Here is a 57,023-nt window from a genome sequence, read left to right as displayed (position 1 = left end):
CTGGAAAAGGCCCCCATCGGCTTCGGCGTGGCCATTTTGGAGAACGCCTATGACCAGACCTTCGGCGTAGAGGCCATTCCCGCGGATTGTCTGATCTCCCGGGAAAAGGAGCTGGTCCAGATCGCCAAGGGCAACATGCCCTACATTATGCTCCCCGAGGCCGACGTTATCGTCTGCAAGGAGATCGGCAAGGACATCTCCGGCGCCGGCTTTGACCCCAACATTCTGGGGCGCAGCTCCGTGCTGAAGACCTTCGTCCTGCCCATCCCCAAGTACCAGCGCCTGATCCTGCTGGACGTCACCAAGGCCAGCCACGGCAACGGTATCGGCGTGGGACTGTTCGACGTGATCACCAAGCAGGTGGCTGAGCAGCTGGACCTGGAGTCCATGTACGCCAACGCCATCGCCGGCAATTTCCTGTGCGACGTGGTCATCCCCTGCACCGTGGAGGATGAGGCCACCGCCATCCGGGTGGCGCTGAAGTGCTGCCGGGGCATTGACCGGGACAATCCCAAGATCATCCGCATTCAGAACACCCTGCATCTGGAGTATATCGAGGTCTCCGAAGCGCTCCTGGCTGACGTGGAGGCCAACCCCAGGCTGAGCCTGGTGGACTGAGGGGAACGAGCCTCCGTACGCGCTGCAGCAGCCCAGACACAGAGCCGGCGCCTCCTGGCGCGGCGCCGGCTCGTCAGGTCCCGATGGATGGAGAGTCCCCGTCTGTCGGGGAATTTCCCTCAAAATGCTTTAGTGCGCTAGTTTGAAGGAGAATAGTGAAAGAACGCCTTTGGCGCGGCTCCCGGGACGGAGCGTTTTTCTGAGCGGAGCCTGTATACAGCTTGTATTCCGCAGTCCCGCTCATAGGAATTGGGTTTCCGTACCATATCAAATATTGTGACCGATTTTAAAAAGGAGGAACAAGCAGTGATTTTAAACGATGAACAAAAGGCCATGCTGGATGGCAAGTACGGTGAGGGCGCTGCCTACGCCATGAAGATCCAGGTCGGCATCGGCGAGTGCTTTGACGCGCCCCGCATGGTCCCCATCAAGCGGGCCCACGTTGCCCTGAGCAACCAGGCCGGCGACCTGTGGTTTGCGGAAAAGCTGGTCAAGGCCGGCGCCAAGTGCCGCGTGGCTCCCACCGTCAACCCCGGCTTCTGCCTGGGCCATTTCACCGGCGAGTGCGCCCACCCCGTGGACGGTCCTTCCGCCGAGCACATGCAGCGCACCGACAATGCCTACCGGACCCTGGGCGCGGTGCTGTCCTACAACTGCACGCCCTATATCGCCACCAACGTCCCCAATTTCGGCGAGGTCTGCGCCTTCTCCGAGTCCAGCGCCACCCCCTATGTCAACGCCGTCTGGGGCGCACGCTCCAACCGTGAGAGCGCCAACAGCGCCCTGTGCGCCGCCATCACCGGCTGCGTCCCCGAGTACGGCCTGCTGCTGGACGAGAACCGCAAGGGCGACATCCTGGTCCACGTGGAAGCCAACATGAAGAGCGACTACGAGTACCACCTGCTGGGCATGATGGGCGATAAGATCGGCGAGGGCATCCCCGTCTTTACCGGCCTGCCCAAGGTCATCACCCCCGAGGCCCTGCGCAATCTGGGCGCTCAGCTGAACACCTCCGGCGCTTACGGCATGTACCACATCGTGGGCTTTACGCCCGAGGCACCCACCAAGGAGGTCGCTCTGGGCGGCAAGGCCCCCAAGCGGGAGGTGGTCATCACCGACAAGGACCTGAAGGAGTTTGAGGAGAAGTTCAGCGACGAGGCCCACGACGGCAAGGTGGACTTCGCCATGTTCGGCTGCCCCCACTTCACCCTGGAGGAGGCCATGTACATCGCCAAGCACATCGAGGGCAAACAGCTGGCCATCCCCATGTACATCCTGGTATCCAGCCACGCCCGTCAGATGGCCGACCGCATGGGCATCACCGATATCCTCACCGCCGCCGGCGCCGAGATCATCCCCGACACCTGCCCCGACCAGCCCTGCTGGCACTATCTGAAGGGCAAGGTGGGCATCACCGAGTCCCCCAAGTGCGCCTACTATCCCCGCCGCCGCGGCATCAACTTTATGATTCGCGACCTGGACACCTGCATCGAGGCCGCTCTGACTGGAGAGGTGAAGTAACATGGCTAAGAGATTTTCCTGTCACAAGATTTCCGAGGGCAAGGCCACTGCCGACGCCATCATTTCCAAGGACCGCATCATGTTCTATCAGGTCCGTCCCGAGGACGGCATGATGGAGGAGAAGAACCACCACCTGGAGGGCCGCATCATCGCCAAAAAGGTGCTGCTCTTCCCCGGCGGAAAGGGCAGCTCTGTGGTCCAGCAGGACGGCCTGTACCACCTGGACCGCTTCCAGAACATGCCTGCCGCGCTGATCGTCCAGGACCCCGATCCCGTTCTGGTGGCCGGCGCCATCATCATGGAGATCCCCATGGTGGACAGACTTTCCCCCGAGTTTTATGAGACCGTCAAGGACGGCGACATCATCACAGTCAACGCCGACGAGGGGTACGTGGAGATCCAGGACTGAGGGCTGCTCCCGTTCCCGCTGCCGGCGGACGCCGGGAACTTTGATCCTTGCTCATTCTGATTGAGAGCTGTCACCGCACAGGTATTGTGCCATTGAGATGTAGATGACCGATGAGTTTGAATGGAGTGGAGTGCCGCCATGGTCAGAGCCAAACACGGCGACCGGATGACCCTGTCCGAACTGGCTTACAAGCAAATCAAAGAAGCAATCTGCGAGGGAAGGATCGCCTCCGGTGATATTTTGAGCGAGAATCAGCTGGCCCAGGATCTGGGCATGAGCCGAACCCCCGTCCGGGAGGCGCTGCGGGCGCTGGCCAGCGAGGATTGGCTTGAGATCAAGAACGGCGTCGGCGCCTATGTGAAGCCCCTGTCCTCCAAGGACATCCGCGATCTGTACGAGGTCCGCTGCCTGCTGGAGGTACAAGCGGCCAAAACAGCGGTCTGCCACATCACCGCCCAGGAGATCGACGGGCTGGAGGCCCGGTTCCGGCGCCTTTTGGAGCCTGCCCGAGATTCCGGCGCGGCGCCGGACCCCAAGGCCTTCTCCGAGTTGGACTGGGAGCTCCACGAGCTGATCGTGGAGCGATGTGAAAACAACTACATCAAGTCCATCATGCGCAACAACACCGAAAACATGAAGTGCTACCAGACCCTCTCCGTGGAGGCCCTGCACGACATCCGCGAGAGCACGCTGCAGCACCTGCACATTCTGGACCTGCTGCGGCGGCGGGAGGGCGAAGCCCTGGCCGCCGCCCTGCGGGAGCACCTGGAATGGGCTGCCGGTTTCCTGAATATCGCGCGGTAAAATCCAAAGGCCCCCGGTACAGAACCCTGTACCGGGGGCCTTTTTAAGCTTTGTGCCGTTCAATGCCGGCTCACAGAGTTTTCAGCACCTCTTCCACCCGCCGGCAGTGGTGGGGGAACCGGCTGCGGAGCTCCGCCGCCGCGTTGTCCATGATATAGGGGCGGCCCACCGCCTCCAGCATAGGCAGGTCATTGTAGTTGTCCCCGAAGGCCATGACCTCCTCCAACTCCACCCCCAGGGAGCGGCACAGCGCCCGGATGCCCAGGCCCTTGTCCGCCAGGGTGAAATCCAGCCAGCTGGGCCCGGCCATCGCCACCCGGAACCGGTCCCGCCACCGGGGGGCCATCAGAGGCTCCAACGATTGCGCCCCGTCCCGGCAGTAGGCGGACACCTTCACGATCTCCTCGGGCATGTCCTCCGGCTCGGCGAGAAGGGCCAGGTTGTTGCCCACGAAGTACCGGATGTGGTCCACGATGTCCGGCTCCTTGGGGCAAAGGTAGCTGGTGTTGGCGCCGGAGATCAGCACCTCGCACTGGGGCGTCTCCATGATCTCCCGGCACAGGACCAGAGCCGTTTCCCGGTCCATCACCGTCTTGCCCAGCATGGGTCCCGGATCGCCGGCCCCCATGAGGACCGCTCCGTTTTCGCACAGGTAGGCCAGCTCGTTGGCCACCGGCCCGAAGAGACGGCGCAGGCTCCCATACTGCCGGCCGCTGGCGGGGCAGAACAAAATTCCCTTGTCCCGCAGCCGGAGGATCTCTTCAAAAATCACGTTGTCGATGGCGGCCGCCCCGTTGTGGAGCAGCGTGCCGTCAATATCGCAGGCGATCAGTCGGATCATGTCAGGTATTTCCTCTTTCCCGGGCGCTCCCCGCCCTTTTGTCTCCCCATTGTACCAAAGACCCCCTCTTTTGTACAGCCTTCCAATGAAAGGGGGCACGTCGGGAGAAGGCTTGCGGCACCGTCCCTTCAAGGCTGCGGCCCCAAAAGAGGCGCGCCCTTGGAACCCAAGAGCGCGCCTTTGCTTGACGGGATCGGGATGACGGATTGGCCTCAGCCCTTCAGCGTCTCGGCCCAGGCGGAATACTTGGCCACCTTCTCGTCGCAGGCCTCCTTGCTCTCGGCGCTGGTCAGGATATAGACCTTGACCTTGGGCTCGGTGCCGGAGGGACGGACGATGAGGCTGGTGCCGTCCACCATCTCATAGCGCAGCACGTTGGAGCCGGACAGCTCCATGGTGCTCTTCTGGCCGCACTCCACGCAGACCACACTGCCGTCCTGGTAGTCCTTCTGCGCCTTGACGGCCACGCCGGCGATCTCCACAGGGGGCTTGGCCCGCAGGTCGGCCATCAGCTGGGCCATCTTCTTCAGACCGTCCAGACCGGGCATGACCAGATTCATGGTCTTCTCGCCGTAGTAGCCGTACTTTTCATACAGAGCCATGAGGGCGTCGTACAGGGTCATGCCCTGGTCGGCGTACCAGGCGGCCATCTCGGTGAGGATTAGAGCGGCGGTGACGGCGTCCTTGTCCCGGACGAAGGAGCCCAGCATGTAGCCGTAGGACTCCTCAAAGGCCAGGATCACGCTGCCCTCGCCGGAGGCCTCCAGCTGGTCCTTCTTCTGGGCCAGGAACTTGAAGCCGGTGAAGGTGTCGAAGCACTTCAGGCCGTTGACCTCAGCCACCTTGCGGGCCATCTCGGTGCTGACCAGGGACTTCAGGATGACGCCGTTTTCCGGCAGCTTGCCGGCGCGCTTCATGGCGCCGATGAGGTAGTCGGACATCAGAACGCCGGTCTGGTTGCCAGAGATGACCTTGAACTCGCCGTTGCCGGTGTTGACCATGATGCCCACGCGGTCAGCGTCGGGGTCAGAGCCCAGGATGAAGTCGGCGCCCTCCTTTTTGGCGATGTCCACCGCCAGATAGAAGCCCTCGGGATTTTCGGGGTTGGGGGAGACGACGGTGGGGAAGTTGCCGTCGATGACCATCTGCTCGGGGACGCAGATGACGTGCTTCATGCCCAGACGCTTCAGCGCCTCGGGGATCAGCTTGTAACCAGTGCCGTGGAAGGGGGTGAAGACCATCTTGAAACGGTCGGCCACCTTCTCTACAACGGCCTTGTCGTTGACCTGAGCCATGACGTTAGCCAGGAACTTCTCGTCGGTCTCCTCGCCCATGAGGACGATCTTGCCGGCGGCCAGGGCCTGGTCATAGTCCATGGTCTTGACACAGGCGAAGACGTCCAGCTCCTTCATCTTCTTGGCCACCTCGTCGGCGTGCTTGGGGGGCAACTGAGCGCCGTCCTCCCAGTACACCTTATAGCCGTTGTACTCCTTGGGGTTGTGGCTGGCGGTGACGTTGATGCCGGCGATGCAGCCGTACTCACGGACGGCAAAGGACAGCTCGGGGGTGGGGCGCAGGGACTCGAACAGGCGGACGGGGATACCGTTTCCGGCCAGAACGCAGGCGGCCTCCCGGGCAAAGAGGTCGGAGTTGTTGCGGCAGTCAAAGCAGACGGCCACGCCGCGCTGAACGGCCTCAGGGCCTTCCGCCAGGATGACTTCGGCAAAGGCCTGGGTGGCGTGGCGGATGACGTGGATGTTCATCCGGTACAGGCCGACGCCCATGGTGCCGCGCAGGCCGGCGGTACCGAAGGAGAGCTGGTCAAAAAAGCGGGATTCGATTTCTTTGTCGTCGTTTTTAATGGCTTCCAGCTCGGCCTTCTCTTCGGCGGACAGGGCGGGACTGGCGAGCCAGGCTTTATAAGTGTCAAGATAGGACATTGGAATCGACCTCCTAATGTGAATAAATTACAGGGCAAAAAATGCCATCTACATTATACCATGATAGAGGAGAAAATTCCAGACGAAATTTAGAGAAATTGCACAGAAACTTGAGACGGTTCAGGGGTCGGAACACAGCCGCACCATGTCGGCAGGCATGGGAGCCCGAAAAGAGAGAGCCGCCCCGGTGATCGGGTGGCGGAGGGACAACTCCGCCGAGTGAAGGGCGGGGCGGGAAATTACTTCGGGCTGCTCCCGTCCGTAAAGAAAATCGCCCGTCAGAGGGTGGCCCAGGTGGGCCATGTGGACCCGGATCTGGTGGGTGCGGCCGGTATCCAGCTCCAGCCGGAGAAGGGCGCGGGGTCCATGAATCTCCAGCACCTCATAGTGGGTCCGGGCCTCTTTTCCGTCGGGACGGACCATCTGCTCCACCAGAGAGCCGGGCCGGGGGCCCAGGGGGGCGTCCACCCATCCGGCGGCGGGAGCGGGGACCCCTTCGCACACCGCCAGGTAGACCCGTCGGAAATCGGGCGTGTGAAGCTGGTTCTTCAACACCTCCTGGGCGTGGGGGTGCTTGGCCACCGCCAGCAGGCCGGAGGTCCCCCGGTCCAGCCGGTGAACGGGGTGAAAATCCGCCTCAACGCCCTTGAAATCGTAATAATCCAGCAGAAAATTACCAACCGTATCGGAAAAGTGCCCCGGTCCGGGATGGACGGGGACGCCGGGCGCTTTGTTCAGGATGAGAATGTCCTCGTCCTCGTACACGATATCCAGGGGGCCGGGAGCGGGGACAATGCCGCTGCGCCGCTCGGGATCGGACAGGCGGACCGACAGCACCTGGCCCTCCCGGGGGACAAAGCGGGTGTTGACCCGCTGGCCGTCCACTAAAATCCCATCCTCCAGCCACTTGATCCGCCGCACCACCGTCCCCGACAGGCCCAGGCGCTTTTTCAGCAGGGTGTCCACCTTCACGCCCGCCAGCTCAGCCGTCACGGGCAGTTCGACCCGGCGGCTCACAGCTTTTTGGACAGCCACAGGTTGGCCGCCACGAAAGACAGAGCATAGACGGCCAGCACCCCAAGCAGGGCGTAGTAGGCGTGGAGGCTGAGGGGCAGCAGCACGAACAGGGCCAGGGCGGCGGCATAGAAGGTGAACAGTCCGGCAAACTGGGCAGCTCCGCCGACGATCTTCTGCTGGCGCTCGTCGGTCTCCTCAATGCGGGCCTTCCGCTTGGCCTCCGGGTGGGACATGAGGTACTGGGTGCGGACCAGGAAGAACACCGCGGCCACGGTGATGCCGCTGGCGGCCCCCAGGTAGAAGCCCTTGGCATGGTCGCCCAAATTGCTCTGGGGCACCAGGAAGAAGTAGCATGCAAAGCCCACCAGCCCAATGGCCAGCATGGCGCCGAACCAGAGGCAGCGCAGCTTCAACGTTTTGTCATAGTCCTTGGAAAAGGTCACGTTTTTCATCAGCATGGGGTATCCTCCTCAAATAAAAATACGTCTTCGATGGTCAGTCCAAAGTATTGGGCGATCTTATGGGCTAGCAGCAGCGAGGCGTTGTACCGCCCATTTTCCAGAGAGATGATGGTCTGCCGGGTGACCTCCACCGCGTCGGCCAGTTCGGCCTGGGAGATGCGCCGGGCCTTTCGCAGTTCGGCGATTCGATTGGTCACCGTATCACGTCCTTTCCGTGGGATAAAGTAAAGTTAGCTTTACAATAATGGTATAGCACACTTTACATTCTGTGTCAAGTAAGCTTTACAATAATCTAAAAATAGTTTGAATCATTTTGGGCGGGGGCGCATCGTGATGCGCCCCAACGCACAGTGTACACACATAAACGCATCCCCATCGAACCACTCTGGGGCCGTCCTGCACAAAATTCCGCCCGCCCTCTTTGCAAGGGAAGGGTTTTCCGATATAATACCCTCAAAGAAAAGGAGCGCTGCCCATGTTTGGACACAAGAAAGACAAACTGCCCCAGACCTCCGGCCGGGAGACTCTGGGGATCTACATTCACATCCCGTTCTGCCGCAGCAAGTGCGACTACTGCGACTTCTACTCCCTGGCGGGGAGGGAAGACCGGATGGACGCCTACCAGAAGGCCCTGCTGGCCCACATCGCTGAGACGGCTCCCCTGGCCCAGGGCATCCCGGTGGATACCATCTATTTCGGCGGAGGCACTCCCAGCTTTTACGGGGACAAGCGGCTGCGGGAGCTGCTGGCGGCGATCCGGAAGCAGTTCCAGGTGGCGGAAAACGCGGAGGTCACCCTGGAGGCCAACCCGGACAGCGTGGATCTGAAGTCTCTGCGCCGGCTGCGGAAGGCGGGCTTCAACCGGATCTCCATCGGGATGCAGTCGGCCTGCCCCGAGGAGTTGGCCGCCATCCACCGCCCCCATACCGCCAAACAGGTGGACGAGGCGGTGGCCGCCGCTAAGAAGGCCCGGTTCAAAAACCTGTCCCTGGACCTGATCTACGGCCTGCCCGGCCAGACCATGGACAGCTGGAAGGCTACGGTGGAGCACGCATTGTCCCTCATCCCCCAGCACCTGTCCTGTTACGGCCTGAAGGTGGAGGAGGGCACTCCCCTGGCCGCCCGGGTGGCGGAGGGAGAGCAGCTGCCCGACGACGACACCCAGGCCGACCTGTATCTGTGGACGGTGGGCCGCCTCCAGCGGGCCGGCCTGCCCCAGTATGAGATCTCCAATTTCGCCAAGCCGGGGCTCGAGTCCCGGCACAACCTGCGCTACTGGCTCACCAAGCCCTATATCGGCTTCGGACCCGGAGCACACTCCGACTTCGGAGGCCGGCGGTACTCCTTTGTCCGGGATCTGGACGGGTATATCGACGGCGTGCTTCGGGGCGGTGCCATCATCGACAGCGAGGAGCTGATCCCCCAGCGGGAGCGGGGAGGCGAATACCTGATGCTCCGTCTGCGTACCGCCCGGGGGATCGAGGAGTGGGAGTACCGGGGAAACTACTTCATGGATTTTGCCCCGCTGGAGCGGCGGCTGGAGGAGTTCCAGACCCAGGGCTGGGCCAAAAAGACCGAGGAGGGCCGCTGGCGGCTGACCCCCCGGGGCTTCCTGGTGTCCAACCAGCTCATCGGGGACCTGCTGGAGCGGCAGGAGCAGTCCGACCTGGCAGACCTGCTGCCCCGGGCCCGGGAACAGTTCGGAAAACGGAAATATTTGGAATGATCGTTGAGAAAAAACGCCAAAATCCGCCTGAAAAATTCTTCTAATTGGACAGCCGGAGGATAAATTATCCTCCGGCTGTCCATCAAATTGACGATTTGAGTCCCCACATGTAAAATTCATTGCCTCCGGGGTATAATGGTGCTATAATATATGCGATTTATAGCGCCCAGACCAGACTGGGCACCTAAATAGACAATATTTGGCTCTTTGAAGCCGATTTCCATACAGACGCCGCCATTGCGGCTCAAAGAAGGTGCATGATTTGACCAAGTATCAGATCCGCGGGGGCAAGCCCCTCCATGGGACCATCGAGATCAGCGGAGCGAAAAACGCTGCTGTTGCCATTATTCCCGCCGCCCTGATGGTGGACGGGGTCTGCCGCATTGAAAACGTTCCTCAGATCAGCGACGTTACGCTGATCCTCCAGATTCTGCGGGAGCTGGGCGCCGACGTGAAGACGGTGAACCGGACCACGGTGGACGTGGACTGCTCCCATATCCGCAACCGCCAGGTGCCCTATGAGCTGGCCCGCAGGATCCGCGCCAGCTACTATCTGGTGGGCGCCCTTCTGGGCCGCTTCGGCTGGGCGGAAGTGCCCCTGCCAGGAGGCTGCAACCTGGGCGGACGGCCCATCGACCAGCATATCAAGGGCTTTGTAGCCATGGGGGCCGAGGTGGAGGTCCGCAACGGCCTGATTTATGCCCAGGTGCCCCGGGGCGGCCGGCTGACCGGCGGACAGGTCTATCTGGATATGGTGTCCGTGGGCGCCACCATGAATATCATGCTGGCCGCCGCCCTGGCCGACGGTATGACCGTCATTGAGAACGCCGCCAAGGAGCCCCATATCGTGGACCTGGCCAACTTCCTCAACTCCATGGGCGCCAATATTATGGGCGCAGGCACCGACGTCATCAAGATCCGCGGCGTGGAGCGCCTGCGGGGCGGCACCTACTCCATCATTCCCGACCAGATCGAGGCGGGCACTTATATGGCCGCCGTGGCTGCCGCCGGGGGTGAGGTGCTCATCAAGAACGTGATCCCCAAGCATCTGGACTGCATCACCGCCAAGCTGGTGGAGATGGGCGTGGATGTGGAGGAGCAGGACGACGCCGTTCTGGTCCGCCGGAACGGTCCGCTGAGCCGCACCAACATCAAGACCATGCCCTATCCTGGCTTCCCCACCGACATGCAGTCCCAGATCAGCGCCGTGCTCTGTCTGGCCCGGGGGACCAGCGTGGTCACCGAGGGCGTGTGGGACAACCGCTACCGCTATGTGGATGAGCTGCGCCGTATGGGCGCCCGCATCCAGGTGGACGGCAAGGTGGCCGTCATCGAGGGGGTGGACAAGCTCACCGGAGCCCCTGTCCATGCCTGCGATCTGCGGGCCGGGGCCGCCATGGTCATTGCCGGTCTGGCCGCCCAGGGGGTCACCGAGATCGACGCCATCCACCACATCGAGCGGGGCTATGAGACTCTGGTGGAAAAGCTGTCCGCCGTGGGCGCCGACATCAAGGTCATCGTTGTCCCCGATGAGGAGAATCAGACCCAGGTGGGCTGAGTTTGTGTGAGAAGTTTGGAATTAGGAGTTAGGAGCTGTGGCGCCGCCGGAAGCGGCGGTCCGCGCGGGGCGGTACAGGCCGTCCCGGCGAAATCCACCGCTCCTAATTCCTAATTGATTTGAAGGGGGATCATTTTGCTGACCGTTACCACCTTGGCCAGCGGGTCCAGCGGCAACGCCGCGCTGGTGTCCTGCGGCGATACCCATATTCTGCTGGACGCGGGCGTTTCCGCCCGGCGCATCACCACCGGCCTGAGGGCGCTGGGGGTCCCGCCGGAGAAGCTGACCGCCATTCTGGTCACCCATGAGCACCATGACCACATCAACGGCCTGGCCGTGCTGACCAAGAAGGTCCGGGTCCCCATCGTATCCTCCGGCCCCACCTGCCGCCAGATCTGCTATAAAGTCCCCTTTGTGGACGAGCTGGTGCGGCAGCAGGAGCCGGGGACCGGGGTGTGGCTGGGGGAGCTCTGGGTGGAGTCCTTCGCCACCCCCCACGACGCCGCCAGCAGCGTGGGCTACTCCATCGCCGGGGACGGCCGCCGCATGGTGCTGTGTACCGACCTGGGGTATGTGACCCCCGAGGTGAAGGCTGCGGTGCGGGGCTGCGATCTGCTGATCTGTGAGGCCAACCACGACGAGGACTGGGTCCGCTCCGGGCCCTATCCCTACCAGCTGAAGCAGCGCATCCTGGGTGACCGGGGCCACCTGTCCAACGAGGCCGGGGCCGAGCTGGCCGCCCTGGGGGTGGAATCCGGGGCCCGCACCGTGGTGCTGGCCCACCTGTCCGCCGAGAACAATACCCCGGCCCGGGCCCGGCAGGTGGTCAGCCGCCGTCTGGCCGCCATGGGCTGCGACCCGGAGCGGGACATTTCCCTGACCGTGGCCCCCCGGAGTGAGTTGGGACCCACCTACCGCCTGGAGCGGGAGAGGGCTGCCGGAGCGGTGGTTCAGAAGGAGGCGGCGCTGTGCTGAGCGTACATCTGATCTGTGTGGGCAAGCTGAAGGAGAAATTTTATCTGGAGGCCTGCGCCGAGTATATGAAGCGCTTGTCCCCCTACTGCAAGCTTACCCTCACGGAGCTGCCCGAGGTCAAGCTGCCCCAGAATCCCTCTCTGGGCGAGATCGCCGCCGCTCTGGACAAGGAGGGGGACGCCATCCGGGCCAAGATCCCGCCCAACTCCAGTGTGGTGGCCCTGTGCGTGGAAGGAAAGATGCGCTCCAGCGAGGAGTTGGCCAGCCTGGTCCGCACCTGGGAACAGAACGCCGCCAAGCACCTGGTTTTCGTCATCGGGGGGAGCTACGGCCTTCACCCCTCCGTCAAGGCCGAGGCCTGGGTCCAGCTTTCCATGTCTCCCATGACTTTCCCCCACCACCTTGCCCGGGTCATGGTGCTGGAGCAGATCTACCGGGCCTTTAAGATCAATGAGGGGTCCAGCTATCATAAATAAAAAAACAGGACTGCGAGGCAGTCCTGCTTTTTTATACTCCCGTCAGATCGAAGGGGGGCGTGTATTCCTCCTTGGCGCTGGTCCGGTCCTGGGTAAAGCCGGACAGCCCCAGATTTTCCATGTACTCCCGGGCCGCGCGCATCTCGCCGGGGCGCAGCCGGCGGTCGATCTCCGGGCAGGAGGACAGGTCCCCCCAGGGGGTGTACTGGCTCATGAGGGAAAAGAGCACCGTTCCCGGCTCAAATTCCCCGGCCACCCAGTCCATCACCGCTTTGGCCTGGTTCACCTGGCCCGGAAGGATCAGGTGGCGGATGACCACGCCGCGCTTCAGCAGGCCGTCCGCCCCAAATTGACAGGGGCCTGTCTGGCGGACCATCTCCCGGATGGCGGTCTGTGCGTTCTCCGGATAATCGGCGGCGGCGGAATAGCGCCCGGCGGCGGCAGGGTCCAGATATTTCAGGTCGGGGAGGTAGACGTCGATCTTCCCCTCCAGCCCCTTCAGTGTCTCCACCTTGTCATAGCCCCCGGAGTTCCATACCGCCGGGACAGGCAGGGGATGGTCCTCCAGCAGGGACCGGACCACATGGGCGTAGTGGGTGGGATTGACGAAGTTGATGTTGTGGGCCCCCTGGGCGATGAGCTCGTCACAGATCTCCCCCAGCCGCGCCAGGGAGACGGGCTTTCCGAAGTCCTGATGGCTGATCTTCTCGTTCTGGCAGAAGACACAGCCCAGGGAGCAGCCGGAGAAAAAGATGGTCCCGGAGCCCCGGCTCCCCGAGATGGGGGGTTCCTCCCACATGTGGAGGGCGGCCCGGGCCAGCACCGGGGCCGACGGCATCCGGCAGCGGCCCCGGCCCTCGTTCTCCGTGCGCAGGGCCCCGCAGTTCCGGGGACAGATACGGCAGATCATGGCAGACGATCCTTTCTTTGAAAAATCAGAGTCGGCCGATCCGGTCGGCCACCCGGTCGGCAAAGCTCCGGAAGGCGTTGGGGACGGCGTAGGCGTCCCGGAGGGCGGCACGGTCCGCCCACACCCAGCCGTCCGGCAGGCCGGGGGCCTCCAGCTCCCCGGACAGAGCGGTCATGTGCCACTCAATATGGGTGAAGATGTGCCGGCCCGTCCCTGCCCGCTCCAGGGTCCGGGGGGACAGGCCCCAGAGGGCGGGCCAGTCGGTCCCGTCGGACAACTCGTTGGGATACTCCCACAGCCCGGCCAACAGACCTTTGTCCGGTCTGCGCCGAAGAGCTACCTGGTTTTCGTAGAAGAACAGATAGACCGTCCGCGCCTCCGTCCGGCGGGCCTTCTTGGGGGCCTTCACCGGCAGCTCCCCGGTGCGCCCCTCCTGATAGGCCCGGCAGAAGGCGGCGGCGGGGCACTTCTCACACAAGGGAGCGCCGTTGGGCAGGCAGACGGTGGCTCCCAGCTCCATCATGGCCTGGTTGAAGTCCCCTGGGGCGTCCAGGGGAATGACTTGAGCCAGGGCCTGAGTGACCTTCTTTTTCATGGCGGGCGTGGTGATGTCGCCGTCGTCTCCGCAGACCCGGGCGGTCACCCGGAGCACGTTGCCGTCCACCGCCGGAACGGGCAGACCGAAGGCGATGGAGGAAATGGCCCCGGCGGTATAGTCCCCCACTCCGGCCAGAGAGCGGATGTCCTCATAAGTGTTTGGGAATGTTCCGTCGAACTGTTCCATGATCTGGCGGGCGGCCTTCTGCAGATTGCGGGCCCGGCTGTAATAGCCCAGCCCCTGCCACAGCTTCATCAGCTGGTCCTCGGGCAGAGCGGCCAGCTCGGCCACGGTGGGGGCGGCCTCCAGGAAGCGGCGGTAGTAGTCCAGCACCGCCGCCACCCGGGTCTGCTGGAGCATGATCTCCGACACCCAGACCCGATAGGGGGTGGGGTGGCTGCGCCAGGGCAGTACCCGGGCGTTTTCCCGGTACCACAGCAGCAGGGGAATGGGCAGCTGCTCCAATTCCGTCATAGTCCCCCTCCTTCTCTCGCGGGTTTTCTCTGATTATAATCGAAAAATGCCCGGGCCGCAACGGGGACTGCCATAGGCATTTGATAATAATGCGTATAATAAGTTTAGGGATGGAATTTCCGGGCAAGGGGTGGTAAAGTTTTACCAGAACAAGGGTTAAAAAATTAACGATATACCGGCTGCCGCTCTTACCGGTCTATCCGCGAATAAAGCCGTTGTTCACGATCATTCCTTTTTCATCCATCCTTCCAGACCAAACCAACAAGAGGCATCCTTTTGGATGCCTCTTGTTGGTTTTTGCTTGAAGCATGCTGCCTGAACCGGACAGATGGGCGGCCTCGGGGAGCGGTCATCCCTTCCGATGGCGCAAGAGGTACAGCGCCCAGGCCAGCAGAGCGGTCAGACCCTCGGTGATGGGAAAGGTGAGCCACAGTCCGGGCATGTCCCACAGGGCGGACAGCAGAAAGGCCAGAGGCAGGATCAGGACAAAGCCCCGGAGCAGGGAGATGACCTGGCCGGGCCGGGGGCAGTCGGTGGCGGTGAAATAGACGGCCAGAACGATGTTGAGCCCAGCCCAGGGACAGCCGGTGAAATAGAGCCGCAGGCCCTGGACCGCAATGGCCTGGAGCGCCGGGTCCCGGTCCCGGTTGAACAGGGCGGCCAGGGGCTCCGCGCCCAGAATGAGGATCAGACAGAAGAACAGGGACAAAAGCAGCACCGTTATCACGGCATACCGGAGGACGGCCCGGACCCGGGAGGGCAGCCCCGCGCCGTAGTATTTGCTGAGCAGGGGCTGGACGCCCTGGGCCACGCCGCTGTATATGGCCAGCACCACCAGGGACAGATTGGCCACCACGCCGTAGGCCGCCACAGCCAGATTGCCCCCGAGGCCCAGGAGGATAGCATTGAAGGAGACCATGACCGCGCCGGCGGACACCTCTGTGACCAGAGAGGGGACGCCGGCGGCCAGAACAGCGCCCGCCAGAGGGGGGGACGGGGCGCAGGAACACAGCCGGAAGGTGTTCTGCCGCCGGAGGAAGAAGGGGGACAGAACGGCCAGGCTGATGATGGCGGCCAGGCCGGTGGCCAGCACTGCGCCGAAGATGCCCATGCCCATGGGGAAGATAAAGAGATAGTCCAGCAGGATATTGGAAAAGCTGCCGCTGACCATGGCGGCCATGGACCGCTGGGGCGCGCCGTCGTTTCGGACAAAGCACAAAAGCAGGTCGTTGAGCAGATAGGCGGGGGCGAAAAGGCACAGCACCCGGATGTAGGTCCGGGTCATGGAAAACACCGCCTCGTCCGCCCCCAGCAGGGCGGTGATGGCGTCAGCGCCAAAGAGCCCCACCAGCAGAAACAGGGCGGCGGTGACGGCGGCCATGACCAGGGTGTGGGAGAAGACGGCGTCCGTCTCGCCGGTCCGGCCCTGGTGCCGGAGGATAGAGAAGCGGGTGGCCCCGCCCATGCCCAGCATCAGCCCGCAGCCCTGGATAAAGCTGTATATAGGGATGGCCAGGTTCAGGGCGGCCAGACCGTCCGGTCCCAGGCCGTTGGCCACAAAAAAGGTGTCTGCCAGCACATAGCAGGACAGGGCTGCCATCCCGAGGATATTCAGGGAGCAGTAGCGGGCAAATTCCCGGAAGCACGAGGGCGATTTCGGCATAGGGGCCTCCTCCGATCAAAAACAAAGCGCCGACGGTCCCATCTTCAAGGCCTAACGATGGGATGTTCGGCGCGTAATCCTCCGACCCGGCGGCCGGAGGGTACCTGTTTCAGTTGACACCCTCATCATAGAGGAAGCAGGGAGGAAAGTCAAGGAAAAAATCCACCCTCCCGCCCCGGGACCGGAGCGGGAAGGTGGAGAACCGGGCTTATTCGCCTTGATGCTTTTTTGCCGCGCCGATGAACTCCCGGAACAAAGGATGTGCTTTATTAGGCCGGCTTTTGAGCTCCGGGTGGAACTGGACGCCCACGAACCAGGGGTGGTCGGGCAGCTCCACGATCTCCACCAGCCGCTGGTCGGGAGACAGGCCAGCCAGTACCAGACCTGCGTCGGTGAGGATCTGGCGGTAGTCGTTGTTGAACTCATAGCGGTGGCGGTGGCGCTCGCTGATCTCATCGGCTCCATATGCCCGGTAGGTAAAGGTGTCGTGGCTTGTGATCCGGCAGGGGTAGGCCCCCAGCCGCATGGTGCCGCCCTTGGCGGTAACGCCCCGCTGGTCGGGCATCAGGTCGATGACCGGGTGGGCGGTGGTCCGGGACAGCTCGCTGGAGTGGGCGTCCTCCATGTGGCAGACGTGGCGGGCGTACTCGACCACCGCCATCTGCATCCCCAGGCAGATGCCCAGGAAGGGGACCTTGTGCTCCCGGGCGTAGCGGACGGCGGAGATCTTGCCCTCGATGCCCCGGTCACCGAAGCCGCCGGGGACCAGTACGCCGTCGGCCCCGGCCAGGAGCTGGGCGGCGTTGTCGTCGGTGACGGTCTCGGAGTCCACCCAGCGGACCTTCACCTTCACCCCGTTCTCAATGCCGCCGTGGGTCAGGGCCTCCACCACTGAGAGATAGGCGTCGTGGAGGGCCACATATTTGCCCACCAGGGCAATCTCCACCTGACCCGTGGGGTTTTTGGCCCGGTGGACCATGGTGGCCCACTCGGTCAGGTCGGGCATGTGGCAGATGAGGCCCAGACGGCGGACCACCACGTCGGCCAGCCCCTCCCGCTCCAGCATCAGGGGCACCTCGTAGAGCAGGTCAGCGGTGAGGTTGGGGATGGCGTTTTCCACCGGGATGTTGCAGAACAGAGAGATCTTTTCCAGAATATCCCTGGGCACGGGGTAGTCGCTGCGGCAGATGATGACGTCGGGCTGGATGCCCAGGGACAGCAGCTCCTTGCAGGAGTGCTGGGTGGGCTTGGATTTCAGCTCCCCGGTGCCGGGGATGGCCACGATGAGGGAGACGTGGACGAACATCACGTTCTGGCGGCCGCGCTCGGCGGCCACCTGGCGGATGGACTCCAGGAAAGGCTGGCTCTCGATGTCGCCTACGGTTCCGCCGATCTCCACGATGGCCACGTCGGTATCCGGAGTGTCAAGGGCATAGATGTGGTTCTTGATCTCGCCGGTGATGTGGGGGATGATCTGGACGGTGCCGCCCAGATAGTCGCCCCTGCGCTCCCGGTTCAGCACGTCCCAGTACACCTTGCCCGAGGAGACGGAGGAGTTGAAAGTCAGGTTTTCGTCGATGAACCGCTCGTAATGGCCCAGATCCAGGTCGGTCTCCGCCCCGTCGTCGGTGACGAACACCTCCCCATGTTGGTAGGGGCTCATGGTCCCCGGGTCCACGTTCAGGTAGGGGTCCAGCTTTTGGACCTTGACCCGCAGGCCCCGCTGCTTCAGCAGACGGCCCAGACTGGCCGCCGTGATGCCCTTGCCCAGACCGGACACCACGCCGCCGGTGACGAAAATGTACTTCACTGCCATAATGATCCCTCCATCAATTTAATTCACTGCTTGAAAAAATACCGGGTTATTGTACTCTTATCTTGTCCTACCGTCAAGAAAAAACATGGGTGAAAAATCTGACAAATGCATACTGTTCTTTTCAAGAAAAGTATGGGCGCCCCTGGGAGACCCTTCTCCCGGGGGCGCCTCATTGCGCTTATTTGTGATAGAGTTTGTTGGTCTGGTACCGGGGCTCGCAGGTGAGCTGGAGGCCCAGCTTCTTGTAGGTCACCGCGTCGGCGGGGGACAGGATGACGGAACAGTGGGCCTGGCAGCCCTTCAGTTCGGCCAGTACCTTCAGCGCCTCGGCGGCCTTGGCCTCCTGGTTAGCGGAGGAGGCCAGGGCGATGAGCACCTCGTCGCTGTGGAGCCGGGGGTTGTTGGAGCCCAGATACGCCACCTTCACGGTCTGGATGGGCTCGATGGCGCTCTGCGCGATCAGGTGTACGCCGTGTCCCCCTGCCCCGGACAGGTATTTCAAGGCGTTGAGGAGGGCGGCGGCGGAGCAGCCCATGAGCTCGGAGGTCTTGCCGGTGATGATGGAGCCGTCGGCCAGCTGGATGGCCATGGCGGGCTCGCCGGTCTCTTCGGCCAGACGGTTGGCTTCGGCCACCACGGGGCGGATGGCGGGGGTGATGCCGGCCTGCTGCATCAGCAGCTCCAGCTTGTACACCGTGCAGTCGGAGCCCTTGCCCTGACGGCGCTCGCACTGAGCGTCGTAGTACCGGCGGATGATCTCCTGCCGGGCGGCCTCCTGACAGGCCTCGTCGTCATAGATGCAGTTGCCCGCCATATTCACGCCCATGTCGGTGGGGGACTTGTAGGGGCAGCTGCCGGTGATCTTCTCGAACATGGCGGACAGAACGGGGAAAACCTCCACGTCCCGGTTGTAGTTGACGGTGGTCTGGCCGTAGGCCTGGAGGTGGAAGGGGTCGATCATGTTCACGTCGTCCAGATCGGCGGTGGCCGCCTCGTAGGCCAGATTGACGGGGTGCTTCAAAGGCAGGTTCCAGATGGGGAAGGTCTCGAACTTGGCGTAGCCCGCCACGATGCCCCGCTTGTGCTCATGATAGAGCTGGCTGAGGCAGGTGGCCATTTTTCCGCTGCCCGGGCCGGGGGCGGTGACCACCACCAGGGGGCGGGAGGTCTCCACATAGTCGTTCTTTCCGAAGCCCTCGTCGCTGACGATCTTGGCGATGTTGTGGGGGTAGCCCTCAATGGGGTAGTGGCGGCAGACCCGGACGCCCAGCCCCTCCAGCCGCTGCTGGAAGGCGTCGGCGGCGGGCTGGCCGGTGTAGCGGGTGACCACCACGCTGCCCACATACAGCCCCCGGGAGCGGAAAATGTCAATAAGCCGCAGCACGTCGCTGTCGTAGGTGATGCCAAGGTCGCCCCGGACCTTGTTCTTTTCAATATCGCCGGCGTTAATGGCGATGATAATCTCCGCCTTGTCCTTCAGCTGCTCCAGCATCCGGATCTTGCTGTCCGGCTCAAAGCCGGGGAGGACCCGGGAGGCATGGTAGTCGTCAAAGAGCTTGCCCCCGAATTCCAGATACAGCTTGCCGCCGAACTGGGCGATCCGGTCCTGGATGTGCTGGGACTGCAGACGCAGATACTGCTGGTTGTCAAAGCCGCCTTTGGGCATGCCGGTCACCGCCTTTTTTCATCAAAATACACCCAAATATTTTACATCGGCGGGGAAACACCGTCAAGGGATTTTCACGAGGAATCTCAGGGAATCTGAGCGGAGAAAAACGGCCTCCAAAGCGGCCGGACATGCGGAAACGCCTGGGAGCCGCAGCGCGGCCGCCAGGCGTTTTTTAAGATCAATCGGGAGCCTCCATACCGAACAGCCGGGCGGGCAGTACGTCGGACAGGGCCACCAGCAGGGGGGACAGGCCACCGTCCTGCTGGAGGATGGGGGAGCGCACCGACACCCGGGGGTCCAGGGGCCCGGTGGGCAGGGAGAGGATCATCGAGGGGCCGGACTGCCCCAGATCCACCAGGAGGGAGCCCCGGTGGAGGGCGGCGATATGGCGGGCGATGGACAGGCCCAGGCCGGCGCCGGAGTCCGGCATGGGGAGGAGCTGGTCGGTATCCTGCTGGAGCATGGCCGCCAGCTGGCGCTGAGAGGGTGGAATTCCGCCGCCGGACAAGGTGAGGAGAGCCCCGCCGTTCTGCGTGCGGAGCCGGAGGCGGACGGCCTGCTGTCCCGCGGCCCGGGCGGTGTTAGAGATCAGCTCCAGCAGCAGCCGCCGGAGCAGCTGGGGGTCGCCGGGAATCAGCAGGGAGGACAGATCGGACTGGTAGTCCAGCGTGACGCCGGCGTCGTGAAGGAGCGGAGCGGCCTCGGCGCAGAGCTGGCGGCAGAGACCGGCCAGATCCATGGCCACCGGGTAAAAGGGAACGCCGCCGCCGCTTCCCGCCAGGCGGATAAAATCCAGGTTGTCCACCAGGCGGAACATCCGGTGAAAGCTTTTCCGCAGGGCGGGGCGGTCCGGGCCGGAGAGTTCCTCCGACTCCACCAGAAACTCGCCCAGGAAGGTCCGCAGCTGGCGCAGGACCCCGTCCAGCTGCCCGTCGGTCAGGGCGGTGGAGGGGGCGGGCCGGAAGGTGAGCCACAGGCCGTCCTCCGTGGCAGACAGCCGGAAGTCGTAGCTGCTCAGCCCGGCGGTAAAGGAGCCGGACCGGGAAGACGTTTCGGAGAGGGGCGGGAACCAAGGGGGGACCGGGGCGCCCAGCTCCAACTGGGGCAGATAGTGTCTGGCCATGGGGTTGACGGCGGCGATCTGTCCCTGTTGGATCAGTACGGCCGCCTCCGGAAAGCGGGCCAGAAGATCGTTCAGATCGGACATGGCGGTTCCTCCAGAGGGACCGTGTCGGCTTGCGGCGGGCGGTCCCTTTCGTCAATTTTTCAAAATTATCATGTGCCGGATGCGGGGCGGCCATGTGATGAAAATAGTATAACAAAGATTCCCAGCCCCAACAAGGGGGAAGTGGAAAAAGTGGGGAAAGGAGGGAGAAAGAAAGTTAAAGCGACGGTTAAGCCAAAAAAAGGCCGAAGAAAGACGATAAGAAAGCGCTTCCTTACGGTATGGCTAATTTTAGTGGTAAAATTTTCTGAATTCTGGAGAAAAATACACTACCAAAAAGGAGTGAAAAAGGGTATAATACAGTATGACCCTCAGTATGAGAACATTTTTAAAAAGATTGATAAAGAAGGAGCAATTCAACATGAGCATCAAAGTTGGCATCAATGGCTTTGGCCGCATTGGCCGTATGGTGTTCCGGGCCAGCCTGAACCACCCCGAAATCGAGATCGTGGGCATCAACGATCTGTGCCCCGCCGACTACCTGGCTTACATGCTGAAGTATGATACCATGCATGGCCAGTTCGCCGGTACTGTGGAGAGCACCGAGAACGCCATCGTCGTGAACGGCAAGGAGATCCCCATCTCCGCCGAGCGCAACCCCGCCGATCTGCCCTGGGCCAAGCTGGGCGCTGAGTACGTGGTGGAGTCCACCGGCCTGTTCCTGACCAAGGAGAAGGCTCAGGGCCACCTGGACGCCGGCGCCAAGAAGGTCATTATGTCCGCCCCCTCCAAGGACGACACCCCCATGTTCGTGTGCGGCGTCAACTTTGACAAGTACACCACCGACATGAACTTCGTCTCCAACGCCTCCTGCACCACCAACTGCCTGGCCCCCATCGCCAAGGTCCTGAACGACAACTGGGGCATCACCGAGGGCCTGATGACCACCGTCCACTCCGTCACCGCTACCCAGAAGACCGTTGACGGTCCTTCCCTGAAGGATTGGCGCGGCGGCCGCGCTGCCACCGGCAACATCATCCCCTCCTCCACCGGCGCCGCCAAGGCCGTGGGCAAGGTCATTCCCGAGCTGAACGGCAAGCTGACCGGTATGTCCATGCGCGTTCCCACTCTGGACGTGTCCGTGGTCGACCTGACTGTCAACCTGGCCAAGCCCGCTAAGTACGAGGAGATCTGCGCCGCCATGAAGGCCGCCTCCGAGGGCGAGCTGAAGGGCGTTCTGGGCTACACTGACGAGGCCGTCGTGTCCTCCGACTTCCTGGGCGACACCCGCACCTCCATCTTCGACGCCGGCGCCGGCATCGCTCTGACCGACACCTTCGTGAAGGTCGTGTCCTGGTACGACAACGAGATCGGCTACTCCAACAAGGTTCTGGAGCTGATCAAGCACATGTACTCCGTGGACCACAAGTAATCCAAGCTTTCGCCCAAAGGGCGCCGCTTGCATAAGCGGCGCCCTTTTTGTAATTTGTCATGGGAAAGCCCCCGGCCGTGCCGGGGGCTTTTCGATTGCAAAAAGACCGCGCCTCCGGCCGGAGCCGGAGGCGCGGGAAAGGGAGGGAAAATCAGGGATCGGATCAGGCCAGGTTCAGGGCTTCCTTCACCTTGGCGATGATGTGAGCGCCGATGTCGCGGGAAGCGTCCACAGTCTGAGCGCCGATGTGGGGGGAGACGACGAAGTTGTCGCAGTCGAACAGGGGGGAGTAGAAGCGGGAATCCTCGGTCAGGCCGTCGCCGGCGACCTCGTTCTCCAGAACGTCGGTGGCGTAGCCGCCCAGCTTGCCGGCCTTCAGAGCCTCGTACATATCCTTCTCGTTGACGATGCCGCCGCGGGCCATGTTCAGAACGACGGCGTCGCTCTTCATCTTGGAGATGGACTCGGCGTTGAACAGGTTGCGGGTCTCGTCGTTCAGAGGCATGTGGATGGTGACGAAGTCGGCGACCTCGCACACCTCGGCAATGCTCATGGAAGTGGCCTCATTCTTGGTGAAGATCTCAGCGGGCAGATAGGGATCGTAAGCGACGATCTTCATGCCGAAGACACGGGCGATCTCACCCACGCGCTGGCCGATGCGGCCAAAGCCCAGAACGCCCAGAGTCTTGCCCCGCAGCTCGCGGCCGACAAAGGCGTACTTGTCCCACTTCTGGTTGACAGTGACGTCGCGGTGAGCGGGAATGGTGTGGCGGGACAGCTCCAGCATCTTGCAGATGGTCAGCTCGGCCACGGCGTTGCCGTTCAGGCCGGGAGCGTTGAACACCTTGATGCCCTTCTCCTCAGCGTACTTGGTGTCGATATGGTTCAGACCCACGGAGCACACGCCGATGACCTTCAGGTTCTTGGCGGCATCCAGAACGTCCTTGTCGATCATGGGATCGACGCGCATGATCAGAACGTCCACATCGGCGATCATAGCCTTCAGTTCGTCCTTAGCGGGGGGCAGCTTGGGGCTGACGGTAACTTCCATGTACTTGCCGAGCTCCTCGGCAATGGCGCTGTGGACGACGTCGATGATGAGACACTTCATGGAACAAACATCCTTTCTCATTTTAATGTTCTCCGGGAAAACTCGGGGATCAATACTTACTTATTCACATTATGACACAACTTTCTCTCGCCGAACATCACATTTTTTATGAGGGTTGTCACAACTGTTTAACTGTGGTACAATAGGAACGGCTCACAAAAAATGGAGAATTTTGGGACATGTGGGGGGATATGCTTGAACTTTCTGCATTTGAAATATTTCCTGATGGTGGCTGAGGAACTGAATATCACCCGGGCGGCGGAGCGGCTGTATATCTCCCAGCAATCCCTGTCCAACCATATCAGCAACATGGAGCGGGAGCTGAATGTGAAGCTGTTCACCCGCTCCCCAAAGCTGTCCCTGACCTATGCCGGGGACCAGCTGGTGCAGACGGCCACCCAGATCCTGGATCTGCACACCCAATTTCTGACCAAGGTGGGCGACATCAACCGGCACTATCTGGGGGTGCTGCGGGTGGGGATCTCTCACACCTGCGGGCTGGCTCTGCTGCCCGACATTCTGCCCCGGTTCCGGGAGGAGTTCCCCATGGTGGAGTTCTCCCTGTCGGAAGGAAATTCCAACCAGCTGGAGGACGAGCTGTCCCACGGCCGGGTGGATCTGATCATCTGCTTCCAGCCCATTATGCTGGAGGGGGTGGAGACGCTGCCGCTGACCGAGCAGAAGCTGGTGATGGTGGTGCCCAAAGGCTTCACCGACCAGCTGTTCGGAGACCGGGCGGAGGAGGTCCGGGCCCAGTTCCTCCAAGGGGCCGACATTGCCGTATTCCAGCAGATGCCCTTCGTGCTGATCAAGCGGGGCAACCGGACCCGGAACATCGTGGACCAGTATTTCAGCCGCTATTACTTCAAGCCCAAGCTGATCCTGGAGACGGAAAACACCGTCACCACCCTGGCCATGGCCCAGGCGGGCATCGGGATCACCATCTGTCCGGAGCTGTTCCTCCGGGCCATCCCCACCGCCGCGGCCGCCTCCAAGGGCGTGGACCTGTTCCCGCTGACCGACCCCTCCACCTTCAGCAAGCTGGTGGCGGGCTACCGGGGGGACCGCTATCTCTCACACTTCGGGGAGCGGTTCATTGCCATGGCCCAGGAGGCTTTGACGACTTAAACGCCGCCGCGGTAAAGAATGTTATAAAAATGCCCGCCCCTGTAAGAGGCGGGCATTTTTCGTTGCAAAGGAAAGTGGGAGCCGGAGCTCAGCCGTCCAGACGGTCGGCCACCTCGGCCAGAGGATTGTGCTCCACCTGCTCGATCCTGCCGGCGTCGAAGGCGGCGGCAAGGCTGGGGTCGATGGGCAGCCGGGCCAGGACGGGGATCTCCAGCTCCATGGCCACCTGGTCCAGATGGCTCTCACCGAAGATGGCGTGCTGCTTGCCGCAGTCGGGGCACTGGAAGTAGCTGTAGTTCTCCACCAGACCCAGAACGGGGATGTCCATCATCTTGGCCATGTTCACCGCCTTGGTAACGATCATGGACACCAGATCCTGGGGGGAGGTGACTACGATGATGCCGTCCACGGGCAGGGACTGGAACACGGTCAGAGGCACGTCGCCCGTTCCCGGAGGCATGTCCACGAACATATAGTCCACGTCGCCCCACACCACGTCCTGCCAGAACTGGGTGACCACGCCGGCGATGACGGGGCCGCGCCAGATGACAGGGTCGGTCTCATTGGCGGACAGCAAGTTCAGGGACATGAGCTTGATTCCGCCGGCGGTAACGGCGGGGTCAATGCCGGCGTCGGTGCCGGTGGCCTTCTGGTGGATGCCGAAGGCGGTGGGGATGGAGGGGCCGGTGATGTCGGCGTCCAAAACGGCCACCTTCCGGCCCTTTTTTGCCATGGCAGCGGCCAGAGAGGCGGTGACGGTGCTCTTGCCGACGCCGCCCTTGCCGCTGACCACGGCAATGACGTGTTTGACGCTGGACAGGGCGTTGCCGGGAACGCGCATGTCCCGGGAGCCGCAGTCGGCGCTGCAGCTGGAACAATTATGGGTACATTCAGACATAGAATAGGCACTCCTTATCATTGATCGGGAAAATACCCGGAAGATACTCTTCAAACCAATAGTCTACCCGCTTTTTTTCCGTCCGTCAAGGGCTGGAGCAAGAAGACTCCTCTGAAACGGGGAATGGAGGTCATTCACCGCGGTCAAACACAGTCTGTCTGTCCGCTTCGGTGATGGGACGGATGACCCGGCAGGGGTTGCCAACCGCCACTACATTGCTGGGGATGTCCCGGTTCACCACGCTGCCGCTGCCAATCACCACGTTGCTGCCGATGGTGACGCCGGGCAGAACACTCACGCCGCCGCCGAACCACACGTTGTCGCCCACGGTAATGGGATAGGCATACTCCAGACCCTCGTTGCGCCGTGCGGTGTCGATGGGGTGTCCGGCGGTATAAAAGCCGCAGTTGGGGGCGATGAACACGTTATCGCCGAAGGTGACCGCGGCGCAGTCCAGAATCACGCAGTTGTGGTTGGTATAAAAGTTTTCCCCGATCCGGATGTTATATCCGTAGTCGCACCAGAAAGGCGCAGTGATAAAGAAGGAGGAGCCGACCTTGCCGAACAGCTTCCGGATGATGGCGGCGCCCTCTTCTTTTTGGGAGGGACGCAGCTGGTTATAGGCGTGACACAGATCCTTGCAGGCGTCCCGTTCCCGGATCAGATCCAAGTCATGGTTGGCGTTGTAAAGCATCCGGCCAAGCATTTTTTCTTTTTCCGTCATAAAACCACTTCCATTTCCGAAATCATCAGGTGTCAGCGGACCAGGGTATTCTCGGTCAGCAGCTCCTCCCGGGTCTCCTGGGCGGAGAAGTAGTAGGACAGAATGTCCGCCGCCATGGCGCCAAGCTCAGAGCCGCTGCCGCCGTGCTCCACCACCATGGCTATGGCGATCTCCGGATCGTCGTAGGGGGCGAAACAGACAAAGACGGCGTTGGACTCGGTCTGGGCGCTGATCTGGGCGGAGCCCGTCTTGGCGCCCACATGGAAGGGCAGGTCCTGGAAATAACGCTTGACGGAGCCGTCGGTGGTCAGAGCCAGCATGCCCGCCTTTACCGCCGCCAGGTTTTTGTCCTGGATGTCGATGGTGCTGAGGACCTGGGGCTGGTAGCGGTACAGGATCTGGGAGAAGTCGCTGGACTTGACCTCCTTCAGCAGGTGGGTGGCGTTCCGGGTGCCCCCGTTGACCAGGGTGGCGATATAGTTGGCCAGCTGGATGGGGGTGAACTGGCTGCTCTCCTGGCCAATAGCCACCGACAGGGTGCTGCCCTCGTACCAGGTGCCGCCCACGCTCTGGGTGTACTCCGGGCCGGCCATGACGCCCGCCCGCTCCTCCAGCTCCAGACCGGTCTTCTGGCCCAGACCGAAGCGGCCGGCGTAGTCGGCGATGCGGGAGATGCCCAGCTGGCGGCCCACCTCATAAAAGAAGTAGTTGCAGGATACCTCGATGGCTTTGCTCACGTTGGTCAGCCCGTGGGTGGTGTGGTACTGGCGGTAGATCCAGCATTGGGGAGCCACGCCGGGATAGTAGGTGTAGCGTCCCTCGTCCCGGATCTGGGTGGTAGGAGTGATGATCCCCTCCTCCAGACCGGCGATGGCGGTGACCATTTTAAAGGTGGAGCCCGGGGCATAGGCGCCCTGAAGGGCCCGGTTCAGGAAGGGACGCAGGGGGTTTTCGGAATTGGCCTGGATGTCGGCGCCGTAGGTGGCCAGATTAAAGGTGGGGTAGGAGGCGCAGGCCAGCACGTCGGCGCTGTTCACGTCCAGCACCACGCAGGCGGCGCCCTCCACCTCCTTGCTGGCCAGATTGGGCAGGGAGGTGGCCAGAGTGTCCTCCACTTTCTTTTGCAGGTCAATGTCGAGAGTCAGCACCACGTTGTCCCCCGGCTCCGGTTCGGTGAGCCAGGTCTCGGACACCACCTTGCCGTTGGTGTTCCGCTCCAGCGCCCGGACGCCCGGGGTGCCCCGGAGGTAGGACTCGAAGGCCTTCTCCACACCCTCCTTGCCCACGGTGTCGTCCATCTGGTAGTCGGGCACGCCGTCGCCATCCTTATCCAGGGAGGTATAGTATTCCACCTCCGCGTCGCTCATCTTGGCCACCCGGCCCAGAATGTGGGCGGCGTAAGTGGTGTGGTACTGGCGGACGGTGGTGGCCTCGATCTCCACACCACGAAGGGACAGCTCCTTGACGCGGGAGATAAAGTCGATGTCCACGTCCTGGGCGAAAATATAGGAGGTCCAGGTGACGCCCTTGGAGCGGAGATACAGCTCATACAGGATGCCGGCCACCGCCCGGGCGTCGGCGGGGTCCATGTCCCCGATGTTCAGCTCGGGGACTTCCTGGCCGGCGGCCTTGGCCGCCTTCTCGTCCACGGCGCCCTCGCCCTTCAGAGAGAAGGAGCGGCACATTAGCCCCAGCAGCTCCCGGGCGGTGGGCAGGGAGTAGGGCTGCTCCTCCTGGGGAGCGGGGTCCTCCGTCTGGGAGGAGCCGGTAAAGAACGCCTTCAGCTTGTCAAAGAAGCCCGGCTCCTGGGGCTGGGCCGCCTCCTGGGGGGAGTCCGCGGCGGTGGGATCTTTGATCCATTTCATACTCACCGCCAGCTTGCCCAACCGGGTCAGGGAGAGCGTCTGGGTGCCGTCCTCGTTTTCGGTGACTGTGTAGTAGGGGGAGTCGCTGGTAAAGGTGAAAGGCTCCTGTGTGGAAATGGGCAGGGAATCGGCCCACTCCACTCCGGCCTCCCGGGCCGCCCGGACCAGGGAGAGGAGGGTATCATTGCGGCTTTGAGCGTCCCCCATGAGGCTGGTGTTCAGCTTGACCTGATACACCGCCTTGTCGGAGACCAGCACCCGGCCGTTCCGGTCCAGGATCTGGCCCCGGCCCGCTTCCACCGTCTCGGTCTCCGCGATCTTGTGTATGGATTGTTCATAGTATTCCTCACCGCTGTTGATCTGAAGATCGTACAGGGTGGAGCCCAGGGAGGTCAGGACGATGGCCAGCAGGACCACCACCGCCCACACCCGGCGGTGAAATTGTTTGGTGTCCAAGGGAGAGCACCCCCTTTTTGAGTTAGAAATCAGAAGTAATGAACAGAGACATAAGGCCTTGTTGACGGGACGTGCCGGCGGTCAGGCCAGCTTGGTGCCACCCACCCGGCGGTAGATAGACCGGAAGAGCAGATAGACCAGGGGCGTCCAGGCCAGGGACAGCAGACACTCGGGAAGTGCCACCTGGAGCAGGGCGGGCAGTTCGGCGGCGTTGGTGATCAGTCCCCGGGCCACCCGCAGGCCGTCCAGCAGGGCCAGCACCCCGGCGGAACACAGCAGACAGCCGGGCAGGGACTGGGACAGGGCGTACTGGGACAATCCCCCGGTGGCCATGCCGGCCAGCGCCATGAAGATCACAAGGGCGCCGAAGCCCCCGGGGTAGGCCAGCTCCCACAGCAGTCCCACCGCCAGTCCGAAGCCGGTGCCGGCGTAGGCCCCCTCCAGCACGGCCACCGCCGCCAGCGCGGGAGGCAGCAGCATGGGGGACACCCCCAACAGGGGATAGCGGGGGAGGATATAGGCGTCCAGCACCCAGATTATAAGCAAGCCCAGGGCATAGACAGACCATTTGTGGATCAGGTCGCGGCGGGTCATGGCGATCCCCCTTTTTGCATTCGAAATTAGAAGTCAAGCGCGGAGACCCTGTGGGAATAGCCCGCGCAGGGCCACGGAGGGCCCACGGACAGGCAGAACGGTAGGGCGGGGCTTGCCCCCGCCGCTTTGGGTCTGATGGGTGCGAAGGAAAGAACCTCACTCCACGATGTCAAAGTCCTTGATGACAAAGACCTCGATGAGGGAGTCGAACTGGACGGCGGGAACGACCACGGCGTACCGGGTCATGCCGGAGGGGTCGGTAAAGACGCCTTCCACCTGGCCCACCACCAGCCCGGAGGGATACACGTCTCCCTTGCCCGAGGTGAGCACCTCGTCCCCGGACACCAGCTGGGCCCCGTCGGGCAGGTAGCTCAGCTTCAGCCTGCCCTCGCCCATCAGCGCGAAATCTCCCTCCAGAATGCCGGCGGAGTGGGTCCGGGTGACGATACCGCCCATTTCGATGTCGGTGTTGATGACGGTGGACACAGTGGACCAGTTCAACCCGGCCTCGGACACCACGCCCACCAGCTCTCCGGTCTCGGTAATGACGCAGTCGCCCACCTCCACCCCGGCGGAGGTGCCCTTGGACAGGGTCAGGGTGGAGGCCCAGTTGGAGGTGGAGCGGGCGGTGACCCGGGCGCTCTCAAAGACAAAATCCCGCCGCCGCGCCTGAAGGGCCAGCAGCTCACGGAGCTGCTCGTTCTCCCGGCTGGCCTCCTGGCCGTCCCGGACCTCGCTTTCCAGCTCGGCCACCCGGGCGCGCAGCTGGTCCAGCTCGTCGTGGAGCTCCCCGTAATGAAAGACGTAGGTATAGACGCCTTCCGCCCAGCCGGTCACGGCGGAGATACCGCCCCGGATGGGCGCAGTCACCGCGTTGAACACGTTGGACAGGGGGTCGGAGTTCCCGCCCAGAAAGGCGGAGCCCACCCCGATGAGGATGGACAGCAGCAGGGCGATGACCACCAGCAGAATGCCGTTTTGTCGGAAAAAGTCTTTCACAGCCGTTTCTCCTTTTGGGCGCACAGGGCCAGAGCGTCCACCCCGAACCGGGCCAGCATCCGGCCCAGCCGGCATACCGGCAGACCCACCACATTAAAGTAGTCCCCCTCGATGCCCTCCACCAGCAGGGCGCCGTAGCCCTGGATGCCGTAGGCCCCGGCCTTGTCCATCGGTTCGCCGGTGGCCACATAGGCGGCGATCTCGCCGTCGGTCAGGGGGCGGAAGCGGACGGCGGTGGCCTCGTGCTCTGTAAGGACCGCTCCGTCCCGGCACAGGGTCACTCCGGTATAGACGGTGTGGGTCCGGCCGGACAGGGCGGAGAGCATCTCCGCCGCCTCCTGCCGGCTGTGGGGCTTGCCCAGCACCCGGCCCTCCACCGCCACTACCGTGTCGGCGGCGATGACCAGGTCTCCGGGCTGGGCGCCGGAGGCTACCTCCAGCCCCTTTTGCAGGGACAGTGCCTCCACCAGCTGGGCGGGGGTCAGACCGGGGGCGGCCTTCTCCTCCCCGCGGGCGGGGCGAACGGTAAAATCAGGAATGCCCATCTGCTCCAGCAGCTCCCGCCGCCGGGGGGATTGGGACGCGAGAATGATAGCCATGGCAATTATCCTTCCATTTGTGCGTCTGCGGGGCCGCCGGCCAGGGAGCCGGTGACGTGGACGGCGCGACCCCAGAACAGATCGCCGCCGTTGAACCAGAACTCGAAGCGGCCGTCCCCATAGACTTGGATGGACTCCAGCTCGATCCGCTGCATAAAGTACTCCCGGGTGATCTCCTCGGGCTCCTCTCCGTCCTGGGCCTCGTCCCGGACCCGGTCGTTGGCCTGGGAGAGCAGATGGTCGGCGGAAAAGGCGCGGACCTTTTCATCCCAGCCCGCCTGGTCGGCCATGAGGGAAAGGGCGGTCTGCTGGGCGGCCTTCATCTCCTCCTCGTCAGCTTGGTCGTAGGTGAGCTGGATAGACTGCTCCAGCCAGTCCACATCGGTCTGGAACCAGTTTACCGACCGGTTCAGTACAAAGGTGCCCAGCCCCTCGGCCCAGACGCTGACCTCCGTTTTCTGCTCGGCCAGAATGGCCTTCAGCTCCGGGTCCATGACGGGGGCGGGCAGTCCCACCAGAAGGAAGCGGTCATCCTCCAGCCCCTGGCGTACCCGGGCCTGGATGATGGAGTCCCGGGGCGCCAGCCGCCGGAGATAGTCCAGCAGGGTGTCGTCGGCCAGCGCCACCAGACAGGTGGCCTCCCGGTGGATAGGGCCGTCCTCCTCCTTCCAGGCGGTGAGGGGCAGGGTGGCGGTCCACAGCTCCTGATCGGGCTCCTTGTCCCCGCCGAAGCTGTTAGCCCCGGTGACGGCCAGGATGTCGAACTCCTCCGGGCCAAACTGGGCGGCCAGGGCCGTCAGCTCCGGGTGCTGCCGCTTCTCGGCGGCGGGTTGAGCCTCTTCTCTCTTTTTTCCAAACAGCTTAAACATAAGCGTCACTCCTTACATGGTAGGGATCGGAGCCGGGAACTGCTGCGGTGTGTTCAGATCGTCCGGCGCTCCCGGTTATTTCCCGGTGGACCCGAATCCCCCGGCGCCCCGGGCGGTGTCGTCCAGCTCCTCCACCATCTGGATCTGGGCCTGGATGACGGGAGAGATCATCAGCTGGGCGATGCGGTCTCCGGGCTGGATGGTATAGTCCTGATCTCCGGAGTTTTGCAGGCCCACCATGACCTCCCCCCGGTAGTCGCTGTCAATGACCCCCACGCAGTTGGCGGGGGCGACGCCGTGCTTGATGCCCAGGCCGCTGCGGGCAAAGACCAGAGCAACATACTCCGCCGAGGGCAGGGCGATGGCGATGCCCGTGGGGATGACCGCCCGCTTGCCGGCGGGGATGGTGACCGCCTGGTCCAGGCAGGCGTGCAGGTCCATGGCCGCCGCCCCGGCGCTGGCGTAGAAGGGAGCGGGGATCTCGCGGCCGATCTTGGGGGAGAGCGCTTTTATCTTGAGCTGCATGGTACTTCCTCACTTTTTTCAGATAAGAGATATGAGAGAACGGGAAGCGGGCAGAACGCCGCTTGCCGTTGTCAGTCTTCCGTGTCTACCACCCGGACATAACGCCGGAGGGGGTACTCCCCGTCGTGCCCCTCGCCGGGGAAGGTGTGGGACATATGGCCCGCCCGGGTGATCCGGGTGACGCCCGCCCGGGCCAGTATAGCGGACAGTGCCTCCCGGTCCCACCGGGCGCACAGCAGACCCGCCGTCTGGAGACGGCCCTTCTGCCGCCGCAGAACGGGCAGCAGCGCCCGGCGGGGCAGGCATTTTACCAGCACGTTTCCGTGGAGGTGGGACAGCTCCAGTTCCTGGTCCCGGCGCAGCGTGATGGAACAGCCCCGTCCCGGGAAAAACCGGTCGTCAAAGTCCCGGCGGTCCACCGCCTGCTCCAGCAGCGTCTCGTAGGAATAGAGGGTGGCCTCCGCCGCCTGACCGGGGGAGCGGCCTTCCCGGGCGGCCCCCTCCAGAATGGGGAGAAAGTCCCGGCAGAAGGCCTGAGCCCGGTCCCAGTCCTCGGTGTCCAGATAGATCACCTGGCAAGAGGAACACAGCAGACCGCCGGTGCGGACGATGTGGCGGGCCAGGGCGGTCAGTTCCGCCTCCCGGTCCTCGTATCCGGCCACATAGGCGAAGCTGAGCCGGTGGGCCCACTCCATGAGCTTGCAGCCGGGAGGGGCCAGTCCGCGGCAGGCCCGGACCGCCTCATCCCCGCCCCACACCACCAGGCCGTCTGCCAGGGCGGCCAGCCGCTTCAAGGTGGCCGTATCACTGGAGGGGACGTCGAAGGCATAGAGGAAGGGGGCGAGCCGGGGCTCCTGATCTGTCAGCTGGGAGAGAATGGCCAGAGTCAGCCCCTTGTCCTCCCGGGGGAGTTTCAGCAGATTGATGTTGCCGGTGAGCAGCCCCTCCACCGCACTGAAGGCGGGCAGGCCGGCCACATTGCCGGCGGTGACGTGGAACAGAATGCCCAGGGGCAGGTACCGGGCCCGGCCGAAGGGACGGGGCCGGGGGGACAGGGCCTCCGGGCCAAGCTCGGTCTTGAGTTTATCCTCCAGGGCCTCCCGGCAGAGGGCGGGGCGGATCTGGGCCAGAGAGTCCAGCATATTGGGGGCGGCGAACTGGGCGATGAGGTGGTCCAGCGCTCCGCTGTCCAGCCGCCGGCCCAGAGTGTCGATGGCGGAGACGACGGTCTCGGCCTCCAGAGTCAGGTTGGCGCGGGTGGCGTTGAGCTCATCCTCCAAGCTGTCCAGCAGGGCGGGCAGGTCGGCGTCAGGGAGGACCGTTCCGTGGGCCAAGATCATAGCCCCTCCCCCTTTCCCAGCAGCTGGGCCGCGCCGGCGGCGCAGGTGGTGATGTCGCTGAGCCCCACCCGGCCCAGAATGGTGAGGGTGGGAGACGGGATGCCGCAGCCGCAGGCCTCTCCCGGCTCCAGATAGCCCAGGTCGTCGGTGATGACGCTGGTCACCGGGGTGGCCTTGATGAGGGGAGAGATCAGGTTGACCAGCCCCGCCTTGCCCATGGGCAGGGGCTCCAGAGTCTCCACATCCCGGATGACCACCCGGGAGTAAGCGGGGATATGGAAGCGGTGCCTGGGACAGGCGTTGAAGAAGATGGGATGCTCCACAGCGCCGAAAAATTCGTGGATGTGATCCTCCTCCACGCCCAGTACCGTTCGGACCAGGGCATAGAGCCGGGGCTTCTCCACTTCCTGGGCGTAGTGCTGCTTCCAGCCCCCGGCCAGCAGAATCCTGGAGCCGGGGCGCAGCTTGAGCCGGATGCCCAGCTCCTCCATCCGCTTCAGGCCAAACCACAGGTAGGAGGGAAAACCGATGATCCGGGTGGGAAAGGGGGAGCTGGCATAGCCCTCCAGATCCCGGATCACCCGGTCCAGGTCGGGGACGTAGGTCCCGTTTTTGTAGTGGAGGGCGTAGGTCCGCCGCAGGGGCGGGGAGAAAAAGGTCAGGCCGAACATGGTCCGGGTGACCCCGGTGCGGTTATGCTTGTCGGGCTTGTAGCCCAGCACCACGCAGTTGGCGGGGACGGGGGAGATAAGGCGGTGACGCCAGCCCAGCCGGAGGATCATGGGGACCTCCGCCAGGACGCAGCCCCAGTCAAAGTTGATCTGGCTGAACTTGCCGCTGGTCCCCGAGGAGGTGACCCGCATGGCCACAGGCCAGCGATCCGGCATGGAAAAGACGGCGTGGCGCTTGAAAAACAGGGTGGGGATGGGTGGGATCTTGGCTAGGTCCTCCACGGTTTTTAACTGGTCCGGAGAGAAGCCCAGCCGCCGGGCGATGGCCGCGTATTCGGGACAGCGGCGGATATGAAAGGCGCAGTTGTCCGCCGCGGCCCGGACAAACCGGCCGTCCGAGGCGGGCAGATCGTAGGGATCGCTGCACCAGAACAGGCGCTGTCTGCTTCCCATAGAGGGAACCTCCTTTCCCAGGGGACAGGGGGCGGATGGAACGTCAGTCGAGGGAGTGGGCCAGCCTGGCCTGCGTAAAGCCGCGGATGGTCTGAGCCAGCCCCTCGTGCTCCACGGAACGGGGATCGAAGCGGACCAGACGGAACACCAGGTCGATGATGGGCCCGGTGACCACCAGATGGATCAGGGTGCCGAAGCCGATGGGGCCGCCCAGCAGCCAGCCGGCCAGCAGTACCACCGCCAGCATGACGGCGGTGATGCCCCCCATGGAGAAACGGGGGAACCGGCGGCACAGGGCCACGGCCAATGCGTCACGGGGACCGCAGGACAGGGCCGCTGTCATATAGACGTACTGGCCGTAGGCCATGACGAACAGACCGGCCACCAGCAGCAGGACGGGGACCACCCAGCCCTCTTGATCGGGGATAGGGTCCAGCCAGAGACACAGGTCGGTGATCCAGCCTGCCAGCAGGGAGTCCAGGATGGTGCCGATGCCGATGGGTTCCCGGAGCAGTAAGTCCGCAACCACCACAGCGATGGACACCAGGATGGAGGCGTTGCCGTAGGACATGGACAGGTGTTGGGCGAGCCCCTCGTGCAGGGCCTGCCAGGGGGCGTAGCCGATGGCTGCCTTCAACTGGAGGTAGGTGCCAACGGCGAACAGGGCCAGCCCCAAGGAGGCCAGCAGCATCCGGCGGAGATGCTCCAGCAGAAAAAGACGCACAGGTGAGTTGGTATCCATGGGGTACGGCCTCCTGAATGGTATTGGCCCCGGCAAGGGGCGGAGCGGGCGTGGTTACTCCACGTCCCGGTAGTAGAGTCCTCTGGTGTGGTCATTGGGCTGGTAGCTGCCCCGGCCCTGGTAGCGCTCCAGCACCCGGACGCACTCGGGCGCGCTCTCGGTGGTGAACATGAGGCGGGCGCCCCACAGGCCCAGACGGGCGTAGTCGGCGGACTTGTCCGCCAGAAACAGCTTTTTGGGGTTTAGAATCTCGTTGCGGCAGCCCCAGGCCTTGACCACGGGGAACCGCTCCCCCTTCCGGTCCACCAGCTGGTTCACATTGGAGCAGGTGTGCTGGCCGGTGTGGTTGTGGATGATGCAGTTTTCAGTGATCATCAGGGGCAGCCGGCCGTAGGCGATAAACTCCAGGGGGATGGACTTGGACAGGTCCCGGATCTGGGCCAGCTTCAGCTCGAAGGAGGCGGTGGCCCCCGTAAAGCCCAGCCGCTTCAGGTCCTTGATGGTCTGGCTGTTGTATACCCCCAGACCGTAGTCCCCCCGGACCCGGAAGCCCAGCTGCATGGCCCGCCGGGCCACGCCCAGGGTGCCGGCCAGGGCCTCCTCCACCCCCAGGTCCCGGAGGGCGGTCAGATCGGCTTCCAGAGAGTGGGTCTCGCCGTCGGAGCAGATCCGGGGCAGCAGAGCGGCCACGGGGACGCCGGCCTTTTGGCAGCGCTCCACCACTTCGGGCCGGGCGGCGCCCTGGTCGGCGGGGAGATAGATGAGCGCGGGCTTCAGAGCCAGCAGCTCGGCGCTGATCTGGTCCGCGTCCCGCACCGAGAGGGTGAGGACGGGGGGCTGCTTTTGGTTTTCATAGCGCACGCCGGGGTGGAAGGGCTCCTGCCGCCGCTGGGGCGGGATCACCCGCTGCTGGGACAGCTCCTCCAGGGCCTGACGGCGCAGGCTGTTCAGAGCGGACAGGGGGAGGGACAATCCGTCCTCCACCTTGGCCATCACCTTCTCGCAGCCATAGGGGGTGCCGCCGGTGCGGGAGAGCTGGCCCTCCACCTTCTCCCGGGTGAGGGGCACGTTCCGGGCCTCCTCGGGCGTGGGGCCCTCGGCGTGGACCACCCGGCCCTCCTTGTCCTGGACAGCGATCTGGGCGGGCTGGCCCTTTTCGATAAGGGCGTAGATCCGCACCGGTTCCTTCCGGTTCTCCCCGTTTTCATAGGTGGCCCGGGCCTGGGCATACAGCTCCCGGGGCTCCTTCTCCTCCTGGCGGGTGCCGAACATGTCCGGACCCTTCCGGCCAAGGTAGTAGCCCTGGGTGAAGCCCTGGCGGGAGAAGGCCTGCTCCAGCTGCTGGAGTTCCTCGGCGGTGGGCTCCCGGCCCTCCCGGAGGGCCCGGGAGTAGATGCCGGTGACAATGGCCACATACTCGGGCCGTTTCATCCGGCCCTCCAGCTTCAGACATGCCACCCCCATGTCCTGCAGCTCCTTCAGATGGCCGGCCAGGGACATGTCCTTCAGGGACAGGGGGTAGGAGTCAGCCTTGTTCCCCCAGCCGTATTTCAGCCGGCAGGGCTGGGCGCACAGACCCCGGTTGCCGCTGCGGCCGCCGATGACGCTGGAGAAAAAGCACTGGCCCGAGTAGCACATGCACAGGGCCCCGTGGCCGAACACCTCAATCTCGATGGGGGAGTGCTGGCAGATGTAGGCGATCTGATCCCGGCTCAGCTCCCGGGACAGCACCACCCGGCTGACGCCCAGGTCGGCGCACAGCTTCACCCCGTCCAGAGAGTGGACGGTCATCTGGGTGGAGCCGTGGATAGGCAGGTCGGGGACGGTCTGCCGCAGCATCCGCATGACCCCCAGGTCCTGAACGATGACGGCGTCCACGCCGATGGCGCTGGCGTGGGCGGCAACCTGGGCGGCCCCCTCCAGTTCCCGGTCGGTGAGCAGGGTGTTCAGAGTCAGATGGACCTTGCACCCGCGAAGATGGCAGTAAGAAACCGCCGCCGCTGCCTCCTCCTCCGAGAAGTTCTTCGCGTTGCGGCGGGCGTTAAAATTTCCGTATCCAAAATAGACCGCTCCCGCGCCGTTCTGAACGGCGGCGGTCACCGACTCCATGGAGCCGGCGGGGGCGAGAAGCTCCAGCATGGGACACCTCCTGGTGAATTGGAAATAAAGAATAAAGAAGTTAGGAGTTAAAACTTGATGTGCCGCCTTGGACGGCGTTGTTGTGTCCGGCGAAGCCGGACACAACAGCGCCTAACTCCTACTTCCACACTGAAACGGTTATTTTCGGTTTTGCAGCTTGAAGATCTCCCGCTTGGCCTCGGACAGCTCCATTTTCAGCCGGTTGGCCTCCTCCAGGTTGTCCTTGATCTGGCGGCGCAGGTTTTCCGCAGCCTCCTGCTCTTTAAAGTACTGGTCGGCGATGTTCATGGCCGCCAGCACGGCGGCGTCCGCCTGGGAAAGGCGGCTGTTGGAGACCTCGCGGAGCTGGGCGTCCACATGGGCCGCGCAGCGGCGGACGTAGGTCTCGTCCTCTACCGCCACCATGGTATAATCCCGACCGGAAATGGTGACCACCACTTTGTTTTTCATCGGAACTCCTCCCCCTGTTTTCTCTTTTCGGCGTCCATGGACGCAAACATCCAACTTAATCCCCATTATAACACAGACCGGTCTATTTGAAAAATAAATAATCCATGAATTTTGCCCATTCTGGCTTGTTTTTTCAGAGAAAAGGCAAAACCGCGGAACAGCAAAGCGCTGTCCCGCGGGAAGTGGTGGATCAGGACATGAACAGGGATGCGGCGCAGTATACCAGCAGCAGGGCCATGACGGTGTTCACCAATTTGGCGTGATGCTCAAACAGCCGCCGGAAGGCGGAGCCGAAGGCCGTCCAGGCCAGAGTTGCGGCAAAGCCGATGGCGGACAGCAGCAGGGCGAAAAAGATCAGCGCCCCAGGCCGCCCCTGGTAGAAGGGGAGAATGTAGGCCTCCATGGACATGATGCAGTAGAGGTAGAGCTTGGGGTTGATGAACTGCAGCGTCAGGGCGGTGAAAAAGCCGTCTTTGGCCGCGTGTCCACCCAAATCCCCGGAGCCTCGAAAGGTTTCCCAGGCCAAATAGAGCATATAGACCGCACCCGCCGCCAGCATTGGCATCTTGATCCTGGGGACCCATGCGGACAGAGCGCTGCAAAAGATGGTGCATAAAAACATCACGATGGTGAATCCGGCCAGAATGCCGAAATTGAAGGGCATGGCGCCCCGAAAGCCCCGGCGTCCCGCGTTGGTCATGGACATGATGTTGTTGGGCCCCGGCGTAAAGGCCGTGGTGAAAGCGTAGGTCAGGAAGGAAAACCAGTTGAACATGGCCGTCTCCTTGTTTGAACTCCGGTTTTGCCCGGAACATGGTAAAAATCATTATATAGCAGGGGCGAAAGGCTGTCAAACCGCCCCCGCGTTTTCAAAAAGCAGGCAGCGGATTTTCCCTGTTTACGCCGGGGGAAATTTGCGGTACAATAAGAAAACTGAAAGAACCCGGATAGACAAAGGAGGTGGTGTTCCCGTGGTCCCGACGTTGATTCCCGGAGAGGTGCTGGCCATGAGCGGCCAGGCGGCGGACCGGCTGCTGAAGCTGGACAGCGGCGACGCCGCCCTGCTGTACATACATCTGTTGCGCCGGGGCAGTCCCGGGGGGCTGAACTGGCCGGAGCCCCGGCTCCGGGCGGCGTTGGAGGGGCTGAAAAGCCAGGGCCTGGCCCCGGCGGAGACCCCCATGCCCGACCCGGCGCCCCAGGAGGCGCCGCCCCCGGACTACGCGCTGGAGGATATCACCGCCGCTTTGACGGACCGCTCTTCCACCTTCCCGGCCCTGTGCGACGAGGTGGAGCGCCGGCTGGGCAAAAAGCTGTCCGCCAACGATTTGAAGACCCTGTACACCCTTTACGACCACCTGGCTCTCCCCGCCGAGGTCATCCTCATGCTGGTGGGCTGGTGTACCGAAGAGACGGAACGGAAATACGGTCCCGGCCGAAAGCCGTTCCTGTCCCAGATCCGGAAGGAGGGCTTTGCCTGGGCCCGCCGGGGCATCGATACCATGGAGCGGGCCGAGGCCCACATCCAGCGCCTGACCCGGCTGCGGAGCCGGGAGGGAGAGGTGCTCCGTCTGCTGGATATTCCCCTTCGCCCCCTGGTGGACCGGGAAAAGACCTACATCGCCGCCTGGGACGACATGGGCTTCGACGACGAGACCATCCGCATGGCTTACGAAAAGACTGTGCTGAAAAAGCAGTCTATGGACTGGGGCTATATGAACGGCATCCTCCGCCGCTGGCACGAAAAGGGGCTGCACACCGCCGCCGCCGTCCGGGCGGGGGACCGGGACCCCAGGCCGGTACAGGCGGGAGGCCAAACGGCCCGGCCCGTCCCCGCCCAGGAGGAGCAGCGGGCGCGGGAGGATATGGAACGGATGCGCCGCATGGTGGAGCGGATGAAACAGGAGGAGGGATAAACCGTGGCATACGATCCCAACGTGCTGCACCGGGCGGTGGAACGCCTGGAGGGAGAGCGCCGGGCCCGGTCGGACCGGGTGGAGCGGCTGCGGGCCGAGGCCTATGGGAAGGAGCCCCGGCTGGCCCGGCTGGACCGGGAGCTTCAGGGCACCATGTCCCAGCTGATGGCCGCCGCCCTGCGCCAGGGGGAGAGTCCTACCCAGGCCATCCAGACCATCCGGGTGCGCAACCTGGACTTACAGCGGGAGCGGGCGGTGTTGCTGGGGGGGATCGGCCTACCCGAGGACGCCCTGGACGACAAGCCCGCCTGTCCCATGTGCGGGGACACCGGCTGGCGGGGGGCGAAGATGTGCGCCTGTCTGCAAAAACTGTGTGCCCAGGAGCAGATCCGGGAGCTGTCCAAGCTGCTGAACCTGGGGGAGCAGTCCTTCGATACCTTCCGGCTGGACTATTACAGCCAGACTCCCTGGTCCGGACGGGGCGCGTCCCCCCGGGAGAATATGGAGCTGGTCTATGAGGTCTGCCTGAACTACGCCCAGAAGTTTGGGCGGTTCTATTTCAGAAACCTGTTTCTCTCTGGCCCGCCGGGGCTGGGCAAGACCTTCCTGTCCGCCTGCATCGCCCGCACCGTGTCGGAAAACGGATTTTCCGTGGTATACGACACGGCGGGCAACGTATTCGCCCAGTTCGAGGCCCGGAAGTTTCAGCGGGACGGCGACGACGGCCGGGAGGCTCGGGACGAGACCCGGCGGTATCTCAACTGCGATCTGCTGATCCTGGACGATCTGGGCAGCGAGCTGACCACCCAGCTCACCCAGTCCTCCCTGTACGAGCTGGTGAACACCCGCCTGGTGTCGGGACGGAACACGGTCATCTCCTCCAACTTGTCCATGGAGGAGGCGGCCCGCCGCTACTCGCCCCAGATCATGTCCCGGCTGGAGGGGGAATACCACGTCCTCCACTTCTTCGGAGACGACATTCGGCTGCTGAAAAAGAGACAGATGTAAGGATGACCGCCAAAGTGTTTGCGCTTTGGCGGTTGTCGTTTTTTAGAATGGAACAGAAGAACCTCGGTCATACTTCACGCGGCAGCGCCGCGTCCGGGCTTGACGGTCTCCCCCGCCGGCCGCGAAATTTTCAGAGAAAAGGGGCTTTCTCTGCCCGGGTAGATATGTTACAATGAAATCACAGACAGGTCCGCGCGGAAGCGGACCACAGCCAACTGCGGAGGAACTGCCCATGCCCTATGCCATTCTTGCGCTGGTCCTGGTGGCCCTGGACCAGCTGGTCAAATATTTGGTCCTGCAAAATATCCCCCTGGGGGGCCATGTGCCCTTTATCCCCTATCTCCTGGAGCTGACCTATGTGCAGAACACAGGGGCCGCCTTCTCCATCTTCTCCGAGCACACCTGGATGCTGGCCCTGGTGTCGCTGGTCATGTCCGTGGTGCTGGCCCTGGCCCTCTGGAAAAACTTTTTCCGCCATCCCCTGGGCAAGGTGACCCTGACCCTGCTGCTGGCGGGGGCCGTGGGCAACCTCATCGACCGGGTATTCCGGGGCTTTGTGGTGGATATGTTCAACGTGCTGTTTATGAACTTCGCCGTATTCAATGTGGCGGATATCTGCGTGGTGGTGGGCGGCATTGCCGCCGGCGTTTACTACCTGTTCCTGATGGACAAGCTGGAGCCCAAAGCGGAGGGAGAACCCCATGGAAACGCTGACGCTGACCGCTGACCGGGCGGGAGAGCGGGCGGACGCATTTCTGGCCCGGTCGGTCCCCGGCCTGACCCGGTCCGCCGCCCAGCGGCTGCTGGAAGAGGGGGCTGTGACGCTGGAGGGGCGCCCGGTGAAGAAGAACTACAAGACCGCCCCCGGCGACCAGCTGGAGGCGGTGCTGCCCGACCCGGAGCCGGTGGCCATCCTGCCCCAGGATATCCCGCTGGACGTGGTATATGAGGACGGGGACGTCATCGTGGTCAATAAGCCGGTGGGGCTGGTAGTCCACCCCGCCCCCGGCCATCCCGACGGGACCCTGGTCAACGCGTTGTTATATCACTGCGGAAATACACTGTCCGGAATCAATGGAGAACTGCGCCCCGGCATCGTCCACCGTATCGACCGGGATACCTCCGGCCTCATCATCGCCGCCAAGAACGACAGGGCCCACCTGGCTCTGGCCGCCCAGCTCCAGGACCACTCCCTGGCCCGGGTGTATGAGGCGGTGGCGGTGGGCAATCTGCGGGAGGACGCGGGCACCGTGGACGCCCCCATCGGCCGCCACCCGGTGGACCGGAAGAAAATGGCTATCGACCACCGAAACGGCCGCCCGGCGGTGACCCATTGGTCCGTCCTGGGCCGTTACCCCGGCTATACCCATGTGGAGTGCCGGCTGGAGACCGGCCGTACCCACCAGATCCGGGTCCATCTGGCCTCCATTGGCCACCCCCTGCTGGGAGACGTGGTCTACGGCAGCAAGAAGCCCTGGCCCGGCCTGGCCGGACAGTGCCTCCACGCCCGGAGGCTGCGGTTCGTCCACCCTACCACCGGAAAGCTGGTGGAATTGGAGTGCCCGCTGCCCGACTGGTTTGAAAAAGTACTGAAACAGATCGACAAATAAAAAACGGGGCCTCCCCACCGGCGGAGGCCCCATTTTTTGCCCAAAAGGCCGGGGCAAATATGATTTGCTTGAGAAATCTCACCCCATCTGTTAGGATGGAGGCAGAAAAGGAGGGGATTCCATGAACGACATTGCCGTCAACATTAAGAACCTGCGGAAGGAGAAGGGCCTGTCCCAGGAGCAGTTTGCCCAGGCCCTCTATGTGACCCGGCAGACGGTCTCCGCCTGGGGAGCGGGGGCTGTCCCGTCCCGGACTGGAGACGCTGGAGCAGATCGCCCGGACGCTGGAGGTGGAGCCGGAGCGGCTGTTCTATGGCGAGGAAGAGGAGAAGAAGCCCCGGTACCGCCGGGTGTCCTTTTGGCCGGTGCTGGGGGTGGTGCCCGGGTGGTATTTCGGGATCATTTTGCTCGGCATGACCCTTGGAAGGTTCCTTGGCGACGGCGACGACGGGATCCTGATCTTAGGTCAGCTCATGCTGGGGATGCTGATCGTATCCTGCACCTGCCTGATTCTGGACGAGATCCGCAACCGGGACTACTATGAAAAGGCCGAGGCAGAGGAAGAAGAGAAGAAATAAACGGGGGCGCGGCTTGGCCGCGCCCATTTTCTTTACACAAAAAATGGAGCAAGCGATATTACGCTTGCTCCGATGTGGTTGCGGGGACAGGATTTGAACCTGCGACCTCCGGGTTATGAGCCCGACGAGCTACCAACTGCTCTACCCCGCGATATTGGTGCCGGAGACCGGGATCGAACCGGCACGGGATCACTCCCACGGGATTTTAAGTCCCGGGCGTCTGCCAATTCCGCCACTCCGGCATGGGTGGCTTCCGGTCTCGTTTGAATGCTAAAATAGCTTATCACAGTTTTGCTATTATGTCAAGCGAAAAAAACGTCTATTTTTCCCGAATCTTTTTTTACAATGGATGTACGAAATCCGGCACATATCTTGGCTCGTCCGGCATATATTGATATGTAAATCGGCTTTAACCGGCCAGACCTAATTTTCACAGGAGGAACCCCTATGGACGAACTGAATACCACGATTTTGAACCTGCCGCGCCGGCCCGATCCCCGGGATGACGTGGACGATCTGATTTTTCGGGAGGAGAGTTGGCTGGCCAGTGACCGCTAATGGGCCGTCTCCTATGCAGGGGACGGCCTTTTTGTCCCTTTTTTGAGAGAAAGCCAGGTTTTCCTTTACTTTTCTTTCCGGGTCATATATAATAATTGGGCCTAAAATATATGTTTCCCCGGTGGTTCCGGGAGTTTACAGGAAAGAGTGAGGACCCTATGCTCCAATTCGACGAGTATAAAGTCAAACTGAACAATCTGGCCCCCACCCTGGAGGAGCTGGCCCGGGCCCTGGATCTGGAAGGGGCGGAGCGGGAGCTGGATATGCTCCAGGCGGAGTCCGCCGCGGACGGCTTCTGGGACAATCTGGCCAAGGCCCAGAAGGTGCAGCAGCGCATCAAGAACCTCCAGGACAAGGTGGACAGCCAAAATAAGCGGAAGGGCCAGTGGGACGACCTGATGGCCCTGTGCGAGATGGGCAACGAGTTTGAGGACGAGTCCCTGATCCCCGAGCTGGAGGAGGGCTACGCCAAGCTGGAGGCCGATATGGAGACCGCCCGGCTCCAGACCCTGCTCACCGGCGAGTACGACGCCTCCAACGTGATCCTGACCATCCACCCCGGCGCCGGCGGCACCGAGGCCCAGGACTGGGCCCAGATGCTCTACCGGATGTACACCCGGTGGACCGAGCGCCACGGCTTTACCTACCAGATCATGGACTATCAGGAGGGCGACGAGGCGGGCATCAAGTCGGCCACCATTATGATCGAGGGAGAGAACGCCTACGGTTACCTGCGCGGAGAGCACGGCGTCCACCGCCTGGTCCGGGTGTCCCCCTTCGACGCCAACGCCCGGCGGCAGACCTCCTTCGCCTCCGTCGAGGTGATGCCCGACCTGCCCGAGGACGTGGAGATCGAGATCCGTCCCGAGGACATCGAGATGCAGGTCTACCGCGCCAGCGGCGCCGGCGGCCAGCACGTCAACAAGACCTCCTCCGCCGTCCGTCTGATCCATAAGCCCACCGGCGTGGTGGTGGCCAGCCAGCAGGAGCGCTCCCAGTTCCAGAATAAGGACAACTGTATGAAGATGCTCCGGGCCAAGCTGGTGGAGCTGCAGATGCAGGAGAAGGCGGAGAAGATCTCCGACCTGAAGGGCGTCCAGCTGAAGATCGAGTGGGGCAGCCAGATCCGTTCCTACGTCTTCATGCCCTACCAGATGGTAAAGGATAACCGCACTGCCTTCGAGACCAGCAACATAGGCTCTGTGATGGACGGCGACCTGGACGGCTTCATCAATGCCTACCTGACCTGCGAGGCCACGGGCAACTGGGCCACTAAGTAATTTATGTGAAAAGTGAACGACTTCATCAAAAAAGGACGCCGAACGGCGTCCTTTTTTGCGTCTTTATGAGCTTCAGAGCCCCAGAATCCGGGTGGCGATGGCAAAGTAGACGAGCAGGGAGAGGGCGTCCACCACGGTGGTGATGAAGGGGGAGGCCATCACGGCGGGGTCAAAGCCCAGCTTCTTGGCCAGCATGGGCAGGGTGCATCCCACCAGCTTGGCGATGACGATGGTGACCAGGATCGTCATGGCGACCACCAAAGCCACCATCAGGCCCTTGCGGTCGATCACGATCACTTTGATAAACACGACGACGGCAAGGGTCATGGCGCACAGCAGTGCCACCCGAAGCTCTTTCCAGATGACCCGGAACAGGTCGGAAAACTCGATGTCGCCCAAAGACATGGCACGGATCACCGTTACAGAGGCCTGGCCGCCGGAATTGCCGCCGGTGTCCATCAGCATGGGGATGAACAGGGTGAGAGCCGCGTTGGCGGCCAGCGCTTCCTCAAAAAATCCCAGGATGGTCCCGGTAAATGTGGCCGAGATCATCAGCAGCAGCAGCCAGGGGATCCGGTGCTTCCAGGTCTCCACCACGCCGGTCTGGAAATAGGGCTTGTCGGTGGGCAGGATGGCGGCCATCTTTTCGATATCCTCGGTGGCCTCCTCCTCGATAACGTCCATGGCGTCGTCGAAGGTCACGATGCCCACCAGCCGGTCGTCGTTGTCCACCACGGGGATGGCGGACAGGTCGTACTTGGAGAACATCTGAGCCACGTCCTCCTTGTCCTCGTGGGTCTTGACGGACAGGACGTTGGACTCCATGATGTCGCCGATGCGGGTCTCGTAGGGGGACAGGAGCATGGTCTTGACGGTGACTACGCCCAGCAGCACCCGGTTTTTGGTGACGTAGCAGGTGTACACCGTCTCCTTGTCCAGGCCCACTTTTCGGATGCGGGCAAAGGACTCCTCCACCGTGGCGTCGGGGTGGAGGTAGACGAACTCCGTGGTCATGATGGAGCCGGCGGAGTCCTTGGGATAATTGAGCAGCTGGTTGATCTGGTTGCGGGTGGAGGCGTCGGTGTTGCGCAGGATACGGGACACCACGTTGGCGGGCATGTCTTCGATGATATCCACGGTATCGTCCAGGTACAGCTCATCCAGCACCTCACGCAGCTCCTTATCGCTGAGAGCGCCGATCAGCTTTTCCTGGTCCTCGCTGTCCTCCAGGTAGGTAAAGACTTCCGCTGCCATGTCCTTGGGCAGCAGGCGGAAGACAACGGCCTGCTGCTCCGGTTCCAATTCGTCCAGGAACTCGGCCACATCGACCTCGTTCATTTCGGACAGCAGGTCCTTCAAACGGCGGAATTGCTTCCGGGCCACCAGCTCCAAAAGCTGGTCCAAATCGTAGTTTTCGTGCATTGTGACTTCTCCCCTTTCTGTCTTGCTCTGGCTGGAAAGTGGGGCACAAAAAGCCACAGGCGCAAAAGGTATTTTGAAGACGACAAAGAAGAGCAAACTGGACAAAGTTTGCCGACTTCAAAATACTTCTTGCCAGCCTGTGGCCGCGCACAAACGGGGATCGGAGAGGAAGGCGCAAAGCGCCTTGGGCTCTTGTCAGCTCCGGCAGCAGGAGGGAGACCCGGCGAGAGGCCGGTCCGGACCTGCTGCCCATCGTCTGTGGCAGCAAAGCTCAGTGTCCCGGTGACGACTTCGACCGTCCACGCTGGATCCCACTTCCTTTCATAGGTGGTTTAGGCGGCATCCTGGGATGCCGCTGAAATTATATCATTTTATCTACTGGTTTTGCAAGCCGCGCCGAAAGTTTTTCAGCGGGGCGAGGCGCCCTCCAGGGTAAGCAGGGCCCGCTTCAGCTCCAGCCCCCCGGCGTAGCCGGTGAGGGAGCCGTCCGCACCCACCACCCGGTGGCAGGGGATGAGGATGGGGATAGGATTGCGGTTGTTGGCCATCCCCACCGCCCGGAAGCCCCGGGGACAGTCCACCGCCAGCGCGATATCCCGGTAGGACCGGGTCTGTCCGTAAGGGATGGCCCGGAGGGCGTTCCAAACTTTCTTCTGGAAGGGGGTCCCTTTGGGAGACAGGGGCAGTTCAAAGTATTCCCGGTTTCCCGCCAGATAGTCCAGCAGCTGCCGCCGCCCCTCCTCCAGCAGCGGAGTGGGGCGGGACATGAGCCGGGGAGTGGGGACGCCCGGCAGATAGAGCCGGGTGACGGCCTCCTCCTCCTCCCCCAGGCCCATTTGGCCCAGGGGGGTATCAAAGAGATAGAATTCCATCGTGTTACACCACCGTTACCGTGGCAGAAGCGCCCGCGATATTAATATAAGTATGGCCAATCCCCAGCTCAATGGGGCTGGAGCCGTCGGGGGTCGTGAAGGTCATAGGGGACTTGTTGTCCTTTTTGGCCCAACGGATGGGCTGCTGGACCCCGTCGCAGAGGAACAGGCCCTCTCCGGTCCCTGTGGTGCGGACGGTGAGACGGCCCTTGTCGTCCCCCTTGATGTTAGCCACGTCGGTGTACAGCACCAGTACGTTTTTCACTGCCACCTGCTCTCCGGTGTTGCCATCCACATAGGGGGCCCCATACTCCTCTACCTTGTACAGGCCGGTGTCACTGTCATAGGTGAACACGCCGGTCTTGTAGCTGGAAAATTTCACCGAAAGCGTGTTGGCGGCTTCTCCCACGGCCTTTTCCTCCGGCTGCATGAAATGCAGCGGGTCCGCATAGCCCTCCCGGTGGGTCAGGGTGACCCGTTTATAGGTGGGCAGCAGCTCCAGGATCTTGTCCCCGGAGGTGAGGACGGAGTGCTCCAGTCCGGCGTTCTTCCGCCGGGCCTGGTCCCGCCAGAACAGGGTGCCCTCGTAGGGGCCGTTGACGCAGTCCAGGGCGGTGATGCCCCAATTCTGGATGGCGTCATAGGCCTGGGGGCTGCCGCCGGCGTGGAGGTAGATGGCGTCGTGGCCGTAGGCCAGGGAGACGTAGTAGTCCCGGGCGGAGCGGACGGTGCCGATCTCGCCCACGCCCTCCACGCTCTGGAACACTCCCATCATCCGGGTGATGCCCCCCTCGGCGGGCAGCTCATAGATGATATCCGCCTGGGACACCCCCAGCTGGGGCATGGCCTTTTTGTGGTTGTTCAGCATAATGGCGATGGGGCGGTTTTGGCCGATGTCGGTCTCGCAGCCCTCGCCGGTGAGGGGGTTGACATAGGGAAGGGCGGGTTCCGGCTCCGGTTCCGGCTCCGGTTCCGGCTCGGGCTCCACCGGGGCGATGACTGACACGTTGGGTTCGTCGGGCATGGAGCTGTCGGCGCTGGAGGAGGCCGCTCCTTCCGGTTTTCCGCAGGAGTACAGCGGCAGGACCAGGAGCACGGCGAGCAGCAGAGAAAGCAGACGGTTGACCTTCATGGCGGACCCTCCCAATTCCATATTCTTACTGCTATCATACCGTTTTCGACCTGATTCTGTCAACCGAAAGGGACAAATCTCCCGGGTGAAATGGGACCGGGCGCTCCGTTGAAGGGCGGACCGGATGGCAGCGCGGGGACGAAGGGGAAAAAGAGTTGTAAAAAAAGAGGTTTTTTAAAAAAATCGGAAGGAAAATTCCATTTTTTGTGAAAGTTGCTCTTGTACCATAAGGGAGAAGATGCTAAAATATACGGCAGCAGCCCCATGGGTACCTTTCAACTATCTGAAACGGACTATCTATTTAATTTAAGGTGTAAGGAGACGTATGGATATGGCGCTGAAAAATTTCGAACCGATCGTGGAGCGGGCCAAACAGGTTTCTAAGCCCAAACGGGTGGTGATCGCCGGGGCGGACGCGGAAAATATCCTGCTGGGCGCGTTCGAGGCTCAGGACGCGGGCTTTGTCACCCCGGTTCTGGTAGGGGAGGAGAGCAAGGTGGTCCCCATGCTGGAGCGGCTGGGTCTGAAGGACAAGCCTTACCGCCTGGCGGCCACCCAGCCCGGGGAGAACGTGGCCCAGACGGCAGTGGATTTGGTCAAACAGGGGGAAGGGGACATGCTCATGCGCGGCAATACCCAGACCCGGGAATTTCTGCTGCCCCTGCTGGTGCCGGAGAACGGCCTGCGTACCGACAAGCTGCTGACCCACATTGACCTGGTCTGCATGCCCGAGTACCCCAAGGTCATCGCCATCGGAGACGTGACCGTGACCATCGAGCCTAACCTCCAGCAGAAGAAGTTGATCATCGGCAACATGGTGGAGACCCTGAAGGCAGTGGGGTATGAAAAGCCCAACATCGCCCTGCTGTCCATGGTGGAGAAGGTGGCGTTCCATATGAAGGACACCGTCGAGGCCCAGGAGCTGGTGCGGGAGCACGAGCACCGGCCCATTGCCGACTGCAATCTGGTGGGTCCCATTGCTTACGACCTGATCCTGTCCAAGGAAGCCGCCCGGCTGAAGGGCTATGACTGCCCCCTGTGCGGCGAGTTTGACGGCATTATCGTCCCCAGCCTGCTGGCGGGCAACCTGATCGTCAAATGCTGGCAGATGCACGCCCACGCCAAGACCTGCGGCGTGGTCATCGGCGCCAAGGTGCCGGTGGCCCTTACCTCCCGCAGCGACGATAAGGAAGTGGCGTTCCACTCCCTGGCCTTCTGCACGGCCCTCTCGGCGAAAGACTGAATCAAAATTTGACCAAACCCGGCGCCTGACTTTCAGGCGCCGGGTATATTTTATCCCGAAATGAAAGAGAACGCAAAAAAAGATGTAAAACGCGTCAAAAAACATTTGCAAATTTTGAGACCTTGGTGTATAAAATAACCAAGAGAGAATTACACCCGAAAAATACATGCAGGAAAGGACTTCGGAAGTTGTAATTTCGGATGTTTTGATATCTCTCAAAAATCTACATGACAGAAACAGGAAGGTACAGCTATGGACAGATTGAAGGACAAAGTCGTGATCGTCACCGGGTCCACCAGCGGCATCGGTATCGGGATCGCGAAGCTCTGCGCCGCGGAGGCTGCCCAGGTGGTCATTACCGGCCGCAACGTGGAGAGAGGACAGAAGGTAGTCAATGAGATCGAGGCCGCCGGCGGCAAGGCGTGGTTCCACGCTTTTGACCTGACCAGCACCGAATCCATGCACGCGCTGATCGCCGACACCGCCGAGAAATTCGGCCACATCGACGCCCTGGTCAACAACGCCGCGGGCATGGGCCTGAAGGACGGCCGGGTGGACGAACTGACCCTGGAGGAGTTCAACGCCGTGGTCACCACCGATCTGGGCGGTACCTTCAACATGATCAAGGAAGTGCTCCCTTACCTGCTCAAAAATGAGAAGGGCGGCAGCATCGTGAATATCGGCTCCATGGCCAGCGCTGGCGGCGACCTGGGGACTATCGCCTACGCCTGCGCCAAGTCCGGCGTGGATAAGCTGACGGAGTATGTGGCCTGCATGTACGGCCCGAAGAACATTCGCTGCAACTGTGTCCGTCCCGGCCTGATCGTGACGCCGCAGAATGAGGGCCGCATCCCCGACGCCCTCAAGACCATCTTCCTATCCAATATCCTGGGCACCCGCTACGGCGCTCCTGAGGATATCGGTCATCTCTGCGTCTACTTGGTCAGCGATGAGTCTGACTATATGAACGGACAGGTGCTCACCTGTGACGGCGGCCTGAATTCCCACACGCCCACCGTTGCCCAGTTCCGCACCATGGCCGGTCGCACATGGTGATATCCGTGGGCCGGAGAGATCCCAGAGACCCCGGATCGGGGAACTGAATTCAACCTATCAAGACCCGGCGCCGCAGGTCTGCGGCGCCGGGTTCTTTTTTGTAAAAATGAAGGAAAACGATGACTGACATTGCAAACGGTGTTGACAAAGATGCGGGAATATGGTAGGTTCATACATATGTGAAATAAAACGGGTAAATAAAATTCATCAGGTCTCCAAAGACCGTGAAAGGGGTCTTGTCCATACAGCCCAAAAACAGAACATGCAGGCCTGCCTGACGGAGACGGTGGAGCAGCTTGTTTTCCCAGCGCGGACAGAGCAGACACATAAACCGCGGCCCCGGATGGGAAGAAAGAGAGGCCGTGGGGATAAGCCCGGACCGGTCCAAAACCGGAGCCCGGGTGGAACATAACCAGCGAGACTCAAACTGAGACAGCCAAAAGGGCTGTGATTTTGGAAGAGTTCCGGTTCGGAACGGCGCTGCCGGGGCCCGCGGCTATGGGCGGAGCGGCGGCGGGACGCCGGACCGGGATTTTGGATGAGGAGGAACATAAATGAGCCGATTATCCATTGAGACACCGGGGCGGGCACAAACCGTCCTGGGAGGACTCCATCGGGATATGGAGCGGCGGATCAGCGCCAGCTCCCCCGGTCTGTGCCCGGTGGACATGTCTCTGAACTATCTGCGGCTGTGCCACGCCCAGACCTGCGGCAAATGCGTGCCCTGCCGGGTGGGACTGAGCCAGCTGGAGGTCCTGATCGAGCGGGTGCTGGACCGCACCGCCACCTTGGAGACCATTGACCTGATCGAGAGCACCGCCCAGGTCATCGCCGATTCGGCGGACTGCGCCATCGGCTATGAGGCGGCCCATATGGTGCTCAAGGGCGTCCGCGGCTTCCGGGAGGACTATGAGGAGCATGTTCTCCACGGCCGCTGTATCTGCGGCCTGAGCCACCCGGTGCCCTGCGTCTCTGTCTGCCCCGCCCATGTGGACGTGCCCGGCTATGTGGCTCTGGTGCGGGAGGGCCGGTACGATGACGCGGTGAAGCTGATCCGGAAAGACAACCCCTTCCCCTCCGCCTGCGCCTATGTGTGCGAGCACCCCTGCGAGGCCCATTGCCGCCGCCGGATGGTGGACGACGCCGTCAATATCTGCGGCCTGAAGCGGTTCGCCGTGGACCACGCTCAGACGGTGAAGGCGCCCCCCTGCGCCGAGTCCACCGGGAAGACGGTGGCCGTCATCGGTGGCGGCCCCGGCGGTCTGACGGCGGCCTATTACCTGTCCCTCATGGGACATGAGGTGACGGTGTACGAGCAGCGGCCCAAGCTGGGCGGCATGCTGCGGTACGGCATCCCCGACTACCGGCTGCCCCAGGACATCCTGGACCGGGACATCGAGTACATCCTGTCCGTCGGCATCAAGGTCCACACCGGGGTGTCCATCGGAAAGGACTTGGCAATGGAGGACATCCAGAAGAGCTATGACGCGGTGTATATCGCCATCGGCGCCCACAACGACAAGAAGCTGGGCCTGGAGGGCGAGGACTCCGCCAATGTCATCAGCGCCGTGGCCCTGCTCCGGGGCATCGGCGAGGGGAACGTCCCCGACTTCACCGGCAAAAAGGTCTGCGTGGTGGGCGGCGGCAACGTGTCCATGGACGCCACCCGCACGGCCAAGCGTCTGGGCGCCGAGAGCGTCACCTGTGTCTACCGCCGACGGGTGGAGGATATGACCGCCCTGCCCGAAGAGATCGAGGAAGCCATGGCCGAGGGCTGCCAGATCCTGCCCCTTCAGGCTCCCGCCCGCATCGAGGCGGACGAGGAGGGCAAGGTAGCCGCCCTGTGGACCCGGCCCCAGGTCATCGGTCCCTACGGAAAGGACGGCCGGCCTAAGCCCAATAATGCCGACGCCAGGGAGTTCCGCATCCCCTGTGACTATGTGATCGTGGCCATCGGCCAGGCCATCGTGGCCCAGCCCTTTGAGGCCATCGGTGTGACTACCAACCGGGGCGCTATCCAGGCGGACCTGACCAGCTCCGTCCCCGGCGTGGGCAACGTCTTTGCCGGCGGCGACGCGGTGTCCGGCCCGGCCACGGTGATCCGCGCGGTAGCCGGCGGCAAGGTGGCCGCCGCCAATATCGACGCCTATCTGGGCTTCGACCATAAGATCAGCTGCGACGTGGAGGTCCCGCCCGCCCACTTCACCAACACGCCTCCCTGCGGCCGCGTGAATCTGAAGAGCAACTGCACCCCCGATTGCAAGGGCAATTTCTCACTGGTCGTGGACGGCATGAGCCTGGAGGAGGCCCAGCAGGAGTCCAGCCGCTGCCTGCGGTGCGACCACTTCGGCTATGGAAGCTTTAAGGGAGGGAGGAACACGGAATGGTAACCTTGACCATCGACGGCCAGAAGATCCAGGTGCCCGAGGGGACTACCATCCTGGAGGCGGCCAAGGCCGTCAACATTCGGATCCCCCACCTGTGCTATTTGAAGGGAATCAACGAGATCGCCGCCTGCCGCGTGTGCTGCGTGGAGGTGGAGGGTGAGCGGGCCATGGTCACCGCCTGCAACAGCCCGGTGATGGAGGGCATGGTGGTCCACACCAATTCTCCCCGTGCCCGGACCACCCGCCGGACCAACGTAGAGCTGATCCTGTCCCAGCACGACTGCAAGTGCGCCACCTGTGTGCGTAGCGGGAACTGCCAGCTCCAGACCATTGCCAACGACCTGGGTATCCTGGAACTGCCCTACGAGACCCAGCTGCCCCGGGGGCTGCGGGGAGCCTGGACCACCACCTTCCCCCTGTACCACGACTATAACAAGTGCATCAAGTGTATGCGCTGCGTCCAGGTCTGCGACAAGATCCAGTCCCTGAGCATCTGGGACCTGGCCGGAACCGGCAGCCGGACCACCATCGACGTGTCCAACAACCGGGTCATCAAGGACTCCGACTGCGCCCTGTGCGGCCAGTGCATTACCCACTGCCCCGTGGGCGGCCTGCGGGAGCGGGACGACACCGGCCGGGCCTTCGCCGCGCTGGCGGACCCGGACAAGATCACCGTGGTCCAGGTGGCCCCCGCCGTCCGTACCGCATGGGGCGAGGCATTCGGTCTGAAGCGGGAGGAGGCCACCATGGAGCGGATGGCCGGAACCCTGCGACGGCTGGGCTTTGACTACATCTTTGACACCAATTTCAGCGCCGACCTGACCATTATGGAGGAGGGCAACGAGTTCATCCACCGCCTGAAGTCCGGCGGCCTGACCCGCTGGCCCATGTTCACCAGCTGCTGTCCCAGCTGGGTGCGCTTCCTGAAGGGCCAGTACCCCGAGCTGACCAACCAGCTGTCCACCGCCAAGTCCCCCCAGCAGATGTTCGGCAGCGTGGCCAAGAGCTGGCTGGCCAAGAAGCTGGGCGTGGAGCCGGAGAAGATCTTCTGCGTGTCCATCATGCCCTGCGTAGCCAAGAAGGCGGAGTGCGACCTGCCCACCATGCGTACCGAGCACGGACCCGATGTGGACATGGTCCTTACCACCCGTGAGTTCGTACGGATGATCCGGGCCGACAAGCTGGACCCCGCCTGCATCCCTGAGGAGCCCCTGGATGATCCCATGGGGACCCACACCGGCGCCGGCGTCATCTTCGGCGCCACCGGCGGCGTCATGGAGGCGGCCCTGCGCACCGCCGCCTATGTCCTCACCGGCGAGAACCCCGATCCCGAGGCCTTTGCCGAGGTCCGTACCGGGCCCGGCCTGCGGGAAGCCACCTATGAGGTGGCCGGCATCCCCGTGCGCTGCGCCGTGGTCAGCGGTCTGGGTAACGCCCGGAAGCTGGTGGAGCAGCTGAAGGCGGGGAAGGTCCACTATGACTTCGTGGAGGTCATGGCCTGCCCCGGCGGCTGCGTGGGCGGCGGCGGCCAGCCCATCGACATTGAGGACCGGGAGCTGTATGGCGTTCGCGGCGGACGGCTGTATGATCTGGATAAGGCCAATACCATGCGCTTCTCCCATGAGAATCCCCAGGTCCAGGCCCTGTACAAGGAGTTCCTGGGCGCGCCCCTCAGCGAGAAGGCGGAGGAGCTGCTCCACACCAATCACAAGGGCTGGAACATGCCCAACCAGGAGTAAATTTCCGCGTTCTGTATATTATGAAAAAACCTCCGCGGTCCTGTGGGACCGCGGAGGTTTTTTATGGTGATTTTGTTACTCGGCGGAGATCATATAGTAGTAGACAGGCTGTCCGCCGGGCAGCAGGCTGACCTCGGCGTTGGGGCAGGCGGCGGCGAAGATGGCCTCTGCCTTCTGGGCCTGCTCTTCGGTGACGTCCTCGCCGTAGAACAGGGAGATGAACTCCGCGTCCTGGTGGCTCTGGGCGTGGGCCAGACGGTCCAGCAGAGCCTCCAGATCCTGGTCGGTGCCGAAGAGCTGGTGCTCCTCCAAAGCCAGATAGTCGCCCTGCTTGATGGCGAAGCCGCCGAAGTCGGAGTCCCGGGCGGCATAGGTGATCTCGCTGGTGCGGACCCGGCTGAAGGCCTCGGTCATGGCGGAGGTGTTGTCCTCCTCACTGGCGTCGGGGTCGGCGGCCAGCATGGCGGAGATGCCCTGGGGCACCGTCTTGGTCTGGAGGACCACCACCTTCTTGTCCTCGCACAGGGGGACACACTGCTGGGCGGCCATGATGATGTTCTTATTGTTGGGCAGGACATAGACGATCTCCGCCGGGGTGGCGTCGATCTCCTTTAAAATGTCCTCGGTGGAGGGGTTCATGGTCTGACCGCCGCCCACCAGCCCGTCCACGCCCAGGTCGCGGAACACGGCCTCCAGTCCTTCGCCGGCGCAGACGGCCACATAGCCGAATTTCTTCTCGGGAGCGGCCTTCACCGGAGCGGAGGGGGTCCCGGCTTCCAACTCGGCCTCCACCGCCTCCAGATCGTCGGTGCTCTGGGCCTTGCGGCCGGCGGCCAGATCGTCCCGCTGGGTACGCATGTTCTCGATCTTGGCCAGCTCCAGAGTGCCGTACTTCTGGGACTCGTTGAGGGCGTCGCCGGGGGTGTTGGTATGGACATGGACTTTGAAGGCCTCGTCGTCCTCGCCGATGACCAGACTGTCGCCGATGCTGTTCAGATAGGCGCGGAAGGGGTCCAGATTCACCTCGGGGGCGTTTTTCCGCACGATGAACACCGTGTCAAAGGCAAAGGTGATCTCCTCGTCCGCCATTTCGCTGAACTCGGCTTTTTCCTTGGCCTGCTCGGTCTCCTCGCCGCTCTCGGGCATGGGTTCTCCCCGCAGCTCGTCCAGCATGCCCTGGAGGATGACTAGAAAGCCCTTGCCGCCGGCGTCCACCACGCCAGCCTTTTTCAGCACCGGGTTCTGGTTGATGGTGTTGGCCAGGGCAGTCTGACCCTCCTGAATGGCGGCCTCCAGTACGGCCTCCAGATTGTCGTCCTCGCGGGCGGCTCCGGCGGCCCGGGCGGCGGCCAGACGGGAGACGGTGAGGATGGTGCCCTCGGCGGGCTTCATGACCGCCTTATAGGCGGCGGCCACGCCGAAGTCCAGAGCGATGGCCAGATCCCGGCCGTCCATGCTCTCCTTCTCCTTGATGGCCTTGGCAAAGCCCCGGAACAGCAGGGAGAGAATGACGCCGGAGTTGCCACGGGCCCCCCGCAGCAGAGCGGAGGCGGTGCCCTGGGCGGCCTGTCCCACGGTGTCGTAGCGCTTCTTTTTCATTTCGGCGGCGGCAGCCCCAATGGTCAGGGACATGTTGGTGCCGGTGTCGCCGTCGGGAACGGGGAATACGTTCAGATCGTTGATGGGCTGTTTCTGCGCGTTGATGGAGGCGGCGCCGTGAATGACCATTCGCTGAAAAGCCGCCGCGTCGATGTTTCGTACCATAATCGGCAAATTCCTTTCTACGAGTGGTTAAAACCGCATGGAATCCACGCACACATCCACAGAGGCCACCTCGACCCCGGTGGTCTTGCTGACCACATAGCGGACCTCGCTCATGATGGACCGGCAAACGGCCATGAGGTTGACCCCGTTCTCCACGATGATGTGCAGTTCAATGGAGACGGTGCCGTCCTCATTGTAATATACCTTGACGCCCTTGGCCATGGACTCCCGCTTCAGGAGATGGACCAGTCCGTCGGTCTTGGAGCGGACCGCCATGCCCTTGACGCCGTAGCAGTTGGTGGCCGCGCTGCCGGTGACGGCGGTAAACACCTCGCTGCTGATGCAGATCTCACCCAGATCGTTTTGCAGTTTCATGGGTCTGTACCTTCCTTTCGCTGAGGATGGGGAACAATATATCAATACATGCTATATTGTATTCGATTTTGCCCCAAATTACAAGACCCAATTGCCGCGCCTCCCTCCGACCAAAGCCGCGCTCCTTCGCCTGCCCTGTTTCGACGGACCTTTTCCAAAAACTGGAATATAATGGCAGAGACGCAAACAGGACAGGCACTCAGGGGCCGGACACACAGGAGGAGACGGGCGATGACAGCCAGAGAACAACTCAAGCGCAAGCTGCTCCAGCTGCGGCAGCAATCCAGCCGGACGGGACAGATCCGCCTGTCCGCCGCGGCGGTGACTCTTGGGGCGGAAACGGCCATCCATTTCCTGCTGGCGGCCGTGCTGTCCGGGGTGGTGCTGCTGGAGGACTGCGCGCCCTTTGGGGTGGCGCTGGTGGGGGCGGCCGGCTCCGGGCTGTGC

52 protein-coding genes, 2 tRNA genes and 1 pseudogene (1 of these 55 running past the window's edge) are annotated in these 57,023 nt (G+C 62.7%); 22 read left to right on the top strand and 33 right to left on the bottom strand.

The window, feature by feature from the left end:
* The 4 genes from I6E39_RS04015 to I6E39_RS04000 form a co-directional block, all read left to right on the top strand.
* Positions 1-618, top strand: the 3' portion of a protein-coding gene (locus tag I6E39_RS04015; protein ID WP_235380253.1) for a nickel pincer cofactor-dependent isomerase, group 22. The gene continues 615 nt to the left of window position 1, outside the view; the window shows 618 of its 1,233 coding nt (coding positions 616-1,233); its start codon lies off the left edge, out of view; it ends in the stop codon at positions 616-618.
* 306 nt (positions 619-924) lie between these two features.
* On the top strand, positions 925-2,139 hold the full coding sequence (locus I6E39_RS04010) for an aconitase X (protein WP_235380251.1): 1,215 nt from the start codon (positions 925-927) through the stop codon (positions 2,137-2,139).
* A gap of 1 nt (position 2,140) precedes the next feature.
* On the top strand, positions 2,141-2,548 hold the full coding sequence (locus I6E39_RS04005) for an aconitase X swivel domain-containing protein (RefSeq protein WP_235380249.1): 408 nt from the start codon (positions 2,141-2,143) through the stop codon (positions 2,546-2,548).
* 138 nt (positions 2,549-2,686) lie between these two features.
* Complete coding sequence (locus I6E39_RS04000) at positions 2,687-3,352, top strand: GntR family transcriptional regulator (protein ID WP_235380247.1); 666 nt, start codon at positions 2,687-2,689, stop codon at positions 3,350-3,352.
* Between the two features lie 70 nt (positions 3,353-3,422).
* Here I6E39_RS04000 and I6E39_RS03995 read toward each other — a convergent pair whose 3' ends face one another.
* From I6E39_RS03995 to I6E39_RS03975, 5 genes are all read right to left on the bottom strand, one after another.
* Positions 3,423-4,193, bottom strand: coding sequence for an HAD family hydrolase (locus tag I6E39_RS03995; protein ID WP_235380246.1), 771 nt, complete (start codon positions 4,191-4,193; stop codon positions 3,423-3,425).
* A 212-nt stretch (positions 4,194-4,405) separates the two neighbouring features.
* Positions 4,406-6,133 carry a phospho-sugar mutase gene (locus tag I6E39_RS03990; protein ID WP_235380244.1) on the bottom strand — a complete coding sequence of 576 codons (1,728 nt, stop codon included), beginning with the start codon at positions 6,131-6,133 and terminating at the stop codon, positions 4,406-4,408.
* A 120-nt stretch (positions 6,134-6,253) separates the two neighbouring features.
* Entirely contained in the window at positions 6,254-7,168 is a 915-nt protein-coding gene (locus I6E39_RS03985; RefSeq protein ID WP_235380242.1) for an RluA family pseudouridine synthase, read from the bottom strand.
* A complete protein-coding gene (locus tag I6E39_RS03980; protein ID WP_235380240.1) occupies positions 7,147-7,608 on the bottom strand; it encodes a hypothetical protein in 462 nt (153 codons plus the stop codon). Before I6E39_RS03980 ends, I6E39_RS03985 begins: the two co-directional genes overlap by 22 nt.
* Positions 7,602-7,808: a helix-turn-helix transcriptional regulator gene (locus I6E39_RS03975; RefSeq protein WP_235380239.1), complete on the bottom strand. Its 207-nt coding sequence runs from the start codon at positions 7,806-7,808 to the stop codon at positions 7,602-7,604. Before I6E39_RS03975 ends, I6E39_RS03980 begins: the two co-directional genes overlap by 7 nt.
* 278 nt (positions 7,809-8,086) lie before the next feature.
* On the opposite strand from I6E39_RS03975, the gene hemW reads away from it, so the two are divergent.
* The 4 genes from hemW (at position 8,087) to rlmH (ending at position 12,346) form a co-directional block, all read left to right on the top strand.
* Entirely contained in the window at positions 8,087-9,337 is a 1,251-nt protein-coding gene (gene hemW / locus I6E39_RS03970; protein ID WP_235380237.1) for a radical SAM family heme chaperone HemW, read from the top strand.
* Between the two features lie 262 nt (positions 9,338-9,599).
* The gene (locus I6E39_RS03965; RefSeq protein ID WP_235380235.1) at positions 9,600-10,895 is read left to right on the top strand and encodes a UDP-N-acetylglucosamine 1-carboxyvinyltransferase; all 1,296 of its coding nucleotides are present in this window, start codon (positions 9,600-9,602) and stop codon (positions 10,893-10,895) included.
* A gap of 135 nt (positions 10,896-11,030) precedes the next feature.
* Positions 11,031-11,870 carry an MBL fold metallo-hydrolase gene (locus I6E39_RS03960; RefSeq protein ID WP_235380233.1) on the top strand — a complete coding sequence of 280 codons (840 nt, stop codon included), beginning with the start codon at positions 11,031-11,033 and terminating at the stop codon, positions 11,868-11,870.
* Positions 11,864-12,346: a 23S rRNA (pseudouridine(1915)-N(3))-methyltransferase RlmH gene (rlmH, locus tag I6E39_RS03955; protein WP_235380230.1), complete on the top strand. Its 483-nt coding sequence runs from the start codon at positions 11,864-11,866 to the stop codon at positions 12,344-12,346. The genes I6E39_RS03960 and rlmH overlap by 7 nt, the downstream gene beginning before the upstream one ends.
* Before the next feature lie 31 nt (positions 12,347-12,377).
* On the opposite strand, the gene I6E39_RS03950 is transcribed toward rlmH, so the two are convergent.
* From I6E39_RS03950 to I6E39_RS03925, 6 genes are all read right to left on the bottom strand, one after another.
* Positions 12,378-13,256, bottom strand: a complete 879-nt coding sequence (locus I6E39_RS03950) for a radical SAM protein (protein WP_235380227.1) — start codon at positions 13,254-13,256, stop codon at positions 12,378-12,380.
* A gap of 25 nt (positions 13,257-13,281) precedes the next feature.
* Positions 13,282-14,328 (bottom strand): A/G-specific adenine glycosylase, encoded by a 1,047-nt coding sequence (gene mutY / locus I6E39_RS03945; protein ID WP_235380222.1) that lies wholly within the window; start codon positions 14,326-14,328, stop codon positions 13,282-13,284.
* A gap of 349 nt (positions 14,329-14,677) precedes the next feature.
* Complete coding sequence (locus tag I6E39_RS03940) at positions 14,678-15,991, bottom strand: MATE family efflux transporter (protein WP_235380220.1); 1,314 nt, start codon at positions 15,989-15,991, stop codon at positions 14,678-14,680.
* A 208-nt stretch (positions 15,992-16,199) separates the two neighbouring features.
* Positions 16,200-17,807, bottom strand: a complete 1,608-nt coding sequence (locus tag I6E39_RS03935) for a CTP synthase (protein ID WP_235380218.1) — start codon at positions 17,805-17,807, stop codon at positions 16,200-16,202.
* 178 nt (positions 17,808-17,985) lie between these two features.
* Positions 17,986-19,473, bottom strand: a complete 1,488-nt coding sequence (locus I6E39_RS03930; protein WP_235380214.1) for a DUF1846 domain-containing protein — start codon at positions 19,471-19,473, stop codon at positions 17,986-17,988.
* A gap of 181 nt (positions 19,474-19,654) precedes the next feature.
* A complete protein-coding gene (locus tag I6E39_RS03925) occupies positions 19,655-20,683 on the bottom strand; it encodes a sensor histidine kinase (protein WP_235380212.1) in 1,029 nt (342 codons plus the stop codon).
* Between the two features lie 379 nt (positions 20,684-21,062).
* Here I6E39_RS03925 and gap point away from each other — a divergent pair, with 379 nt between their 5' ends.
* The gene (gene gap / locus I6E39_RS03920; RefSeq protein WP_235380211.1) at positions 21,063-22,073 is read left to right on the top strand and encodes a type I glyceraldehyde-3-phosphate dehydrogenase; all 1,011 of its coding nucleotides are present in this window, start codon (positions 21,063-21,065) and stop codon (positions 22,071-22,073) included.
* A gap of 163 nt (positions 22,074-22,236) precedes the next feature.
* On the opposite strand, the gene I6E39_RS03915 is transcribed toward gap, so the two are convergent.
* Positions 22,237-23,184 (bottom strand): D-2-hydroxyacid dehydrogenase, encoded by a 948-nt coding sequence (locus I6E39_RS03915; protein ID WP_235380209.1) that lies wholly within the window; start codon positions 23,182-23,184, stop codon positions 22,237-22,239.
* Between the two features lie 195 nt (positions 23,185-23,379).
* On the opposite strand from I6E39_RS03915, the gene I6E39_RS03910 reads away from it, so the two are divergent.
* Positions 23,380-24,312: a LysR family transcriptional regulator gene (locus I6E39_RS03910; RefSeq protein WP_235380207.1), complete on the top strand. Its 933-nt coding sequence runs from the start codon at positions 23,380-23,382 to the stop codon at positions 24,310-24,312.
* An 88-nt stretch (positions 24,313-24,400) separates the two neighbouring features.
* Here the strand turns inward: I6E39_RS03910 and I6E39_RS03905 are convergent, their stop codons facing one another.
* From I6E39_RS03905 to I6E39_RS03840, 14 genes are all read right to left on the bottom strand, one after another.
* Positions 24,401-25,210: an Mrp/NBP35 family ATP-binding protein gene (locus I6E39_RS03905; protein ID WP_276530265.1), complete on the bottom strand. Its 810-nt coding sequence runs from the start codon at positions 25,208-25,210 to the stop codon at positions 24,401-24,403.
* Positions 25,211-25,340: 130 nt separating this feature from the next.
* Entirely contained in the window at positions 25,341-25,934 is a 594-nt protein-coding gene (locus I6E39_RS03900) for a sugar O-acetyltransferase (RefSeq protein ID WP_235380205.1), read from the bottom strand.
* Positions 25,935-25,966: 32 nt separating this feature from the next.
* Complete coding sequence (locus tag I6E39_RS03895) at positions 25,967-28,255, bottom strand: penicillin-binding transpeptidase domain-containing protein (RefSeq protein ID WP_235380203.1); 2,289 nt, start codon at positions 28,253-28,255, stop codon at positions 25,967-25,969.
* A gap of 81 nt (positions 28,256-28,336) precedes the next feature.
* A complete protein-coding gene (locus tag I6E39_RS03890; RefSeq protein ID WP_235380201.1) occupies positions 28,337-28,849 on the bottom strand; it encodes a rod shape-determining protein MreD in 513 nt (170 codons plus the stop codon).
* A gap of 156 nt (positions 28,850-29,005) precedes the next feature.
* A complete protein-coding gene (mreC, locus tag I6E39_RS03885; RefSeq protein WP_235380199.1) occupies positions 29,006-29,848 on the bottom strand; it encodes a rod shape-determining protein MreC in 843 nt (280 codons plus the stop codon).
* Complete coding sequence (locus I6E39_RS03880; RefSeq protein ID WP_235380197.1) at positions 29,845-30,447, bottom strand: Maf family protein; 603 nt, start codon at positions 30,445-30,447, stop codon at positions 29,845-29,847. Before I6E39_RS03880 ends, mreC begins: the two co-directional genes overlap by 4 nt.
* A gap of 5 nt (positions 30,448-30,452) precedes the next feature.
* Complete coding sequence (locus I6E39_RS03875) at positions 30,453-31,316, bottom strand: DUF2262 domain-containing protein (protein ID WP_235380186.1); 864 nt, start codon at positions 31,314-31,316, stop codon at positions 30,453-30,455.
* A gap of 75 nt (positions 31,317-31,391) precedes the next feature.
* A complete protein-coding gene (gene dut / locus I6E39_RS03870; protein ID WP_235380184.1) occupies positions 31,392-31,841 on the bottom strand; it encodes a dUTP diphosphatase in 450 nt (149 codons plus the stop codon).
* 71 nt (positions 31,842-31,912) lie between these two features.
* Positions 31,913-33,181 carry an acyl-CoA reductase gene (locus tag I6E39_RS03865; protein WP_235380182.1) on the bottom strand — a complete coding sequence of 423 codons (1,269 nt, stop codon included), beginning with the start codon at positions 33,179-33,181 and terminating at the stop codon, positions 31,913-31,915.
* On the bottom strand, positions 33,178-34,305 hold the full coding sequence (locus I6E39_RS03860) for a LuxE/PaaK family acyltransferase (RefSeq protein ID WP_235380180.1): 1,128 nt from the start codon (positions 34,303-34,305) through the stop codon (positions 33,178-33,180). The genes I6E39_RS03865 and I6E39_RS03860 overlap by 4 nt, the downstream gene beginning before the upstream one ends.
* Before the next feature lie 43 nt (positions 34,306-34,348).
* The gene (locus I6E39_RS03855) at positions 34,349-35,047 is read right to left on the bottom strand and encodes a YczE/YyaS/YitT family protein (RefSeq protein ID WP_235380178.1); all 699 of its coding nucleotides are present in this window, start codon (positions 35,045-35,047) and stop codon (positions 34,349-34,351) included.
* Between the two features lie 54 nt (positions 35,048-35,101).
* Positions 35,102-37,186, bottom strand: a complete 2,085-nt coding sequence (locus tag I6E39_RS03850) for a U32 family peptidase (RefSeq protein ID WP_235380177.1) — start codon at positions 37,184-37,186, stop codon at positions 35,102-35,104.
* 138 nt (positions 37,187-37,324) lie between these two features.
* Positions 37,325-37,636: a cell division protein ZapA gene (locus I6E39_RS03845; protein ID WP_235380175.1), complete on the bottom strand. Its 312-nt coding sequence runs from the start codon at positions 37,634-37,636 to the stop codon at positions 37,325-37,327.
* A gap of 190 nt (positions 37,637-37,826) precedes the next feature.
* The gene (locus I6E39_RS03840; protein ID WP_235380173.1) at positions 37,827-38,411 is read right to left on the bottom strand and encodes a LysE family transporter; all 585 of its coding nucleotides are present in this window, start codon (positions 38,409-38,411) and stop codon (positions 37,827-37,829) included.
* A 196-nt stretch (positions 38,412-38,607) separates the two neighbouring features.
* On the opposite strand from I6E39_RS03840, the gene I6E39_RS03835 reads away from it, so the two are divergent.
* The 6 genes and pseudogenes from I6E39_RS03835 to I6E39_RS03815 all read left to right on the top strand — a co-directional run bounded on the left by I6E39_RS03835 (position 38,608) and on the right by I6E39_RS03815 (position 42,748).
* Positions 38,608-39,552 carry a DnaD domain protein gene (locus tag I6E39_RS03835; protein WP_235380171.1) on the top strand — a complete coding sequence of 315 codons (945 nt, stop codon included), beginning with the start codon at positions 38,608-38,610 and terminating at the stop codon, positions 39,550-39,552.
* Positions 39,553-39,555: 3 nt separating this feature from the next.
* Positions 39,556-40,560 carry an ATP-binding protein gene (locus tag I6E39_RS03830; RefSeq protein ID WP_235380169.1) on the top strand — a complete coding sequence of 335 codons (1,005 nt, stop codon included), beginning with the start codon at positions 39,556-39,558 and terminating at the stop codon, positions 40,558-40,560.
* Positions 40,561-40,792: 232 nt separating this feature from the next.
* Entirely contained in the window at positions 40,793-41,287 is a 495-nt protein-coding gene (gene lspA / locus I6E39_RS03825; protein ID WP_235380167.1) for a signal peptidase II, read from the top strand.
* Positions 41,262-42,170: an RluA family pseudouridine synthase gene (locus I6E39_RS03820; RefSeq protein WP_235380165.1), complete on the top strand. Its 909-nt coding sequence runs from the start codon at positions 41,262-41,264 to the stop codon at positions 42,168-42,170. Before lspA ends, I6E39_RS03820 begins: the two co-directional genes overlap by 26 nt.
* Positions 42,171-42,291: 121 nt before the next feature.
* Positions 42,292-42,387, top strand: a pseudogene (locus tag I6E39_RS11205) (helix-turn-helix domain-containing protein); the annotation flags it as partial.
* Positions 42,388-42,460: 73 nt separating this feature from the next.
* Entirely contained in the window at positions 42,461-42,748 is a 288-nt protein-coding gene (locus I6E39_RS03815) for a hypothetical protein (RefSeq protein WP_235380164.1), read from the top strand.
* 75 nt (positions 42,749-42,823) lie between these two features.
* Here I6E39_RS03815 and I6E39_RS03810 read toward each other — a convergent pair.
* Positions 42,824-42,899, bottom strand: a tRNA-Met gene (locus tag I6E39_RS03810).
* Positions 42,900-42,903: 4 nt separating this feature from the next.
* A tRNA-Leu gene (locus I6E39_RS03805) sits at positions 42,904-42,990 on the bottom strand.
* A 474-nt stretch (positions 42,991-43,464) separates the two neighbouring features.
* Between I6E39_RS03805 and prfB the strand changes: the two genes are divergently transcribed.
* On the top strand, positions 43,465-44,586 hold the full coding sequence (gene prfB / locus I6E39_RS03800; protein WP_235380163.1) for a peptide chain release factor 2: 1,122 nt from the start codon (positions 43,465-43,467) through the stop codon (positions 44,584-44,586).
* A 72-nt stretch (positions 44,587-44,658) separates the two neighbouring features.
* Here the strand turns inward: prfB and mgtE are convergent, their stop codons facing one another.
* The 3 genes from mgtE to I6E39_RS03785 all read right to left on the bottom strand — a co-directional run bounded on the left by mgtE (position 44,659) and on the right by I6E39_RS03785 (position 48,012).
* Positions 44,659-46,008, bottom strand: coding sequence for a magnesium transporter (gene mgtE / locus I6E39_RS03795; RefSeq protein WP_235380161.1), 1,350 nt, complete (start codon positions 46,006-46,008; stop codon positions 44,659-44,661).
* Between the two features lie 407 nt (positions 46,009-46,415).
* The gene (locus tag I6E39_RS03790) at positions 46,416-46,880 is read right to left on the bottom strand and encodes a methylated-DNA--[protein]-cysteine S-methyltransferase (RefSeq protein ID WP_235380159.1); all 465 of its coding nucleotides are present in this window, start codon (positions 46,878-46,880) and stop codon (positions 46,416-46,418) included.
* A 4-nt stretch (positions 46,881-46,884) separates the two neighbouring features.
* Positions 46,885-48,012, bottom strand: a complete 1,128-nt coding sequence (locus tag I6E39_RS03785; protein WP_235380157.1) for a DUF3048 domain-containing protein — start codon at positions 48,010-48,012, stop codon at positions 46,885-46,887.
* 331 nt (positions 48,013-48,343) lie between these two features.
* On the opposite strand from I6E39_RS03785, the gene I6E39_RS03780 reads away from it, so the two are divergent.
* The 4 genes from I6E39_RS03780 to I6E39_RS03765 all read left to right on the top strand — a co-directional run bounded on the left by I6E39_RS03780 (position 48,344) and on the right by I6E39_RS03765 (position 54,437).
* Positions 48,344-49,255: a phosphate acyltransferase gene (locus I6E39_RS03780; RefSeq protein WP_235380155.1), complete on the top strand. Its 912-nt coding sequence runs from the start codon at positions 48,344-48,346 to the stop codon at positions 49,253-49,255.
* A 252-nt stretch (positions 49,256-49,507) separates the two neighbouring features.
* Positions 49,508-50,311: an SDR family NAD(P)-dependent oxidoreductase gene (locus tag I6E39_RS03775; RefSeq protein WP_235380153.1), complete on the top strand. Its 804-nt coding sequence runs from the start codon at positions 49,508-49,510 to the stop codon at positions 50,309-50,311.
* Between the two features lie 554 nt (positions 50,312-50,865).
* Entirely contained in the window at positions 50,866-52,701 is a 1,836-nt protein-coding gene (locus tag I6E39_RS03770; protein WP_235380151.1) for an NAD(P)-binding protein, read from the top strand.
* Positions 52,695-54,437: a [FeFe] hydrogenase, group A gene (locus I6E39_RS03765; RefSeq protein ID WP_235380149.1), complete on the top strand. Its 1,743-nt coding sequence runs from the start codon at positions 52,695-52,697 to the stop codon at positions 54,435-54,437. The genes I6E39_RS03770 and I6E39_RS03765 overlap by 7 nt, the downstream gene beginning before the upstream one ends.
* 75 nt (positions 54,438-54,512) lie before the next feature.
* On the opposite strand, the gene I6E39_RS03760 is transcribed toward I6E39_RS03765, so the two are convergent.
* Both I6E39_RS03760 and I6E39_RS03755 read right to left on the bottom strand, forming a co-directional pair.
* Positions 54,513-56,201 carry a DAK2 domain-containing protein gene (locus I6E39_RS03760; protein WP_235380147.1) on the bottom strand — a complete coding sequence of 563 codons (1,689 nt, stop codon included), beginning with the start codon at positions 56,199-56,201 and terminating at the stop codon, positions 54,513-54,515.
* A 27-nt stretch (positions 56,202-56,228) separates the two neighbouring features.
* Positions 56,229-56,576, bottom strand: a complete 348-nt coding sequence (locus I6E39_RS03755; protein ID WP_235380145.1) for an Asp23/Gls24 family envelope stress response protein — start codon at positions 56,574-56,576, stop codon at positions 56,229-56,231.
* 231 nt (positions 56,577-56,807) lie between these two features.
* On the opposite strand from I6E39_RS03755, the gene I6E39_RS03750 reads away from it, so the two are divergent.
* Positions 56,808-57,023, top strand: a 216-nt coding sequence (locus tag I6E39_RS03750; RefSeq protein ID WP_235380143.1) for a hypothetical protein, incomplete at its 3' end; no start/stop codon positions are given.

This window comes from Pseudoflavonifractor phocaeensis, from assembly GCF_021531375.1.
GTDB classification, from domain to species: Bacteria; Bacillota; Clostridia; order Oscillospirales; family Oscillospiraceae; genus Lawsonibacter; species Lawsonibacter phocaeensis_B.
This window is presented reverse-complemented; position numbering and strand designations above follow the sequence as displayed.

What these genes read in the sequence shown, in the direction of transcription:
- I6E39_RS04005 (WP_235380249.1), top strand. Translation starts at nt 2,141, where the DNA reads ATGGCTAAGAGATTTTCCTGTCACAAGATTTCCGAGGGCAAGGCCACT.
- I6E39_RS04000 (WP_235380247.1), top strand. Translation starts at nt 2,687, where the DNA reads ATGGTCAGAGCCAAACACGGCGACCGGATGACCCTGTCCGAACTGGCT.
- I6E39_RS03995 (WP_235380246.1), bottom strand. Translation starts at nt 4,193, where the DNA reads ATGATCCGACTGATCGCCTGCGATATTGACGGCACGCTGCTCCACAAC.
- I6E39_RS03990 (WP_235380244.1), bottom strand. Translation starts at nt 6,133, where the DNA reads ATGTCCTATCTTGACACTTATAAAGCCTGGCTCGCCAGTCCCGCCCTG.
- I6E39_RS03980 (WP_235380240.1), bottom strand. Translation starts at nt 7,608, where the DNA reads ATGCTGATGAAAAACGTGACCTTTTCCAAGGACTATGACAAAACGTTG.
- hemW (WP_235380237.1), top strand. Translation starts at nt 8,087, where the DNA reads ATGTTTGGACACAAGAAAGACAAACTGCCCCAGACCTCCGGCCGGGAG.
- I6E39_RS03950 (WP_235380227.1), bottom strand. Translation starts at nt 13,256, where the DNA reads ATGATCTGCCGTATCTGTCCCCGGAACTGCGGGGCCCTGCGCACGGAG.
- mutY (WP_235380222.1), bottom strand. Translation starts at nt 14,328, where the DNA reads ATGACGGAATTGGAGCAGCTGCCCATTCCCCTGCTGCTGTGGTACCGG.
- I6E39_RS03940 (WP_235380220.1), bottom strand. Translation starts at nt 15,991, where the DNA reads ATGCCGAAATCGCCCTCGTGCTTCCGGGAATTTGCCCGCTACTGCTCC.
- I6E39_RS03935 (WP_235380218.1), bottom strand. Translation starts at nt 17,807, where the DNA reads ATGGCAGTGAAGTACATTTTCGTCACCGGCGGCGTGGTGTCCGGTCTG.
- I6E39_RS03930 (WP_235380214.1), bottom strand. Translation starts at nt 19,473, where the DNA reads ATGCCCAAAGGCGGCTTTGACAACCAGCAGTATCTGCGTCTGCAGTCC.
- I6E39_RS03925 (WP_235380212.1), bottom strand. Translation starts at nt 20,683, where the DNA reads ATGTCCGATCTGAACGATCTTCTGGCCCGCTTTCCGGAGGCGGCCGTA.
- gap (WP_235380211.1), top strand. Translation starts at nt 21,063, where the DNA reads ATGAGCATCAAAGTTGGCATCAATGGCTTTGGCCGCATTGGCCGTATG.
- I6E39_RS03915 (WP_235380209.1), bottom strand. Translation starts at nt 23,184, where the DNA reads ATGAAGTGTCTCATCATCGACGTCGTCCACAGCGCCATTGCCGAGGAG.
- I6E39_RS03905 (WP_276530265.1), bottom strand. Translation starts at nt 25,210, where the DNA reads ATGTCTGAATGTACCCATAATTGTTCCAGCTGCAGCGCCGACTGCGGC.
- I6E39_RS03900 (WP_235380205.1), bottom strand. Translation starts at nt 25,934, where the DNA reads ATGACGGAAAAAGAAAAAATGCTTGGCCGGATGCTTTACAACGCCAAC.
- I6E39_RS03890 (WP_235380201.1), bottom strand. Translation starts at nt 28,849, where the DNA reads ATGACCCGCCGCGACCTGATCCACAAATGGTCTGTCTATGCCCTGGGC.
- I6E39_RS03880 (WP_235380197.1), bottom strand. Translation starts at nt 30,447, where the DNA reads ATGGCTATCATTCTCGCGTCCCAATCCCCCCGGCGGCGGGAGCTGCTG.
- I6E39_RS03875 (WP_235380186.1), bottom strand. Translation starts at nt 31,316, where the DNA reads ATGTTTAAGCTGTTTGGAAAAAAGAGAGAAGAGGCTCAACCCGCCGCC.
- dut (WP_235380184.1), bottom strand. Translation starts at nt 31,841, where the DNA reads ATGCAGCTCAAGATAAAAGCGCTCTCCCCCAAGATCGGCCGCGAGATC.
- I6E39_RS03865 (WP_235380182.1), bottom strand. Translation starts at nt 33,181, where the DNA reads ATGATCTTGGCCCACGGAACGGTCCTCCCTGACGCCGACCTGCCCGCC.
- I6E39_RS03860 (WP_235380180.1), bottom strand. Translation starts at nt 34,305, where the DNA reads ATGGGAAGCAGACAGCGCCTGTTCTGGTGCAGCGATCCCTACGATCTG.
- I6E39_RS03855 (WP_235380178.1), bottom strand. Translation starts at nt 35,047, where the DNA reads ATGGATACCAACTCACCTGTGCGTCTTTTTCTGCTGGAGCATCTCCGC.
- I6E39_RS03850 (WP_235380177.1), bottom strand. Translation starts at nt 37,186, where the DNA reads ATGCTGGAGCTTCTCGCCCCCGCCGGCTCCATGGAGTCGGTGACCGCC.
- I6E39_RS03845 (WP_235380175.1), bottom strand. Translation starts at nt 37,636, where the DNA reads ATGAAAAACAAAGTGGTGGTCACCATTTCCGGTCGGGATTATACCATG.
- I6E39_RS03840 (WP_235380173.1), bottom strand. Translation starts at nt 38,411, where the DNA reads ATGTTCAACTGGTTTTCCTTCCTGACCTACGCTTTCACCACGGCCTTT.
- lspA (WP_235380167.1), top strand. Translation starts at nt 40,793, where the DNA reads ATGCCCTATGCCATTCTTGCGCTGGTCCTGGTGGCCCTGGACCAGCTG.
- I6E39_RS03820 (WP_235380165.1), top strand. Translation starts at nt 41,262, where the DNA reads ATGGAAACGCTGACGCTGACCGCTGACCGGGCGGGAGAGCGGGCGGAC.
- prfB (WP_235380163.1), top strand. Translation starts at nt 43,465, where the DNA reads ATGCTCCAATTCGACGAGTATAAAGTCAAACTGAACAATCTGGCCCCC.
- mgtE (WP_235380161.1), bottom strand. Translation starts at nt 46,008, where the DNA reads ATGCACGAAAACTACGATTTGGACCAGCTTTTGGAGCTGGTGGCCCGG.
- I6E39_RS03790 (WP_235380159.1), bottom strand. Translation starts at nt 46,880, where the DNA reads ATGGAATTCTATCTCTTTGATACCCCCCTGGGCCAAATGGGCCTGGGG.
- I6E39_RS03785 (WP_235380157.1), bottom strand. Translation starts at nt 48,012, where the DNA reads ATGAAGGTCAACCGTCTGCTTTCTCTGCTGCTCGCCGTGCTCCTGGTC.
- I6E39_RS03780 (WP_235380155.1), top strand. Translation starts at nt 48,344, where the DNA reads ATGGCGCTGAAAAATTTCGAACCGATCGTGGAGCGGGCCAAACAGGTT.
- I6E39_RS03775 (WP_235380153.1), top strand. Translation starts at nt 49,508, where the DNA reads ATGGACAGATTGAAGGACAAAGTCGTGATCGTCACCGGGTCCACCAGC.
- I6E39_RS03770 (WP_235380151.1), top strand. Translation starts at nt 50,866, where the DNA reads ATGAGCCGATTATCCATTGAGACACCGGGGCGGGCACAAACCGTCCTG.
- I6E39_RS03765 (WP_235380149.1), top strand. Translation starts at nt 52,695, where the DNA reads ATGGTAACCTTGACCATCGACGGCCAGAAGATCCAGGTGCCCGAGGGG.
- I6E39_RS03760 (WP_235380147.1), bottom strand. Translation starts at nt 56,201, where the DNA reads ATGGTACGAAACATCGACGCGGCGGCTTTTCAGCGAATGGTCATTCAC.
- I6E39_RS03755 (WP_235380145.1), bottom strand. Translation starts at nt 56,576, where the DNA reads ATGAAACTGCAAAACGATCTGGGTGAGATCTGCATCAGCAGCGAGGTG.